The following is a 44,287-nucleotide window of genomic DNA, read 5'->3' on the forward strand; positions in this document are numbered from 1 at the left end:
CCACCGCCACCAACCAGCAGTGGCGCGTCGCGGCGGCTGACTACCAACCGCTGCTCGACGTCGGCTTCAGCGGCACGTTCACCTCCACCACCGGCTACACCCCCTCGACCGGGGAACTGGTCGACGGGCAGCTCACCCGGCTGGCCGGCAGTGAGGTGATCAGCGGTACGACCGTCACGCTCACCGGAGGGGGCACCGGCATCGGGTTCACCCCCCGGATCCCGGTGACCAGCGCGAAATACGTCAACAAGAGCCTGCTGGCCGAGGCGGTGGTACGCCGACAGAGCGGCGCCACGATCACCTTCGACACGCTGCTCAGCCTCGCCGGCGGTGGCTACTACCGTTACGCCAGCGGCTCGCAGACCACTACCGAGTTCGGCATGTACGGGCCGGACGCGCCGTACCACGACACCCGGCAGAGCGGGCCGAACCTGGCCGACACGCAGGACACCCATGTGGCGTTGGCCTACGAGTACGTGAGTGACACCGCGGCACGGCTCGTCGCGTACGTCAACGGCTGCCAGGTGGGCACCACAGTCACCACACCGGTGGCCGCGGCCAACGCGTCGCAGGGTCTGCTGGCCTTCGGCAACGACGCCGGCGCTCGCAACCGCGGCTGGCACGGCACGCTGGACGCCGTCGCCCTCGCGTCGATGACCGGTGCCGCCGGTCCGGCCGACTTCCAACTCGACGCGCCGGTCTGTGGTGGCACACCGCCGCCCCCCGGCTGCGCGGGCGACCCGGGCAGCAGCGGCCCGGTCACGCCGGCCACCGTCATCACCGTCGACCGGTGCGACACCCTCGACCGGATCCGGCAGAAGGCAGCCCAGGTCACGCCGTCAGCCGCCCAACTGGCCTGGCAACAACGCGAGCTGACGGCGTTCCTGCACTACGGCATGAACACCTTCACCGACGTCGAATGGGGCAGTGGGAACGAGGACCCGGCCCAGTTCAACCCCACGGTGGTCAACCCAACACAGTGGATCGGCGTGCTCAAACGCAACGGTTTCAAGCAGATCATCCTCACCGTCAAGCACCACGACGGGTTCCTGCTCTACCCGTCGCGATACAGCACCCACTCGGTGCGCAGCAGCCCCTGGTGGGGTCGGACCAGCCAGAACGACATCCTTCGCGCCACCGTCGACGCCGCCCGCTCGGCAGGTCTTGCCGTGGGCTTCTACCTCTCCCCCGCCGACGGCGCGGAGATCCCCGGCCGGCGCGGCGGCGACCGGTTCGGCAACGGCAGTGCCAAGCGGAACGTCACCATCCCGACGCTCGTCGCCGGGGACACCCGCACCCCCACGCAGACGTACACGTACCAGGCCGACGACTACAACGCCTACTTCCTCAACCAGCTCTACGAGCTGCTCACCGAGTACGGACCGATGGCCGAGGTGTGGTTCGACGGCGCCAACCCGTACACCGCGTACCCGCAGCCGTACCAGGTCGGTGACTGGTACCGGCTGATCCGGGCCCTGCAACCAGGCGCCACGATCGCGATCAACGGCCCGGACGTGCGCTGGGTCGGTTCCGAGTCCGGGGCGTTCCGGGCCGACGAGTGGAGCGCACTGCCGTTCAAGGGCGCCGATCCCGGCGCGTTGAACCGTGACGACGACATGCTCAGTGGCGCCGCGTCGGGCGACCTGGGATCCAGCGCGCTGATCGGGCGCAACCTGGGGACTGTCACGTACCTGTCCTGGTATCCGGCCGAGGCGGACGTGTCCATCCGACCCGGCTGGTTCTGGCACTCCGGCCAGAACGGCTCGGTCAAGCAGCCGGCCGCGCTGATGCAGCTCTACGAGAACGCGGTGGGTCGCAACGCCAACCTGCTGCTCAACGTCCCGCCGAACCGGGCCGGCGTGATCGACGCGCCGGACGTCACCGCCCTCGACGGGTTCGGCACCGCACAACGCGCCCGGTACGGCCGGGAGCTGTTCGCCACGGCGGGTGCGACCGGCACCCACGCCGCCCTCACCGACACGGCCCTGGGCACGTACTGGTCGCCCTCGGGTGGTGCCACCACCGGCGCTGTCGAACTGACCGCCTGCCGGGCCCGCACGTTCGACCGGCTCCTGTTGCAGGAGTCGGTCGGCAACGGCCAGCGCATCGAGGCGTTCGCCGTGGACGCCTGGATCAACGGTGGCTGGCAACAGGTCGCCGCCGCCGGAACGGTCGGACACAAGCGGATCGTGCCGCTGACCGCCGCCGTGAACAGCGACCGGCTGCGGCTGCGGGTCACCGCCGCGCGCGGTGTCCCGCAGGTCGCGACTCTCACCGCGTACGCCACCGACAGCACCGCCAACCCGGCGTCCTGCTGATTTCCCAGCCTTTTGAGAGGAGTGAACAAATGCGTCTTCGACGTATCAGTGTCACCGGCGCGGTGGGGGTACTCGCCGCCGCACTGTTGACAGTGCCGGCCACGCCGGCCTCGGCCGTACCGGGTGATCTGCAGGTGATCCCGGCGCTGAAGCAGTGGACGGCGGGCACCGGCAGTTACACCTTCGGCACCACGACCCGGATCGTGGTCGATCCCGCGTACACCGTCCAGCTCAACGACGACGCTGCCACCTTCGCCGCGGACCTGCGGGACCTGACCGGCCGCACCATCCCGGTCACCACCGGCACGGCCGCCACCGGCGACATCCGGCTGACCCTGGGCGGCAGCCAACCCGCCGAGGGCTACACGATGACTGTCGGGTCGAGCATCGCCATCCAGGGCTCGACCGACGCCGGCGCCTTCTACGGCACCCGGACGGTGCTGCAACTGCTCAAGCAGTCCAGCACGGTGCCGGCGGGCACGACCACCGACGCCCCGACCAAGTCCGAACGCGGGATGATGGTCGACGTTGGTCGCAAGTACTTCACCGTCGACTGGCTCCGTCGGCACGTCAAGGAGCTCGCCTACCTGAAGATGAACCGGTTGCACCTGCACCTGTCCGACACGTTCGGATTCCGGCTGGAGAGCACCACCCACCCGGAGGTGGTGTCGGAGCAGTTCTACACCAAACAGCAGATCCGCGACCTCATCGCCCTGGCGGCCCAGTACCACATCGAGGTCATCCCCGAGATCGACATGCCGGGCCACATGAACGCCATTCTGGCCGACCACCCGGACCTGCAACTCACCGACACCAACGGCAACCGCAACCCCTACTACCTCGACCTGTCCAAGCCGGGTGCCTACACCCTCGCCCGGGACCTCATCACCGAGTTCCTGCCGCTGTTTCCCGGCCGGTACTGGCACATCGGCGCGGACGAGTACATCGGCAACTACGCGGCCTACCCGCAGCTGCTGACCTACGCCCGCGCGACCTACGGGGCGAACGCCACAGCGAAGGACGCCTACTACGGCTTCATCAACTGGGCCAACGACATCGTCCGCGCCGGCGGCAAGACCACTCGCATGTGGAACGACGGCATCGGCACCGACGGCACCATCCGGCCGGCGTCCAACATCCACGTCGAGGTCTGGTACAACTACGGCATCACCCCGCAGGCCCTGCTGGACCGTGGGCACACCATCTCCAACCAGGCGTGGGATCCGACCTACTACGTTCCCGCCATCAGCAAGCCGAACGTGACGTGGGCCTACGAGACCTGGACCCCGGACCGGTTCCAGGGCAACACCACCGTCGGCGACACGTCCCGCAACCTCGGCACTGTGCTGCACATCTGGTGTGACTACCCGGACGCGGAGACCGAGGACCAGATCGCGGCGGGCATCCGGACCATCCTGCGTGTGATCGCCCAGCAGACCTGGGGGTCACCGAAGCCGGTCGCCACGTACACCGCCTTCGGGGCGATCATCGACCGCATCGGCCGGGCTCCCGGCGGGCCGGCGGTGGCGACCGGCAACCTGGCGACGAACCGCCCGGTGACCGCGTCGTCGACCGAGACGGCCAGCTTCCCGGCCGCGGCGGCGGTGGACGGCGACATCAGCACCCGCTGGTCCTCGGCCTACACCGACCCGAGCTGGATCCAGGTCGACCTCGGCAGCAGTCAGGAGTTGTCCCGCGTCGCACTGCGCTGGGAGGCCGCCTACGGCCGGGCGTACCAGATTCAGACGTCGACCAACGGCACCACCTGGAGCACCGCGGTGACCGTCACCGCCGGGGACGGCGGCACCGACGAGCACCTCGTCAACACCACCGCCCGCTACGTCCGCATGCAGGGCACCGCGCGGGCCACCACCTTCGGCTACTCCCTCTGGGAGTTCGAGGTCTACGGCCCGAAGAAGGGCGTCATCACCGGCGCTGCCAGCGGCCGTTGCGTCGACATCCCCGGCAGCAACACCACCGACGGCACCGCGGTCAACCTCTGGGACTGCAACAGCGGCGCCAACCAGACGTGGACCCACCGCAACGACGGCACCCTCACCGCGCTGGGCAAGTGCCTGTGGCCAGCGAACGGGAGCCTCACCGACGGCACCACGATCGTGATCGGCACCTGCACCACCGCCACGACCCAGCGGTGGACCTACGACACCGCCACGAGCACCTACCGCACCGGCGGCAAGTGTCTCGACGCCAACGGCGGCGCGACCGCCAACGGCACCCGCCTCATCCTCTGGCCCTGCACCAACGGCGCCAACCAGCGCTGGAGCACCCCCACCGCCTGAACCACCGATGGAGGCACGATGCAGCACGCCATCCCCCCGCCATCCTCATCGGCAGCACGGCCACGGCGACTCGTCGTGCCCACCATCGTCCTGGCTCTGATCGCCGCTGCCGTCGCCACGGTCGGGGGCCATCAGGCCCCGGCCGGGGCGGCGGTCCCGGCCGACCCGACCTACACCGATGCCGCCGGCCTGGTCTTCCCCGGCCCCCAACCGGGCGCGGCGACGGCGTCGCTGTCCGGCGGCAGCTTCACCCTGGCCAACGCGGCGCTGTCGACAACGTGGAGCGTGCTCGGCAGCACGGTGTCGCTGACCCGGTTCGACAACCGGGCAGCGAACACCACGGTGCCGATGAGCCTCCGTGGGCTCTTCACCCTCACCCTCGCCGACGGCAGCACGATCACGACGGCGAACACGACGGTCTCCGCCGGCCCGGTGGTCAGCGACCTGCCGGCGAACGCGGCGTCGGCACGGCTCGCGGAACGTTTCGCCGGCAAGGCGGTCACCACCACCTTCCGGTACGGCAGCGGGGCGCGGACCCTCGACGTGCAGTGGCAGGTACGGCTGCGCGGCGGTGCCAACTCCGTGCAGCACAGCTTCACTGTGCGCTCGGTGGCCGGCGCGTTCGACGTGACGTCGCTGCGCCTGGTGGAACTCAACCTGGCGAACGCACGGGTGCTCGGCAACGACGACGGCAGCCCGGTCGTGCACGGCGCGGCCGGTGGCGAGACGGTGTTCGTCGGCATCGAGAACCCGATGGCGAAGGCCACAGTGACCGGGTCGACCGTCGACATCGCGGTGCCCCGTGCCGGGGATCTCACCGCGGGCGCGTCGTGGGTGTACACCGCCTCCACCGGTGTCTCCCCCGCCGGGCAGCTACGCCGCTCGTTCCAGTACTACCTGCAACGCGAACGCGCTCACGACCGCCGCACGTTCCTGCACTACCAGAGCTGGCTGGACCTCAAGCCACCCGGCGAGGTCATCAACAGCGCCGAGCTGACCCGGGCCGTCAACCTGTTCGGCACCCAGCTGCGCAACCGCGGCGCCACCATCGACAGCTTCTGGGTGGACGACGGCTGGGACTATCTGCGTTCACCACGGGTCGACGAGACGAACCTGAACGTCTGGTCGTTCGACCCGACCCAGTTCCCCACCGGTTTCGCACCGCAGAAGGCCGCGGCCGCGCAGTATGGCGCATCGATGTCGGTGTGGATGTCGCCGTTCGGCGGGTACGGCACCAGCGCCGCCACCCGCCAGGCCATCAACGCGAGCAAGCCGGCCGACCAGCGGCTGGAGACCCACAGCGGCGGTCAGTTCAAGCTCGGCGGCAGCCGCTACTACGACCGGTTCCGGTCGGTGGCCTTCGACATGATGGACAACCAGGGGGTACGCGGCTTCAAGCTCGACGGGATTGGCGGCGGGCTCTACCAGTCCGGCCCGAACGCGAGTTACATCGCCGACTACGAGGCACTGCTCGGGCTGACGGGGGATCTGCGGGCGCACCAGAAGGACGTGTTCGTCAACGCGACAGTCGGCACCTGGGGCTCGCCGTACTGGTTGTGGTACGCCGACTCCATCTGGCGCGACGGGCACGACGCGTCACTGACCGGTGCGGGCAGCGCACAACAGCGCTACGTCAACTATCGCGACTCGGAGACGTTCCGCAACGTCGCCACCCAGAACCCGCTGTTCCCGATCCCGAGCCTGATGAACCACGGGGTCATCTTCTCCGACCGCACACCGCAGTTCACCGCCGACTACGACCTCACCAAGCCGAGCGTCCAGGCGGAGGTGTCGCAGGACATCCGCGCCTACTTCGCGCTCGGTCTGAGCCTGCAGGAGCTGTACGTGCGCAACACGCTCGTCGACGCGAACCGGCCGGGCGCGGCCTGGTTCTGGGACACCGTGGCGGCCAACGCCAAGTGGGCCCGCGCCAACCAGGGACTGCTCAGCGACGTGCACTGGGTCGGCGGTGACCCGGCGGCAGGCGCCGTCTACGGCACGGCCGCCTGGAACTCCTCGGCCGGGGCGTCCAGAGGCATGCTGATGCTGCGTAACCCGTCGGCGTCCGCGCAGAGCTTCACGGTCAACCCGCAGACGGTCTTCGAGCTGCCCGGCGGGACCCACCAGCGGTACAAGTTCACCGAACGCGACGGACGCCGATCCAGCTTCGTGTCCGGTCCCGCCGCACCGGTGAGCATCACGCTGGCGCCGTTCGAGGTGGCCGTCTTCCAGGCCGCACCGACGGACGAGGCGATCGGCGGCGGAGACAGCCAGCAGCTGTCGCGCGCCCGCTGGACCGCGACGGCGGACAGCGTCGAGACGGTCGGCGAGAACGGCGCCGCCGCCAATGCCATCGACGGCAACCCCGCCACCATCTGGCACACCCGCTACGTCGGCGGTGTCGCCGCCATGCCGCACCAGATCACCATCGACCTCGGCGGCACCTTCCGCATCGACAAACTCGACTACCTGCCCCGCCAGGACGGTGGCACCAACGGCACCATCGCCGACTACCAGATCCAGACCAGCGCCGACGGCACCACCTGGACCCAGATCGCCGCCGGCACCTTCGGCTCCGGTAGCACAGTGAAGTCGGCGCTCTTCGCGCCCACCACGGCCCGGCACGTACGCCTGCGCACCACCCGCGCCGCCAACGGCGCCGGGTACGCCTCCGCCGCCGAGATCAACCTGTACGGCTCGACGGCCTGACCGGTCTCTCTGCCGTTCCGGGGCGACGCTGGTGTCGCCCGGGAACGGCAGGATCGACGGCAACCCGCCCTATCGGGCGAGAACATGGGCGAGGACCGCCACGCCGCCGGTCACGACCAGCGCGCTGCCGGCGGCCAGCAGTGCGGCACCCTCCGGCTGACCCAGGTGGGTGGGCAGTCGGACGGTCCGATACCGACGCCGCGCCAGGACGGCAACCACGACGGCGAGCGGAGCGCAGGCCAGCACAAGTCCCGCCGCGAACGGATGACGCGGCACCAGTTCCCGTCCGACGGCCACCAGCACGGTGGCCGTCGCCAACGCCGTACGAAGCCACGCCAGCAGGGTGCGTTCGGCCTGTGCTCCCCGGTCGGCGAGCCGTGGTGGCTCCGTCACATCAGCACCACGACATCAGATCGGCACCGACATCAGATCAGCACCACGACGAGGATGGTCAGGCCGGCCACGACCACCCCCGCAGCCGCCACGACCGCGACGGGAGTCGACGGCAACGGCAGTTGGAGCCGCAGCGCCCGTTCGTTGCGGCTCCAACGAGGGAACGCCTCGACGGCCACCCCGACGGCGAGCACCGCCAGCACGGCCGCCGCCCACTGCGAGCCTTCCGCGCCGAAGGCCTTGACCGCCGCGGCGGCCACCATGAGGCCCAGCGCGGTCCGCAGCCACGCGAGGAAGGTGCGCTCGTTGGCGAGGGTGAACCGGGGGTCCGGCTCCGTGCCGACCCCGTAGACGCGGCGTGGCCAGCGACGGTCGGGGCGGCCGGGGCCGGCCGGCGCGGGAGGTGCCTCGTCCGTCACCCGCTGACCGGTGCCGGCGGCTGCCACGGGACGTCGCCACACTCCCGCTGGACGCGGGCGAGTTCCTCGACGAGTGCCGCCCTGATCCGCGCGTACGCCGGGTCGTCGTAGACGCTGCGCATCTCCCACGGGTCGGCGCGCAGGTCGAACAGCTCCCACTCCGGCTCCTGCACCGTGGTGGAGGTGCCGGGCAGACCCAGCCCGTCGGCGTAGTAGTAGACCAGTTTGTGGTCGTGGGTGCGTACGCCGTAGTGCGCCCACACGTGGTGCTCGTCGTCGTCGTGTTCCCAGTAGCGGTAGTACACCGACTGCCGCCAGTCGTCGGCGTCCTCGCCGCGCAGCAGGGGTCGCAGTGAGCGTCCCTGCATGCGGGAGTCGGCCGGCACGTCGGCGTAGTCGAGGAACGTCTGCGCGAAGTCGACGTTCATGGCGAGCGCGTTGGTGGTGGAGCCGGCCGGGATCTCCGCCGGGTAGCGGATCAGGAACGGCATCCGCAGCGACTCCTCGTACATGAACCGCTTGTCGTACCAGCCGTGGTCACCGAGAAAGAAGCCCTGGTCGGACGTGTAGACGACGATGGTGTCGTCGGTCAGCCCGTGCTCGTCGAGATAGTCGAGCAGGCGGCCGACGTTGTCGTCGACGCTGGCGACGCAGCGCAGATAGTCCTTGATGTAGCGCTGGTAGGTCCAGAGGGCGGCCTCGTCGGGGTCCAGGTGTGGCGGCAGCATCTCCTTGATGTCGTTGGCGGTCAGGTCCCGGTCCACCCGCATCCGGGCGGCCCGGGCGGCGGCGGCGTGCCCCGAGTGGTCGTCGTCGAACGAGCCCGGCACGGCCACGTCGTCGACGTACATGTCGCGGTGCTTGTCGTCGGGCTCCCAGTTGCGGTGTGGCGCCTTGTGGTGCACCAGCAGGCAGAAGGGTCGTTGCGGGTCGCGCTGGTCGAGCCAGTCGACGGCCAGGTCGGTGATGATGTTCGTGCAGTAGCCCGGACGGACCTGCTCGGTGCCGTCCATACCGATGAAGACGGGATCGCGGTACCGCCCCTGGCCGGGCACGACCTCCCAGTAGTCGAACCCCCGGGGGTCGTGCTCCCGGCCGTGCCCGAGGTGCCACTTACCGACCAGGGCCGTCTGGTAGCCGGCGCGGCGCAGCAGCTCCGGGAAGACGAGCTGCCTGTTGTCGAACTCGGTCGACAACGTCTGCACGCCGTTGACGTGGTTGTAGGTGCCGGTGAGGATGGTGGCCCGGCTGGGCGCGCACAGCGAGTTGGTGCAGAAGCAGTTTTCCAGGAGAGCACCGCCGGCCGCGATGCGGTCGATGTGCGGCGTCTCGTTGATCTTGCTTCCGTAGGCGCCCACCGCGTGCGCGGCGTGGTCGTCGGCCATGATGAAGACGATGTTGGGCCGCACGTGCTGATCCTTTCTCACGCGACCCGCCTCAGGACGCGTACGCGGCGGCGTCGTAGTAGGTGCTCGGGTCGACAGCGTTCGGCAGCTTCCCCAGGTCCTTGAAGAGGCCGTTGAGGCCGGTGAGCCAACCCGCGACGGTGCCGTCGGTGGACTTGGCGGCGAGCTCGGCCGACGGCAGGAACCGGGCGTTGGCGGCCTCGGCGCGCAGTTGGTCGATCGGGGCCGACTTGAGGAACTTCGCGGTGACCTCGACAGCGCGGTCCAGGTTGGCGGCCCGCTCGTCGTTGGCGGCACGCAGCACCGCGAGCACCTTCTTCACCAGGTCCGGCTTGCCGGTCACCACGTCGTTGCGGCCCACATAGGCGGACGGGAAGCTGATGGCCGGGTAGAAGTCGTCGTTCTTGGCCAGCTCGGTCAGCTTCGGCACCCGCTTGCTGATGGTGCCGATGAGCGGGTACCAGATGCCGGCCGCGTCGATCTGGCCCGACCCGAACGCGGTGACGACAGTGCTCGGGTCCATCGCGACCTTCTGGACGTCGTCGATGGAGAGGCCGGCGCTCCGCAGGGCCAGCCGCACGATCATGTCGCCGGAGGTGCCTTCCGGCACGCCGACCTTCTTGCCCTTGAGCGCGGCCATGGAGGTGATGCCCGGCTGGGCGATGACCCGGTCGGCGAAACCGAGCGAGTTGATGGCGATGACCCGGGCCTTGCCGGAGGCCGGCAGCCACATCGCGCCCGGGCCCAGGTAGCCGAAGTCGAGGTCGCCGGCGCCGAGCGCCTGCACCTGCAGGGGGCCGTTGGTGAAGACCTTGAGGTCCGGCTTGAGACCGTGTTCGGCCCACAGTTTCCTGTCGTCGGCGATCGCCATGAGGCTCGCGCCGGTGAAGTCGGCGATGTAGCCCAGCTTCACCGGCTCGCTGCCGGAACCGCCGGATCCGGACTGGTCGTCGTCGCCGCAGGCGGCGAGGGCTGCGGCGGTGCCGAGGCCGGCGATGCCGGTGAGCAGGGATCGACGGGAGAGAGGGCTCATTGCGATGCACCTTCCTGAGGGGTCTGGTGGTAGACGGCGCGCCAGACCCGATTGCGGATCCGGGAGAATTCCGGTGACAGGCGAACGACTTCGGTGCGCGGGTACGGCAGGTCGACGTCGATGACCTCGTGCACCCGGCCGGGCCGGGCAGCCATGACGACGACCCGGTTGGCGAGGTAGACGGCCTCGTCGACGTCGTGGGTGATGAACATGACGGTGCGTCGCTCGGAGCCCCAGGTGGCCAGCAGCTGATCCTGCATCTGCACCCGGGTGAGGGCGTCCAGGGCGCCGAAGGGTTCGTCCATGAGCAGGACGCCGGGGTCGACGGCGTACGCGCGGGCGATGGCGCATCGCTGCCGCATACCGCCGGACAGCATCCGGGGCAGCGCGTCGGCGAAGTCGGTGAGGCCCACCAGGTCGATGAAGTGCTGCGCCCGTCGCCGCCGCTCGGCCCGCCCGACCTTGGCGATCTGGAGACCGAACTCGACGTTCTGGCGCACGGTCAGCCAGGGGAACAGCGCGTACTGCTGGAAGATGACGCCGCGTTCCGGGCCGGGCCCACGCACCGGTCGCGAGTCGACGAGCACCTCACCGCCGGTGGGTTCGACCAGGCCGGCTGCGATGTTCAGCAGTGTCGACTTGCCGCAGCCGGACGGGCCGACCACTGTGACGAACTCGCAGTCGGCGATGTCCAGGTCGACGTTCTGCAGCGCGTGGAACGGTTTGCCGCCCACCTCGAACGTGCGGCTGGTGGAGCGGAAGGAAATCTTCTCGGTCATCGACGTTCCTGCCATCCGGTGAGGCGCTTCTCCGCGGTGAGCAGGAGCCGGTCCATGATCAGGCCGAGCACACCGATGGTGATCAGGCCGACGAAGATGCTCGGCAGGTCGTAGTAGATCTGCGCCTGCTGCATGCGGTAGCCGAGGCCCTCCTGCGCGGCGATCAGCTCGGCGGCCACGAGGGTCGCCCACGCCGCACCGAGGCCGACGCGCATGCCGACCAGGATGAACGGGGTGGACGCGGGGACGATGACCCGGCGGAACACCACGGCGTCGTTCGCGCCGAGCACCCGGGCTGCGTTGATCATGGTGCGTTCGACGCTCACCACGCCCTGGAACGTCGACACGACGCAGGACAGGAACGCGGCCAGGAAGATGACGAAGATCTTCGGCGTCTCCCCGATGCCCATGAGCAGGATGGCCAACGGGATGACGGCCAGGGGCGGGATCGTGCGGAAGAACTGCACGTAGGGCTCGATCAGGCCACGTGCCGTCCGGTACCACCCCATCAGGAAGCCGACCGGAATCGCGAGGGCGGTGCCGAGCGCGAATCCGATGAGCACCCGGCGCAGGCTGGCGAGGCTGTCGTCGAGCAGGGTGCCGTCCATGGCGAGTTCACCGGCGCGGACGGCGACCGCCTGTGGCCCGGGAAGGCCCGACACCCCGACCCGCGCGAGCACGGTCCAGATGCCGATGCCGAGCACGACGGCGATCACGTTCCATGCCAGCAGTGGTACGGCACGGCGTGGCGGCGACGCCGTGCGGGTGGTCTCCGACCCGCGGGTCCGGGGCGGTTGAACGTCTATCGGCACGGTGGCCCTCCGTAGCCCAGGTCGGATTGGAGCGCGCCTTCCGGGTGGGCGGCGCTCAAGGTAAGGGAATCTTTGGTGACCGGACTAATCATGTCAACCCTTCGGACTAAAATTGCCGAGCTGGCGGCACTGCCTCGATTCATAAGACATCCGATGTCTGGTGACCAGCAACCCTAGGGTGACGGCGCTGCCATGACAACGCCCGCCCACCCCGCCGTCGGCGCCGGATATTGTGCGACGCATTGACTAAATTGACGGCTCTCGTCAGACTGCGGCGTACCGAGCCACCCCAGCCGCCCGGCGCTCCGGGCGACGGCCCAAGGAGTCCCATGTCGATTCCACGCTCCCGCCACAGCACCGGATCGAGACGCCGGCGCATCGCCGCCCCCCTCGCCCTGCTGATCGCCGCGACGCTCGTCGCGCCGGTCACCTCCGGCACGCCGGCCGCGGCCGCCGCCGCGCCGGTGAACCTGGCCCGGACCGGCACCGCCACCGCGTCGAGCGTCGAGCTCGACCGGGCCGACTTCGTCGCCGCCCACGTCAACGACGGCGACCGCAACACCCGGTGGTCGTCGAAGTACCAGGACGCCAACTGGGTGCAGGTACGGCTCGCGACCCCTGCCACTGTCGACCACGTCGTGCTCGCCTGGCCCAACGCGTGCGCCCGTGACTTCACACTGCAGACCTCGACCAACGGCACCACCTGGACGGACGTTGCCCGCGTCCAACGCGACACCTGCCCCCGGACGGACGTCATCGCGGTGAACTCGGCGCAGCCCGTGTCCCACGTGCGCATGCAGGGGCACCAGCGGTGGGCGGGTTACGGCTACTCCATCTCCGAATTCGAGATCTGGAACGAGACGGCGCCCGCACCCGCGCCCTCGCTGGGCGTGCTGCCCAAACCCGTGTCCATGACGGAGAACGGCGGCACGCCGTACACGCTGAACCGGAACACGCCCATCGTCGCGGTCGGGGCGCAAGCGACCGCGCCCGCGACCTACCTCGCCGGCCTGCTACGACCGGCCACCGGGTACGGCCTGCCGGTGGTCACCCGGAGCAGCGCGCCCGCGCCCATCGTCGTCGAGGTCGGCGCCGGCAAGGGCCCCGCCGGGCAGGCAGCCGAGGGGTACCGCCTCGTCGTCACCACCACGAAGGTCCAGATCAGCGCCGACACGGCGAACGGCGCACTCAACGGCGTGCAGACGCTGCGGCAACTCCTCCCCCAGTGGGTGGAGTCCGACACCGTCGTCGACGCCACGTGGACCGTGCCGGCGGTGACGATCTCCGACTACCCACGCTTCGCCCACCGCGGGATGATGCTCGACGTCGCTCGCAGCTTCTACCCGATGAACGAGATCAAGGCGTACATCGACGGCGCCGCCCAATACAAGATCAATCGTCTGCACCTGCACCTGACCGACGACCAGGGCTGGCGGATCGCCCTCGACAACCCGGCGAGCAACCCGGCGGGCATCGACTACGGCCTGCTCACCACGGTCAGTGGCCGTACCGCCATGACCTACAACGACAGCGGCCAGCTGATGGGCACCGAGCTGGGTGTCACCGGCTTCTACACCAAGGCCGACTACGCCGAGATCGTGCGCTACGCCGGCGTGAACGGCATGACCGTCATCCCGGAGATCGACATGCCCGGGCACACCAACGCCGCGCTGCACGCCATCCCCCAGCTGAACACGACCGGCGCCCAGCCGAAACCGGCCGCCGGACAGCGGACCGCACCGGCCAACGGCACCGGCAACGTCGGCTACTCGACGTTCGACTCGGCCAGCACGACGACGTACGAGTTCGTCACTCAGGTCCTGACCCAGATCGCCGCCATGACGCCGGGGCCGTACCTGCACATCGGCGGCGACGAGGCTCACGTGACCAGCCACGCGAACTACACCACGATGGTGAACGCCTTCACCTCGACTGTCGCCTCGCTCGGGAAGACGGTGGTCGGCTGGAACGAGTACGCCGGCACGACGCTGCCCCAGAACAGGGCCGTCGTGCAGTACTGGAACGGCGACCGCACCGCGGTGGCCAACGCGGTGACCGGCCGCGGCGCCCAGGTCGTCCTCTCCCCCGCCGCCCACACGTACGTGCCGCAGAAGCAGGACTCCCGTCAGCCGCTCGGTGGCACCTGGGCGTGCGGCGGACCGTGCGGGCTTGACCGGCATTACAACTGGGACCCCGGCACCTTCATCCCGAACATCGCCGAGACCAGCGTGCTCGGGGTCGAATCGGCGCTCTGGGGCGAGTTCATCCGCCGCATCGGTCAGGCGCAGTACTACAGCTTCCCGCGCCTGGTCGCCACCGCCGAGGTCGGATGGACGCCGCAGGCGCAGCGCAGCTACGCCGACTTCACCACCCGCCTGTCCGTGGCCGGCGGCCGGTTGACGGTCCAGGGCGTCAACTTCTTCCCCACCGCGGACGTCGCGTGGCGCAAGCAGGCGATCGGCCGTCCGGCCACCGCGGTCGTCGGCGCACCGGCCGGCGCCACCTGGACGGTCACCGCCCCCGGACTCCGGTCCGCCGACCTGGCCACCACGGTCACCTGGAGCGACGGGCGGGTGGAGGCGCTCACACCGACCGCCACGCGCGACCCGAGCATCTCCGCGATGCAGATCAACAGCGCGTTCACCGTGGTGTCCCGACGCACGTTCGGCGCACCGGGCACGTACACCGGGAGACTGTCGGTGCGCTCGGCCGGGGCTTCCCCCGTCGAGGCGGCGCTGACCGTCACGGTCCGAGCACCCTGACCACCGGCCGGCGCCGTCACCTCGCGCTGGTGACGGCGCCGGCCACCGCGCCCGTACGCTGCCGCAACGACATTCGAAATGAGGCATCGGTCATGATGGTCCGATGATCGAACGCCCGGATGCCATGCAGCGTGTGCGGCTGGCACACACCGAGGTCCTGCTGGCTCAGCTCCGCAGCGCCGGCCCGCTCAGCCGGGCCGAGCTCATCCGGCTGACCGGGCTCTCGCGTACCACGCTGTTCGACATCATCGGCGACCTCATCGCCCGCGGTGTGGTCGTCGAGCGCGAGCCCGCGCTGTCCGGGCACCGGGGCCGGGGACGGCCGTCCACGACCGTCAGCCTCAACCCGTCCGCCGGCCGGATCGTCGGCATCGACCTCGGCCGGGCGACGATCACCGTCATCGTCGCCACCCTGGGCCACGACATCCTGGCCCGGGGGAGCCGCCCCATCACGCTGACGGCGGGGCCGGCCCGACGAGCCAACGCCGCGATCAAGCTGATCGACGACCTCGTGCAGCAGCACGACATCGACCTGCGGGCCCTGGAGGCGATCGGCCTCGGCCTGCCCGGCCTGGTGGCGGGTCGGAGCCGTTCGGCCGGCGACAGCGGCAGCAGCCCCTCGGTGGCCGCGAAGCAGGTCAGCACCCGAATTCAGGACCGGTACGGCGTAGCCGTCGTCACCGACAACAACTCCCGACTGGCCGCGCTGGCCGAAGGCACCTGGGGGGCGACCCGTGACGTGCGGGACGCCATCTACGTCCGGTGGAGTGACGGCGTGGGCGGCGGGCTCATCGTCGACGGCCGGCTCGCCCGAGGCGCGCACGGCGCGGCCGGCGAGATCGGTCACGTCAGCGTCGAGCCCGACGGCGACCCCTGTCCGTGCGGTGGCCGCGGCTGCCTTGAGCTGCTGATCCGCCCGTCGGCGCTGATCGAGCAGTGCGCCCGGCGCGGTGTCACAGTCGCGGACCCGGCCGATCTGGTCGCGCGGGCAATCGCCGGCGAGCCGATCGTCTCCGACGTGGTGCGGCACGCCGCGACGCTGCTCGGCCGAGTCCTGTCGGGAATGGTGGTGCAGTTGGACCCGGGCAAGGTGGCCATCGGTGGGACCCTCGCCCATGCCGGCGAAACGGTGCTCGAACCGGTCCGGACGGCCATCGGTCAGCTGGCGATCCCCGGACACACCCGCCGCCTGGACGTCGTGACGGCCCAGTTCGGCGACGAGGGCGGCGCCCTGGGCGCCGTCGCGGCAGCCCTGCGGCTCAACATGTCCGAGCCCCTGCCGGCCCTCCCCACGGCATAGGAGCAGCGCACGGCCCGGCAGCGCGGCACAGGAGCAGCGCACGGCCCGGCAGCGCGGGACAGGACCAGCGCACCACCCGGCAGCGCGGCGGCCTGCTACGGCGTCGCGGGCAGGAGAGTGAGCAGTCGTTCGACAACCCCGGTCACCGCGTCCCGTCCCGCTGCGAGGTAGCGGCGCGGGTCTCGGGACTGCGGCAGGGCCTCACGGACCGCGTCGGTGAACGCCACGTTGAGGGCCGTACCGACGTTGATCTTCACCATGCCATGACCGACCGCGGCGCGGATCTGGTCCAGCGGCACCCCGGAGGAACCGTGCAGGACCAGGGGCACGGGTACGGCTTCGCGGATGGCGGCCACCAGGTCGAGATCCAACGAGGCGGTGCGGTCGGCCATCGCGTGCGAGCTGCCCACCGCGACGGCGAGAGCGTCGACGCCGGTCTCGGCCACGTACCGGGCGGCCTCGGACGGGTCGGTGCGGACACCGGCGGTGTGGGCGCTCGCCGGAGCGTCCGGCTTACCGCCGACGTAGCCGAGTTCGGCCTCCACCCACAGCCGGTGGTCGTGCGCCCACTCGGTCGCCTTGCGGGTAGTCGCCACGTTGGCGGCGTACGCCAGCGCGGACGCGTCGACCATCACGGAGCTGAAGCCCGAGTCGGGAGCCTGCTCCAGCAGACCGATGTCGTCCACGTGGTCCAGGTGCAGCGACAGGGTCGCGCTGGACCTCCAGGCGACCTCGGCCGTCGCCGCGGCGATGGCCGACAGGCCCGAGTGGTAGCGCGCAGCGTTCTGGCTGATCTGCAGGATCGCCGGCCGGCCGGCACGCTCCGCCGCGGCGGCGATCGCCTGGGCGTACTCGATCGTGATCACGTTGAAGGCGAGTACGCCGGTGCCGGCGGCTCGGGCCGCCGCCACCAGGTCGGCGGTGGGCACGAGGGTCATCAGTGGTCCTCAGGCAACCGGCGCGGTCAGGACGACGGACCGGGTGAGCAGCCGGGGCTGGTCCGGGTGCAGGCCGCGACGGTTCGCGAGCTCGACCGCGAGCCGCTGCGCGGTGGTGAGGTGCGCCATGGCGTCGACGTCCTCGTGCACGACGATCGCGCCCGTGGCGGCCAGATCGTCGCGGAGGCCGGGGACCACCGGCCCGAAGATCCAGACCACGGACCGGTGGTCCACCACGCTGATCGGGCCGTGCCGGAACTCCATCGCCGGGTACGACTCGGCCCACATCTGTGCGGCCTCCCGCAGCTTGAGGGCCGCCTCGTGCGCCAACCCCACGGTCCAGCCGGTGCCGAGGAAGGTGAACTGGCTCCGACCGACGACGTCCGGGTCGACCGGCGTGTTCAGCTGGGCGCGCGCCTGTTCGATCGGCTCGGTCAGGTCCTCTCCGAGGCCGGCGCGCCAAGCGGCGAGCGCGGTCGTGGCGAAGCGGGTCTGCACCACTGACTGTTCGTCGGCGAAGTCGAGGACGACGCAGTCACTCACGAGCCGGCTCACCGGCCGGTCGGCATCGGTCGTGATCACGGTCGAGCGGCTGCCGCGCGGCAGCTGCTCAAGGAGCCGGATCACCTCGGTGGTGGTGCCGGAGCGGGTGATGGCGACGACGCGGTCGTACCGCCGCCCGGAGGGAAACTCCGAGGCCGCGAAGGCGTCGGTCTCCCCCTGGCCCGCCGACTCGCGCAGCGTCGCGAAACTCTGCGCCATGAAGTACGACGTGCCGCAGCCGACGACGGCGACGCGCTCACCGGGCTGGGGCAGCGCCCGCGCCACGCCCGGCTGGGCGACCAGGTCCGCGGCGCGACGCCACGTCTCGGGTTGGGAGGCTATCTCGGAGGCGACGTGCGACACGGTTCCTGCTCTCTGTCGGTGCGGTGTTCTTCCAGCTTTTCCACAGTGGTTCCGGGCAGCAGCCGGGAAGCCACGTCGTCGTCGTACTCGCCCGCCCACGGGCAGGCGACGGCGGCCGCCGAGACGGCCGCGCCCTGGGCGAGGACGTCCCGCCAGGGCGCGCGGGTGAGGAGCCCGTACGCGAGCACGGCCGCGAGGGCATCGCCGGCGCCGGTCGGGTTGCCGGACACCCGTTCGGGCGCACGGACGCTGTAGGCGGCCCCGCCGGTGACTGCCACGAATCCGTCCGCGCCGCGGGACACCACGCCGGCGGTGGCGCCGCTTCGGACGAGCCGGTGCGCCACCGCGACGGCGTCCTCGCGGGTGCGTACCGAGCGTCCGAGCAGGTCGGCGGCCTCGTGGGCGTTCGGTTTCGCCAACGTCGGTCCAGCGGCCAGGGCATGCCGCAACGCGGGGCCGTCGGCGTCCACGATGGTCTCGGCCCCGGCGGCTCGCGCGATGGTGACGAGATCGGCGTACGCGGTCTCGGGTACGCCCGGCGGCCGGCTGCCGGACAGCACCACCACCCGCGCGGCCCGCACCCGCTCGGCGAACGCGTCCCGGAACGCCGCCCACTGCGCCTCGGTGACGTGCGGGCCAGGTTCGTTGAGGACGGTCGCCGTGCCCTGCGCGAGGACGGTCACCGTCCGACGGGTCTCCGCACCGAGGCGGGTGAACTGCGCCGGCACGCCGGCCGCCGCCAGTTCCGCTTCGATGTGCTCGCCGGAGGCACCGCCGAGCAGACCCAGGACCACTGTCTCGGCGCCCAGTTGACGCAGCACCCGGGCGACGTTCAGACCCTTGCCCCCGGCACGGGCGACCACGCCGGTGACCCGGTGCGATGTGTCCGGGACCAGTTGGGGAACGGTGTAGGTGATATCCAGGGCCGGATTGAGCGCCACCGAGATGATCAGGTCACCCCGACCGCGGGCCCGGGGCGGGTCTTCGATCGTCATCTGGCCGCCTCCTCCGGCAGATGCCGGCTACACGAGCACGCATGATCTTTCGTGACATCCCAGTGCCTATATCAATCAGGATGTTGCAGACCCTAGGATCTGACCCTACTGCCGTCAAGGTCCCCCAACCCGCCTGGGGCCGGTGTACGCCGTTGGGCCACCCCACAGGCGCGAGGATCAGCGAGGATCAGCGAGGAGTGGTGAGGCGTCGGAGTCGGTTGGTGAGCTGCCACGCGGACGACACGGATATTGCAGAAAGTTGCACAGATCTCACACCTCAGACGACAGCACGGACGGCCCAACCGGCGCCGGGGAGCCCTTGACGAGTATCGATAAGGTTCGTAAGTTCGTCCGACATCTGACGTAGGACAATCCCCCCGCTGTCCGAAGGACAACCATGACCACAGGAATCTCCCGCCGCGCGGTCGCTGTGGCGGGTGCCGCCGGTGCCCTCGCCGCCGTCGCGCCGCCCGGCCGGGCCGACGCCGCGATCGTTTCGACGTCCCTCCCGGTTCTCGGCGTCACCGACGACTGGAACGCCGTCCTCGCCCGCACGCCCCAGGTGCAGCTCACACCCGGTGCCACGTACACCCTTACCGCTCCTGTCGCGCTCCCCGATCGCTGCGTCATCGTCGGCAACGGCGCGACGGTCACCGTCGCCAACGATCAGACCGGCGCCCTGTCCATCGCGGGTCGCAGCAGTGTCACCATCAGCGGAGTCCACTTCCTCGGACGCCAGGCCAGCCCGGTCGACTCAGCACCGCAGTTCGCGCACGTCGGCATACGGATCAGCCGCAGCACCGGCGTCCGGATCCTGGACTGCGACTTCACGAACTGGCGCGGCGCTGGCCTGGCGGTCACCGGGTCGACGGCGGACGACTACTTCGGCTACCGGCTCAAGGTGAGCGGCAATGCCTTCCACCGCTGCTACTTCGGTGTGTCGATGGCGGACCGCAGCGAATACTCGCAGTTGACCGCGAACAGCTTCACGTCGTGCCGACTCGCCATCTGGAACTCGTCGGGGAACTGGACGATCAACGGCAACGTGGTCGTCGGTTGCTACGGCGCCTACTACTCGTTTGCCCAGACCAGCCCGTACGGCGCGCTCACCAGCGACAACTGGGGGCACGGCAGCCTGACCGGCAACACCGTCAACCACTCCAACGGCGGCGTGCCCGTGCGGTGGAGCACCGCGTTGGCGTTTCCGATCGGCGGGGTCGACCGCAATCCCGGCACCGGCGTCGTCGTCGACGGCGTCCTGCCGCCGACCTTCACCGGCAACACCCTCTGGTACAGCGACATCCGCGCCACGAACCTGCTGGGCACCCGCTGGATGCTGTCCGGCTGCACCCTGTCCAATCTCGCCGTCAGTTGCACCGGCTCCGTCCCGGTGCACCTGGTGGGTACGCAGGCCAACAGCGGCAACCTGCCCCTGTTGCAGGGCAACGTCAAGGATCTTCTGCCGCTCTGAGCGTCACCCGACCGGAGGTAGGCGACAGTGTTCCCATCCCGCAAACAGCGTCTTCTTTTCGTACTCGCCGCCCTGCTGGCCGGCGCGGGGCTCCAGGTTCCGTCGGCGGCGCACGCGGCCAACCCGGCACCGCAGGTCGCGCCGAGCGTCCGGGAATGGACGGGCGGCACCGGCTTCTACACGCTGACCACGACCTCCCGGATCCTGGTGGACCCCGCCCACACCGCCCAGTTGTCGACGGCCGCGACCGCGTTACGCGTCGACCTCGGTGCGATCAGCGGTGTCGACGTACCTGTCATCTCGTCGGCGGCGCCCGCGACCGGCGACATCCTGCTCACCCTCACCACGACGGACGCCGGCATCGGTGACCAGGGATACCTGCTGACCGCCGGCCCGAACGTCGTGGTCCGAGGAAACGCGGCGGCCGGCGTGTACTACGGCACCCAGACCCTCCTGCAGATGATCAAGCAGAGCGCGACGGCGACCACAGTGCCGGCGGGAACGATCCGGGACTTCCCGCAGTACCGCGAGCGCGGGTTGATGCTCGACGTCGGCCGGCACTTCTACGAGATGGACTATCTCGAGAACCTGCTGCGCCGCATGGCGTGGCTGCGCCTGAACACGCTGCGCATGCACTTCACCGAATGGAACGGCTTCCGCCTCCGCAGCGACCGGTACCCCGGTCTGGCGTCTGCCCAGTCCTACAGCAAGGCCGACCTGCGCCGGATGCAGGATGTCGCCAAGCGGCACCACATCACCATCGTTCCCGAGATCGACCTGCCCGGGCACGCCACCACGATGACGACGTACGACCCGACGACGCGGTTCACCTGCCCGTCGATGGACTACGCGCCCTGGCCCGGTGGATCGAACGGCGGTTGGACGCTCAACCTGACCAAGGACTCCGCCCGGACGTTCGCCATGAACCTGCTGTCGGAGTTCGTGCCGCTCTTCGACGGCCCCTACTTTCACATCGGTGGCGACGAATACCAGAACGACGCCGCCAAGAACAGCTGCCCCGAGCTGGTCAGCTACGCACAGGCACGCGGCTTCCCCTACACCGGCGACGTCTTCACCGAGTTCATGAACCTGATGAACGACAAGGTGCGGTCGTACGGCAAGACAGCCCAGCTCTGGAACTGGTGGGAGACGAACGGCCAGCAGACCAGCATCAAGCCGTCGACCAGCATCGTCCTCACGCCGTACACCGGGTCGCTGAACTACTTCTACAACCTGGGCTACACGGTCGTCGGCGTTCCGGAGAGCACCCTGTACGTGACTCCCGGCCTGAACCTCTACGTCAACGCCAAGAACGTGTACGAGAGCTGGACTCCGGACACGAACGCGAAGGTCAACGGCTACAAGATCGCGCGCTGGTCGGATGCTGTGGAACACCAGACGGACGAGTGGTTCGACCAGTACGCGAAGCGGCCGACGGAGGTCCTCGCCGAGCGTCTGTGGGGTGGCCCGCGGTCGAGCACCGTGGAGGCGTTCTTCACCCGCGTGGACGCGATCGGGGACGCCCCGGGCGTGCCGAGCGTGGTCCAGGTCAACGACAACACCACGGGAACCGGCGACAACCAGTTCAGCTACTCGGGCACCTGGCAGTACGGGACCAACGGCGCCCGGCAGTTCCAGGGCGACGACCACTACAGCAGCACGCTCGACAGCGCGTACCAGGTCCGGTTCACCGGAAACAAGGTCAAGCTCTTCGCCGCCAGGGCGGCGAATCACGGGCGGGCCGGCGTCTCGATCGACGGTGGCCCGGAGACGGTGGTCGACCTGTACTCCCCCACGCGGGTGGACCAGGCGATGGTCTTCACCAGTGGACTGCTCGCGCAGGGCTCGCACGTCCTGCGGGTGCGGGTGCTGAACAGCAGGAACGCCAGTTCGTCCGGCACCGCGGTCACCGCGGACAAGGTCGAGGTGTCCCGGGCGGCGACCCCGGCCGCCGCATTCGACCCGTCGACCGAGTACCGGGTCGTCAACCGCAACAGCACCAAGGTGCTTGAGGTGCCGGTCGGCAGCGGGGACGGCGGTGGCGCCATCCAGTGGTCGAGCAACGGTGCGGCGCACCAACGGTGGACTCTCGTCGAGGCCGGCGGCGGCTACCACCGCATCGTCAACCGCAGCAGCGGCAAGGTGTTGGACGTGTCCGGCTCATCCACCGCCGACGGAGCGAGCGTCGTGCAGTGGACGAGCCACGGCGGCACGAACCAGCTGTGGAGCGTCATCCCGGTCGGCGCGAATTACAAGATCATCAACAGGAACTCCGGCAAGGCGCTCACCGTGGCGAATGCCGCGACCAACGACGGTGCCGCCGTCGTCCAGTGGACGTACACGGGTGCGGCCAACCAGCAGTGGTCCTTGTCCTGACCCCGTTTTCGGTCCCGGTAATGGCCGTGGCCCGTCGGACAGGGCGGCAACCCTGTCCGACTGGCCACGCGGGGCTCAACTCCCCGACGTCACCGCGGTTCCGGTGATCGCCAGGTCGGCCATCGTCGTCCAGGGACCCCGGGCGCCAGCCTCGCTCAATGCCCGCAGCCGCACGTACCGGCCGCTGCGGAAAGCGCCGAACGGCACCACCTTCTGCGTCGACGTGTCGGCGAAGGTCCCCGACGCCACCGGGGTGCCCCAGTTGCTCGGGCTGTCCGAGACGTACACCTCGTAGCGGCCGATCCGGCCGTTCACTCCCCCGTCCTGCCGTGGCAGGTACCGCAGCCCATCCATCCGGTACGTGGCACCCAGATCGATCTGGATCTCGTGCGGCAGGGGCGCGGCCGTCGACGACCAGGCGGTGTGCCAGAAGGTGGCCGGGTTACCGTCGAACGCGTTGGTGGCAGCGCCGTTCTCCGCGCTGGTCTCCTCGCTGTCGGCGTACACGAGGCGCCAGCCGTCCCTCGGGATCGGCGGCGGCGGCGTACTGGTGCCGGCGACCGGCAGCACGGCGCCGTCGATCCGGGTCTGGAACGCGGTGTTCCGCGCACCGACCTTGATCCACAGAACTCCGTCCGCGTAGAACCATCCGCTGCTGGCCGAGTCGTAGGCGGCGCGCGTGCTCAGCGGCGGCAGCGTCCGGCCGGCGACCGTGACCGCCTGCGGAGCACCCGCCAGGTGCACGCTGAACTCGTAGGACCGCGACGACGGGTTGCTGGCGTACGTGCCGGTGGAGGCGCCCACGTCCACGGTGACCGTTCCGGTGCCGGACGTCGGCGCAGTCATCTGGACCTGCTGGGTGGCATAGGCCCCGTTCCGGTAGGCGCGGGTGATGCCGTCGTCCTCGTAGAGCGTGAAGCTCGACGCGCCACGCGGATACAGGTCGTAGGTGAGTGTGGAGACCGGTTTCTCGCCGGTGTAATTCATCTGCGGCCACATCGGCACGATGGAACCGCCCTTGACGAACAGAGGCAGCCGGTCGAGCGGTGCGGCGTACCCGTTCAACGTGAGTGGCCCCTGGTACACCCGCCCGGTCCAGTAGTCGGTCCAGGTGCCGGCCGGCAGGTAGATGCCGTCGCGCAACTCGGTGTCGGAGACCACCGGCGCCACGAGGAAGGCGTCGCCCGCCATGAACTCCCCGGCGGTGGCGTTGCCGCGGGCGACCGGGTCGTTGGGATACTCCAGCACCAGGGCCCGGGTCGCCGGCACGCCGGTCACGCTGGCCACGCGACTCATCGTGTAGTGGTACGGCATCAGCCGCATCTTGAGCTGGAGGTACCTGCGGTTGATCGACAGGTACGGCTCGGCATAGCGCCAGGGCTGCTTGTCCTGGTAGCCGGGCGCCGGGTTGGTCGCGCCCCAGCCGGACATCGTCATGAAGGCCGGCGTGAACGACTTCCACTGCAGGTCCCGCACGTAGGTGTTCGGGCTGCCACCGAAGATTCCGTCGACGTCGCCGGTGGCGTAGTTGAAGCCGGACAGCCCCGCGCCGGCTACGGCCGGCACGGTCCACCTCATGTCGTCCCACCGGCCGTACGTGTCACCGGTCCAGACAACGGCGTTGCGCTGGCTACCGGCCCAGCCGTCGACGGTCCACACGTAGCGACGCGCGTCGGAGTTCCGCTCGATGCCGTCCACAGCCTGTTGCACACCACGGAACGCGTCGCGGTACCCGCCGCCCACCCAGGCGACGTCGGTCTTCACGCCGCGCGAGCCGGCGGTGCCGACCTCCGAGTCGATGGACCCGAGCCCGGCGGATGTCCACAGACCGGTCTGGAAGCCGAGTGCCTTGGCGCCCGCCACTGTCGACGGCAGGTCGGTGTAGCCGCAGCCGTACCCGTCGTTGGGCAGGAACCACCCGGACGGCATGTTCTTGGCCCGGGCTTCCCGCGCGTACGCCAGCACGTCGGGAGTCCGCTGATGCCCGGCCCGGTTGTGGTCGCCCTGGTAGGTGGGGTTGGACGCGTTGAAGCAGTCGGCGTTGCCGAGTTCGAGGCCCCACATCGGGCTCAGGAACGGCTTGCCGGTCACGTCGGTGTACGCGCCGAGCACCGCCTTGAGCGAATCACCCACGAAGTAGTACGCGTCGAAGCGTTCCTCGTTGTGGGTGGTGGTCACCGGTGCGGTGAAGCCGTAGGAGCCGGCTGCCCAGGTGTTGCGCAGGACGCCGTAGCCGTTGGTGGACAGGTAGAAGGGCGCCGGGCTGGCGTTCGTGTTCTCCCGCCACTGGTTGTCCACGGCGATGGGCACCGTCTTGTCGCGGAGCGCCCACTCGCCCAGCCGAAGGCCGGTGCCGTAGAACTGCTCGTCCGCGTCGCGTACCAGCCGCTGCGTGGTCCGGCCGGCGGACCAGTCCAGCGGTTGTGCCTCCCGCCAGACCGGCCGCCCGTCCGGGCGGAGGACCTGCATGGTCAGGGGGTTCTTGTTGATCCGGATGACCACCGCCGCGGTGGTGATGCGGAAGGCGGTGCCGTCGTCGGTCACCGTGCTGGCGACCCCGCCGAAGTCGGTCCGTACGGTGATCTCGTTCGCCGCCGGTTCGGTGAATGTGCCGTTGGGTGCCGCCCAGACGCGGAAGATGTCCGCGCGTGTCAGCGTCACCCGGATGCGGGCGGCCGTGTTGGTGGCGATGGTGTACGTGTTCCCGGCCCGCGTGAGGCCGGTGGCGCTTCCCGGTGTGCCGGCATGAGCGGGTACGGCTTGCAGCATTGCGGCGAGCAGGATGAGGGCCACCACGGCGGCCCGGACGGCGGTGCGGGGGCGACGGAACGCGGGCAGCGATGACCAGATCATCGATTTCTCCCGGTGTGGTGAGGGGTCGACGCGGCTCCAGACATTCACGAGGGCCGATAAGCAGGGATGCTGCACCCACTTGACTCAAGATGCAAGAAATCGGCGACGATTTCGCATCGAGTTCCATCTTTGCCGTCGAGAGACGCGCGTCAGACCCGCACCACCTTCACCCCGGCCTGCTCGACGAGGCTCACCTGCTCCGGATCCGCCGCCCTGTCGGTGATCAGGGTGTCGATGTTGCCCAACGGACAGATCCGGTTGAAGCTCCGGCGGCCCAGCTTCGAGGCGTCCGCCACCACGATCGTTCGCGCGGCGCTCGTCACCATGACGTGGTTGACCGCCGCCTCGCCGTCGTTGTGCGCGCTGGCGCCGTGCTGGTGGTCGATCGCGTCCACCCCCAGCACCACCACGTCCAGCGCCACGGACGCGAGCATCGTCTCAGCGATACGGCCGACCAGCTCGTACGACTGTGGGCGGGCCGTCCCACCGGTGAGCACCACCCGGATGTGCGGCCGCACGATGAGTTCGTGCGCGATGTTCAGCGCGTTGGTCACCACCGTGTTCGCCGTCGTCTGCCCGTTCGGGTCGGTGCGCAGCGCGAGAGCCCGGCCCACCTCGGTCGTCGTGGTGCCCCCGTTGAGCCCCACCGTGCTCCCCGGCGGAATCAGTGCGACGGCTGCCGCGGCGATGCGCTGCTTCTCCGATGCCTGCCGGACCGCCTTGTAGCGCAGCGGCAGGTCGTAGGACACGTTCGTGACGACCACGCCGCCCCGGGTACGCGTCACCAACTGCTGCGTGGCGAGCTCGTCGAAGTCACGTCGAACGGTCGCCGTGCTCACGCCCAGCTCGCGGGCGGTGGATTCGATGTCGAGCTGACCCTCGACCGCGACCATCTCCAGGAGTCGGTGCCACCGCTCGCGCTGGTTCACGTCTCACTCCGGTCGCTCGGCCCGCCCATGCGCCCATCCTTGCATCCCTGATGCAAAGTTCCGTACCGCACCACGGCGGAGCGGGCCCGGGAGCGCGGGGTGGACATCACGCGTCGGTGAGCCGCCAGTGCTGGGAGGCGCTGCCGGTGTCGCTCTGCTGCACGATGGCGGCACCGTTGGTGGTGGCCCCGCCGGCCACGGCGAGGACCTTGCCGGTCTGCACGTTGACGAGTTTCACGAAGTCGCCGGTGGCGGTGACGACCCGCCACTGCTGGTTGCCGCCGCCGGTCGCGCTCCACTGGATGACCCGCGCCCCCTCAGCCGTGGAGCCGGCCTCGACGTCCGCCAGCAGCCCGGAGTTGACGCTGGTCATCGTGGTGACGCCACCCACCGCGCCAGCCATCAACCACGCCTGGTTGGTCCCGCCGTTGGGGGTCCACTGGATCAACTGCACGCCGGTGACCCGGGACAGGTCCGGCACGTCGAGGGCCTTGCCGCTGGCCCGGTTGACCACCGTGTGGCGGACGGCGCCCGACTGGCCGCTCAATGTGGCCTCGAAGGAGATCGGCTGCGCCTGCACCTGGTGCAGGTCGAAGACGACGATCTCGTTGGCCCCCACCCGCAGCCACGGCGCCGGACAGTAGAGCCGCTGCTGTGGCCCCACCTTCCAGTAGCGGCCGAGGTTACGACCATTGACCCAGACCACGCCCTTGGTCCACCGGGACATGTCGAGGTACGTGTCGCCGGTCTGGGTGAGATTCACCGTGGCCTTGAAGAAGATGCCGGGCCGCGAGCTGTTGGTGATCACCGGACGGAGGCCGGCCACGTACGCCTCGTCGACGGGCAGCAGGTGGGTCTGCCAGTTGGTCAACGTGCCGGTCAGGGTGCCCGCGTCGACGAGCGACACCCGTTCCGTGATGCCCTTGCGGTCGACCAGGGCCTGGCCGAAGTTGTTGCGGCCCATGCCCTCCACCAGGATGTCGAGCGTGGGACTGCCACTGACCGAGGTCTTCAACGCCAGCGGCGCGTCCTGCACGGTCACCCCGAGCGGGGTCGTGTAGGCCGCCGGGAGGTTGCTCCGGGACAGACCGCCCTGGTAGACGCCGTCGAGGAACACCGTCGCGTAGTCGCGCACCGACCTGATGTCCAGCGTCGCCCGGGTGTAGCCGGGCAGGACCCGGCGGTACAGCATGAAGCCGGAGTTCTGGCCGTACATCTCCATCGGTTGGGGGTTCGTCTGCGTCGACAGCGCGGCGGGCAGGTTGTCCCACAGCGAGGCGTACGGCGTCGGCACCACCGCCTGAGCGCCGGTACGCACGATGGTGGGGTTCGGCGCGGGCACGGCTGGCAGCGTCACCCCGAGGGCCGTGCCGATGATCTCGCGGTAGGTGGGGTACAGCCGCGACGGGCCGCCCTGCTCGTTGATCGGCGCGCCGTAGTCGTAGCTGGTGATGTCCGCCTGGTAGCCGGTCCCGTTGTCGGCGGCGTTCGCGCCCGCGGAGTACCCGAAGTTCGTCCCGCCGTGGATCATGTAGAGGTTGAACGACAGCCTGCCGGCCATCAGGCCCCGCAGCTGGGTGGAGATGTCGGTGTTCGACCCGGCGAAGCCACCGTCGCTCCAGTGCGTCAACCAGCCCGTGTAGAGCTCGCCGGACATGGCCGGGACGGTCGGGAAGGACTGCCGGGCCGCGGCGATGGCCGCCGCGTCACCACCGCTGAGTGCGATCGCACCGCCGGCCACGACCGTTCGGTTGCCCTGCACCTGGCCGAGCCCGTCCTCGGTGTAGAACGGCCCGGTGATCCCGGCGGCCAGCCACAGTTGCCGCAGTTCCTCAAGATAGACGGCGTCGCTGCCGTACGACCCGTACTCGTTCTCGATCTGGACCATCAGGATCGGCCCACCGTTGGCCACCATGAGCGGCCTGACCTGCGCGGCGAGCGCGTTGACGTAGCGCGTGACGGCCGCCATGTAGTTGGGGTCGGAGGCGGTGCGGACCCGCAACCTGATGTTCGGGTTGCGCAGCAGGTACGGCGGCAGGCCACCGAGGTCCCACTCGGCGCAGACGTAGGGGCCGGGACGCAGCAGCACGTACATGCCCTCGGCCTGACACAGCCGGATGAAGCCGGCGATGTCCCGCCGGTCGGTGGTGAAGTCGAAGACGCCCGGCCGTTCCTCGATGTGGTTCCACATCACGTAGATGGCGATCGTGTTCATGCCCATCGCCTTGGCCATCTGGATCCGGTGACGCCAGTACTGCACCGGGATGCGGGACGGGTGCATCTCCCCGCTGCGGATCTGGAACGGCTGACCGTTGAGCAGGAAGTTGCTGCCATCGGCGGAGAACCCGAAGACCTGTGCCGCGGCCGCAGCACCGGCCGGGCCGCCCGACGCCAGCATCGCCGCGAACGGACTGAGCACACCCAGGGTGAGGAGTTGGCGCCGTTGCATGGTGTCTCCTTCGGACAGGCATCGTCGGCACGCCGGCGGCGGCCGAGGGCCGGTCGGGCCGGATCGCCAGCGTGTCGACAATGATCGATGTAGAGCGAGCCTGCCAGACGATGCAACAAGATGTAAATATCTAAGCTCGTTTTGCATCTTCGATCATCTGCGTCCGCAGTTGAGCCCGCACGCCCGCACCTGGCAGCCGCCACGGGTACCCGAGCGTCGATCTATTGACGACCCGCCCGGCGCCCCTTAGCGTCTTGGACGTCAGATATCCGACGTCTTATGGCTAAGTTCTCCGTTCCTCACCCCCGTCCCCGGAAGGACATCCCCCGTGTCTCCTGTCCGAGTACTGACGCGCCGAGTGACGGCGGTCGTGGTCGCCGTCCTCGGCGTGGCCGCGATCCTGCCCGCCACGCCAGCTCACGCCGCCCCCGCCGGTGTGAGCGCGACGGCCAGCGCCGACTGCACGACCGGCCGGCTCAACCTGCGGCTCACCAACGGCAGCACCACCTCGCAGACCTTCACCGTCACCTGGCCGGGCCGCACCAACTCCCCCTGGACCCGCACGGTCGCCGCCGGCAGCAGCAGTAACGAGCTGTACTGGACACTGCCGGCGGGCACGGCGTACACGCTGCGCACGACCACGCCGACCGGACTGGACGACACCTCCGCCGGCATCTTCCACTGCGGCACCGGCATGTCCGCGGTCGCCAGCTACGACTGCACGGCCGGCCGGCTCCAGCTCGCGGTCGAGAACCGCACCACCACCGCCCGGGACTTCACAGTCGCCTGGCCCGGGCGCACCGGATCCCCGTGGACGCGCACCATCGCCGCCGGCGGCAACTACCTGCACTACTGGACGGTCGGCGCCGGCACCGCGTACACCCTGCTGGTCACCGCCCCCGGTTTCGACAGCACCCTGCGGGGAACCGCCGGGTGCGGCCTTGCCGCCGGCACCCCGCAGATGAACGCCACGACGGTCATCAGCACGCAGTCCGTCATCCGCAACCTCAACGGGCCCAACGGCCGCTACGACGGCACCTCAGCCTCGGTCCGCATCCCGGGCATGGCCGTCACCAACAACGGCACCGTCATCGCCGTCGCGGACGCCCGGATCAACGGCTCGTACGACCTGGGTGGCGGCACCAACAACATCCAGATCGCCATGACCCGCAGCACCGACGGCGGTCGCACCTTCGACCAGCCGCGCATCATCCACGCCCCCGCCACCACGAGCGAGGGAGCGGGCGACCCCAGCCTGCTGGTGGACCGCAAGACCGGCGTCGTCTACTGCTTCTACACCTACTCCCCCAAGCCGGGCATCAGCTTCTGGTCCGGCTCATCCGGTCTCAACACCGCGAACGACCCGAACAGCCTGCACCTGCAATACATCACCAGCAGGGACAACGGTGCCACCTGGAGTGCCCCGGTCGAGCTGAACCCGACCATCAAGGTGCCGACGTGGCAGCAGGCGTTCTTCTCCTCCGGTCACGGCATCCAGAGCAGCACCGGGCGCCTGATCCAGCCGTTCGTCTACCGGGACGGTGCGGGTCTCACCCAGACCGGCAACATCTACAGCGACGACAACGGCGCGACGTGGCAGCGCGGTGGACCCGCCGGCGGCAACATCAACGAGAGCAAGGCGATCGAGCGTGGCACCGGGGCGATCGTGCAGAACATGCGGCACAACAGCACCCGTAGCCGGTTCTACTCCACCTCCACCGACGGCGGCGCGACGTTCGGACCGGCCACGGCCAGCGCCCTGCTGACCGATCCGCTCTGCAACGCCGACGAGATCTCCTACCTGCGCCCGTCGGAGCTGGGCACGAACGGCGCGCCGGTGCGGACCCGTACCGCGCTGTTCAGCAACAACGCGGCTCCGGCCGCGCGCAACGACCTCACCGTCCGGCTGTCAACCGACGACGGTGCGAGCTGGCCGGCGCGGGCACTGGTCAAGCCGGGCGGCGCGGGCTACTCCACGATGGCCGTGCTGAACGACGGCACGATCGGCAACCTGTACGAGGTGGGCAACACCGGAGGCATCTTCTTCGCCCGCTTTACCCTGGACTGGGTCAAGGGCGCCTGATCCGAGAAACTCCCGTCCCCGGTGCCGGCACCACGCCGACACCGGGGACGGCCCTTTCCCCCGGCCACCGCTCAGCCGGCATCGTCGACGGTGCGGATCACCTCCCCAGTGTCCAGCCGGGGCAGACGTTCGTGCGAGGCCTCGGGGCCGGGGTGCCCTAGATTGAGCAGGAGCAGCACCTCGTGGCGACCGTCGGGGAAGAACTCCCGCCGCACGCCTGCGGCGTCGAAGCCCGCCATCGGGCCGGCGGCGAGACCCGCCGCGCGGACACCGACGATCAGGTAGCCGATCTGCAGGGTGGCGTTCAACCGGGCCTGCTCGACCCGCGCCGTCCGGTCGGCCAGCCAGTCCCGCGCCTGCGGACGGTGCGGATACAGCTCGGGCAGCCGCTGGTGGAAGTCCACGTCGGCGGCGAGGACCGCTGTCAACGGAGCGATGGCCGTCCTGGCCCGGTTGCTGCTGGAGATGTACGGTACGACGTGGTCGGTGCGCTCACACCTCGACCGCCGTGGTGTAGCCGCCCTGGTGGTGCACCAACGGTGCGCCGTCCCCGCCGTCGCCCAACGCGAGCGGCTCGGCGATCACCAGCGTGTGGTCGCCGGCCGGCACCCGGTGCACCACCCGGCAGAGCAGCCGAGCCAGCACTCCGGTCAGCAACGGCACCCCGAACGGCCCCGGCGTCCAGTCCGGGTACGCGGCGAACCTGTCGATGCCGCTGGTGGCGAAGACGGCGGCGGCCTCCCGTTGCCCGGCGGCCAGCAGGTGCACCGCGACGTGCTCGGCTCGGGCAAGCACCGGCCAGCTCGACGACGCCGTCCCGAGGCAGAACGAGACGAGCGGTGGATCCAGCGACACCGAGGTGAACGACGTTGCGGTGAATCCCGCCCGGACCGGTGCGCCAACCCCGCCCAGGCAGGCGGGGTCGGTGGCGCGGGCAACGGCGGTGACCACTGTGACGCTGGTGGCCTGCCGACGCAGCAGGGCACGGAACAGGTCCCGGCTCACCGGCCGCAGCTCGGCGGCGTCCGTCGTCGGACGCTCCAGCGTGGTCACGCCGACACCAGGGTGACGGGCCTCGCGTGCCGGACCAGGTCGACGTGCACACGAGCGGTAAGGAGAAGCTCATCGCGCTGCGACATGACCTCATGTTGCCGGGCACGGGATCGAGCGGTCAACGGCCTTCCAGCAGATGAGACTTCCGCCGCTGCCGATGTTACGGGAGTGCCCTCAGCAGCGTTTACCGCGCCGCAACACCTATCTGTTGGATAGAGATTCGGGTACGCGGCGGAGCAGTGTCCAGGACGGACATTGAGAGGGTTTCAAAAGTTGTCGGTTCGGGCATGTTCGATCTCGACACGGCAGGGAACGGTGACGAGGGGAGACCTCCGATGGGCCTCATGTTTCGCAAGCGCAAGAAGTACGGTCCGATCATCCTGAACTTCACCGAGAACGGCTTCTCCTCGTGGAGCATCAAGATCGGTCGCTGGTCCTGGAACTCGAAGGCCAAGGCGCACCGGGTCGACCTGCCGGGTCCGCTGTCTTGGAAGCAGGACAAGTCCCGGTCGTAATCATCCCGGGAGTCGAGCGGGGTGCCGGTGATTCACCGGCACCCCGCTCGGCGTCTGTGGGGGTGCGGGATGCTCAGCGCGCCAGGGCGATGATCTCGTCGCCGGCCAGCCGGCCAGCGTCGCGGTCGCGCCGCACCTCACCCGCGTCGAGCAGGTCGGCGAGCGCCCGGTTGGCGTCGGCGGCACGGTAGACGGTCGCGGTGAGGGTGTGCCGGCGCAGTTCGGTGACCGGCCGCGACCCGCCCTCGCGCAGCTCGGCCAGCAGCTCGCGGATCAGTGGTTCGAGGTCGGGATCGCCGGTCACGTCGACAGTCGCGCCCATCGGGTCGGCCGGGTCGCGGTAGCGCACGTCGAGATCCGCGCCGATCGCCCAGAGCGCGTCGCGGACCGCCTCCAGGCTCCGGTCGGAGCGGCTGCCGAATGCGATCACGCCGGCCCCGTCGCCCTCCGGCAGCACCGGCGCCACCTCGGCGACCAGGGGGAAGCCGGCGGAGACGAGCGCGTCACGGGCGCTGTCGCCGGTGTGCAGCAGCAACTCTCCGGTGCGACCGTTGGTCGCGGCGGTGAGCAGTTTCGGCGTCACGGCGCCGGGCAGGTCCACGAAGGAGAACAGCGGGGCGCCAGCGGCCCCGGCGGCCTTCACGGCGACCGGAAGCCGGTATGGGTCACCGGGCAGCAGGTGCACGGTGACCTCGGCGGGCAGCTCCGCCTCGATCGGGCCGAGTCGGGCCGGCAGGTCGGCGGCGCCGTCGGCCAGCACCAGCACCGTCACCTGCCGGCCGCGCACCTGGTCGCCGTGCGCGGCGACCAGGCGCAGCGCGGCCTCCGCGCTGCCCGCGGTCGTGCCCGCGAGTGCGACGGTGGCCCGCCGGGAACGGTGCAGGGCCGCGGGCAGCCAGGTCGTCAACTGGCGGACCAGCAGCTCGCGGAGGAAATCAGTGGTCCGGTCGGTCGGCATCGGTCCGTTCTACCGTACGACCGATCAGGCCGGGACGGAGATCCCCACTCCGCCCTTGGTCTGCCCGCCGTAGCGCTGCCGCTCGGCGTCCAGGTCGAGCCGACCGATCTGCTTGCGGGCGGCCAGCGCGCTGTCGTCGAGCAGGTCGGCGGGGATCAGCCAGACGATCTCGAACTCCAGACCGTCCGGGTCCTTGCCGTAGAGGCTCTTGGTCGTGCCGTGGTCGGAGGTGCCGGCCAGCGCGCCGGCGGCGGCGAGTCGCTCGGCGGTGGCGGCCAGCTCGTCGAGGGTGTCCACCTCCCAGGCGAGGTGGTAGAGGCCGACGGTGGCTCGACCGGCGGTCGACCGCCCGGCGGCGGCGCCGATCTCGAACAGGCCGAGGTCGTGGTCGTTGGTGGAGTCGGGGGCCTGGAGGAAGGTGGCACCCCGGAAGCCGTCCGGGGTCATCGCCACCGGGCGGAAGCCCAGCACGTCGCTGTAGAACGCGACACTGCGGGCGAGGTCACTGACGTAGAGGACCGCGTGGTTGAGCCGGTGGATACCCATGACCCGAGACTAGCGCGGTTTTGTTGAACGTTCAACTATAGGGGATATGATGGCTGTCATGACCCGCTGGCTGGACCCCGACGAGCAACGCACCTGGCGCGCGTACCTCACCGCCTCCCGGGTGCTGATGGACACGCTCGACCGCGAGCTGCAACGCGAGGCGGGCATGCCGCACGCGTACTACGAGATCCTGGTCCAACTCTCCGAGGCCCCCGGCCGCCAACTGCGGATGAGCGAGCTGGCCCAGGCCGCCGGCTCGTCGCGCAGCCGGCTGTCGCACGCCGTGGCCCGGCTGGAGGCCGCCGGCTGGGTGCGCCGCGAGGAGTGCCCCACCGACCGACGAGGGCAGATCGCGGTGCTCACCGACGAGGGTTTCGCCACCCTCGCGGCCGCCGCGCCCGGCCACGTCGAGGGGGTACGACGGCACCTGTTCGACGCGTTGAGCCCCGCCCAGGTCGACCAGCTGCGCCGGATCAGCGAGACGTTGGCCGAGCACCTGACCGGATCCTGACCAATCGACACCGGCGCGGGTCTTGTACTTACCGTCGTCGGATGAGCACGATGGGGCGTGTCTTCCGGCTTCGGCGAACTGACTGATCAGGCGCACCACCTCGTGTCGGCCGGTGATCTGGCCGGCGCGCAGCAGTTGCTCTCCGACGCGCTCACCGACGCCGACCCCCGCCCGGCCAACGCCACCGGCGAGCTGGCCGAGGCGGCCAGCCTCCAGGCGCGGGTGCTGGTGGCTCTCGGTGAGCCGCACTCGGCCCGGGGGTGGGCCGCGTTCGCGTACGCGGCCACCACCCGACTGCACGGCCGCTCCGACCCGCGCACCGTGGCCGCCGCGGCGACCCTGGCCGCGGTGCTGCACCGGGTCGGCAGCCATTCGAGGGCCGCCCGGCTCTACCAGGAAGTCATCATCGAGCTGACCGCACAGGACGGTCCGGAGTCTCTGCGGGTGCTCGCGGCGCACGCCGACCTGGCCACCGTCGAGTATGCCCGCGGGCAGTGCACGGTGGCCCGTGACCGGCTCCAGGATGCCTGGGAGCTGCACCGCGAGGTGTACGGCGACGGGCACCCCAGCGGCATCAAGATGCTGGCGCGGCTCGGGGCGATGCAGCGGGACTGCGGGCAGTTCGCCGAGGCGCACGACAACCTGGCGCTGGCCCGCGAGCTGTGCCGGCAGCACCTGCCCGCCGACGACCCGCTGGCGGCACAGGTGGCGACGCTGGCCCGGGCGGCGGCCAACCCCGACCATGCCTGCGCCGACGACCCGCCCACGGCCCGGGACACCCCGGTGGTGCCGGCAGCTCGTGTCCCTCCGCACCGCGACGACCCGGGCGACTCCGACTACGGCCCGCCCGCGCCTCCCCCGCACCACACCGGGGCGGCGGGCGGCGGATCCGTTCCGAACCCCCGGGTGCCTGCCGACGAACCGGTCGGGCCGGCGGGCACCAGATGGCCACCCGAGCCGACGAGCGAATCCTCGTCGTACACCACCGACACCCCGGTGCCCCCGTCCGTGGTCGGGCTGGCCGGCGGCACGGAGGAGCAGTACGGGGTGTACAGGCTGCGCCGGGCCGACGCGCACCCGCCGTCCGACCCGTACGAGCCGTCCGACCCGTACGCGCCACTTGAGCCGTACACACCGTCCCGGCTGCTGCCGGTGCCCGTGCACCGGGTGCCGTCGGCGCAGCGCAAGCGGCTGGTGCCGGTGCTGGTGGCCGGCGTGGTCGTGGTCCTGCTCGGCGCCGCCGCCGTGATCGCCGGGGTGGCCCAGGTCGACGGCGACGACGAGCCGGCCCCGCCCCCGGCGAGCGGCTCCCCCAGCGCCACCTCACAGGCCAGCACCGCCTCACCGGCCAGCACCGCGCCCGCCTCCACCGGCACCCCGCCGCCGTCGGCTGGCCCCGCGGCACCGCCCGGCAGCCCGCCCGGCGCGGTGACGCTGCACGACAGCCGGGACAGCATCGCGCTGAACTGGACCTACCCCGCCGGCAGCGAGGGCCCGGTGGTCATCGCGGGTGGCCGGACCGGCCAGGACCGCAACGTCTTCGCGACCCTGCCCGCCGGCACCACCAGCTACGTCATCTACGCGCTCAACCGCACCAACGACTGGTGCTTCACGGTCGCCGTCGTCTGGTCCACCGACACCGTCGCCAGCTCAGAGCAGGTCTGCACCCGCCGCCGCTGACCCGCCAGGCACGCCCAGCCGACCACACCCTCGCCGGCCAAGCCCCGCCGACCCCACCCTGCCGACCTCACTCAGCGTGGCTTGCCCACCGACGAGCTCGCCGTGACATTGCGTCACCTCCGGCGCACCCAGCCACAACATCCCACCCCGCCTTTGCTCTGCTTACCTCGATGCACCACCGCGGATGAGCAGCTGAGACGTCGCGGCAGCCGCTTCGACAGGCATCGGCGAGGTATCACGCTACGTAGCTGTCGCGCCCGCGGGTGCAGAGCAAAGGGGTGATCGGGGGGTGGGTGGGGGCAGGCTCGCCGTCACGGACCGTCAATCTGTGGCCCAGGGCCGTCCTCGCCCGGAAACGCCGGCAGCAGCAGACACACTCGCAGCCCGCACTGCTCCGGCGCGTCGGTCAGGCTGATGCTGCCGCCCGCACGTCGCACCAACTCCCGGACGATGGCCAGCCCCAGGCCGGCGCCCCCGTCGTCGCGGGCCCGTCCGTCATCCAGCCGGGTGAACCGATCAAAGACCCGCTCCCGGTCCGCGACCGGGATCCCCGGGCCGTCGTCGGTCACCGTCACCAGGTGGTACGCCCCGGAGCCACGCCCGTCCGTCGACGCCGCCTCGGCGGCGAGCACCACACTGCCGTACGCGTGCCGGACCGCGTTGTCGACCAGGTTGGCCAGCACGCGCCGCAGCTCATCGGCGTTGCCGGTCGTCCAGAGCGGGCCCGGCGGCGGCGTCAACCGAACCGGCGGCGACGGGTAACGGGCGGCGACCTCGGCCAGCAGCGCGCCCAACTCCACCGGGCCGACGCCCCGGGTCGGTGGCGCTTCGTCCAGGCGGGCCAGCAGCAGGAGGTCGTCGACCAGCCGGCTCAGTCGCTCGGTGTCGGTGAGCAGGTTGGTGGTGACGGCCGTCCAGTCCGTCCGGTCGGCGAGACGCTGGGCCACCTCCAGCTCGGTCCGGATGTTGGTCAACGGACTGCGCAGCTCGTGTGCGGCGTCGGAGACGAACGCCCGCTGGCGGATCCGGGCCGATTCCAGCCGGTCCAGCATGCCGTTGAGGGTGACCGCCAACCGGTGGATCTCGTCGGCCGACGCGGGCACCGGCAACCGGCCGGCGCCGGCCCGCCCGGTGATCTCCTCGGCGCCTCGGCGGAGCGCCTCGACCGGGCGCAGGGTCGCCCCCACCACCCGCCACGCCACGGCGGCCAGCACGGCCACCAGCAGGGGAAACGCCACCAGCAGGATGGTCCGGACGACGTGCGCGCTGTGCCGCACGTCGGCCATCGAGCGGGCGACCAGCACGGTGAGCGGGTCGGCCGCGGTGCCGGCGGGAACGGTGACCACCCGGACCGGACCGGCGAGACCGACCCGCTCGGCCGGCACGTCCAGGCGCTGGCGGCGGTCCCGGTCCAGCCGCTCCGGGCGGACCATCGGCACCAGCCGATCGGCATCGATCGAGGCGGCCCTGATCCGCCCCTGCGCGTCGACGACCTGGACGCGCACCTGGCCACCGGCCACCGGCAGCGGGTCGGGCAGCGCGTCCTCGGCGGCGAGCAGGGCGACCGCGTCGGCGGTCCGGAACGCCTCGGTGTCGACCGTCCGCTGGAGCACGAAGCCGAGCGCGCCGAGCAGCACCACCCCGCCCAGGGCGAGCCCGATGGTGAGGCCGAACACTCCGAGCGCCATGAGCCGCCCCCGCAGCCCGAGCACCGGCATCCAGCCGAGCCACCCCCGGCGGGCACCCACCGGGGCGTCGCTGGTCACGTCGCCAGCCGGTAACCGGCGCCCCGGACCGTCTCCAGCCGGTCGCGGCCGAGCTTGCGGCGCAGGTAACCGACATACACCTCGACGGCGTTCGGCGCGGTCTCCACGCTCGCGTCCCAGACGTGGTCCAGCAGCTCGGTCTTGGAGACGACCTGGCCGGGCCGGCGCATCAGGTAGTCCAGCAGCGCGAACTCCCGCGCGGTCAGGGTCACCTCGTCGTCGGCCCGGGTCACCCGTCGGCGGGCCGGGTCCAGTCGCAGGTCACCGACCGCCAGCACCGCCGGGCGTTCCGGCGCGCCCCGGCGCAGCAGCGCCCGCAACCGCGCCAGCAGCACCACGTACGAGAAGGGTTTGGTCAGGTAGTCGTCGGCCCCGCAGTCCAGGCCGTCAGCCTGGTCGTACTCGCCGTCCTTGGCGGAGAGCATCAGCACCGGCAACCAGTGCTGCTCGGCCCGCAGCCGCCGGACCAGCTCGTAGCCGGAGAGGCCGGGCAGCATCACGTCGAGGATCATCGCGTCGTACCCGCCGTGCCGGGCCGCGTCCAGGCCGGCCGGACCGGTCCCCGCCACATCCACCGCGAACCCCTCCGCCTGGAGGCCGCGCTGCAGGGCGGCCGCCAACCGGGCTTCGTCCTCCACTACCAGTAAGCGCACGGTCCAAGGGTGCCACCCGGGTCAAACGTGCTGGTCCGCCGTCCTCAGCACACTCACAGCGCACAGGGAGGAGGATGTGCGGAGGAGGTGTCACCATGTCCGTTCTGAGAAGCCGTCCCGTCCTTCGTTGGCTGGTCCCGGCCACGGCTGCCGTCGCCGTCATCGGCGGGGGCGCGGCGATCGGCACGTTCGCCGCCGAGGCGGAGCCGAGCCTGCCACCGCGTACCGCGGCCCAGCTTCTGGTCGATCTGCAGACCTCCCGGCTGGAGGGGTTGTCCGGGACCGTCGTGCAGCGCGCCGATCTCGGCCTGCCACCACTCGTCGGGCTGGTCTCCGGCAATGAGCTGACCACCATGCTGACTGGCACGCACACCCTGCGGGTCTGGTATTCCGGCCCGGATCAGCAGCGGGTCGCGCTGCTGGACACCCTGGGCGAGCAGGACGTGATCCGCAACGGCCGGGACGTCTGGACCTGGCAGAGTCGCAGCAACACCGCCAAGCACCTCACGCTGGGCGGCGACGCCGGAAAGCCGGTCCCCGACGCGGCGGCGACCATGCCGGCCACCCCGCAGCAGGCCGCCGACCTGGCGTTGGGCGCGATCGACCCGAGCACCGAGGTCAGCGTCGGCCGGTCGGCCACGGTCGCCGGCCAGGACGCCTACGAGTTGGTGCTCCAGCCGCGCGACAAGGACTCACTGGTGCACCAGTTGCGGATCGCCATCGACGCCAAGCAGCACGTCCCGCTGCGCTTCGAGGTGCTCGCGAAGGGCAGCGACCGGCCGGCGTTCGAGATGGCCTTCACCCAGGTCGACTACCGCCGCCCGGACGCCGACCAGTTCACCTTCAACCCGCCGCCCGGTGTGACCGTCACCGAGGAGAAGGCAGAGCGGTCGGCCGCCGGCCCGGGTGCCGGCAAGCCTGGCCACGCCGCACCCTCGGGTGAGCCGCAGGTGCGTACGGTGGGCTCCGGCTGGACGACCGTGCTGGTCGGCCGCCTCGACGGGCTCGAAGGCGGCCCGAAGACCTCCGCGAAGCCGGCTACGCCACCGGCCGGCTCGCCGGACGTGGACATGTCGAAGCTGCTCGGTGGGCTGCCGGCGGTCAGCGGTGACTGGGGCAGCGGTCGGCTCTTCAGCAGCAAGCTGTTCAGCGTGCTGCTCACCGATGACGGGCGGGTGCTCGCCGGAGCCGTCACCCCGGAGCGGCTGTACCAGGCCGCGCGCGGCTGATCCACACGGTGTTCGCGCCGGGTCGACCTGACGGTCGGCCCGGCGCTTCGCTGCGGTGGACGCCCGGTCAGTGGGCGGAGGTCACACCGAGTGCGGTGAGGTAGGCGTCGGCGAGGACCGCGTGGCCGGGCAGGTGGGGATGGACCCGGTCGTCGGCCCAGCGCGTCGCCGGGCTCACCGCCAGCACCCGGTCGAACGCCGCCTGGTTGGCCACGTGCACCGCGTCGAACTCGGTGGCCAGCCCCGCCACGACCGCCGCGTACCGGTCCGTGTCGGCGCGTTGCGGGACGCTCCGGTCCGCCTCGATGAAGAACGGGTCACCGAGGATCAGTCGGCAGCCGGTGGCGGCGACCGCCCGACGGATCAGGTCACGCAGGGTGCGCTCGTATTCCTCGATGCCGACTGCCTCATCCGGCCGGTCGCCGTAGTGCCGCCAGATGTCGTTGATGCCGATCAGCACCGCGAGCCAGTCGGGGCGCTCGCCGATGGCGTCGTCGTCCCACCGGGCGGCCAGGTCCCGCACCGTGTCGCCGCCCACACCCCGGTTGACCCACTCCAACTCCAACTCGGGGTGCCGTGCGTCGACCAGGGCGCGCACGAGGCTCACGTATCCGCTGCCGTAGGGCGCGGCGACGTCGCGTCGACCACAATCGGTGATGCTGTCCCCTATGAAGACCACCCGTTGCCCGGTCCGCAGGATCATCCGCCACCTCGCGATCACCGGCGCGCCGACCCGTCCGGCTTGGTGAGAGCCGACGCGACGCGCTATCTTCAACAGTTCGAGGACACAAAAAAGAACGGCTAAAAGCCGTTCCTGCAAAGGATTCTAATCTTTAGGGAGACGGCTTGTCAAGGCACTCCGGCGGTTCCGGCGAATTGCCGCTCGACGACGAGATCGGTCGCGAGCAGGAGTACGTCTCGATGCTCTACGACCGGCTGGACGGGCTGCGTGAGCAGGCCGCCCACCGGCTCACCGCCGAGCTGCGCAACACCGGCGGCACACTCCAGGACCGCTCGCAGCGCGACAGCTCGGTAGCGATGTACGCCGATCAGGTCGAGCAGTTCTCCGCCGTGGAGAATGGGCTCTGCTTTGGCCGCCTCGACGGTGACGACGACTCCCGCCACTACATCGGCCGGATCGGCATCTTCGACACCAGCGGTGACTACGACCCGCTGCTGATGGACTGGCGGGCTCCGGCAGCGCGCCCGTTCTACCTCGCCACCGCCGCCAACCCGCAGGGCGTACGCCGGCGCCGGCACCTGCGCACCCGGCAGCGGAAGGTCACGGGCCTGAACGACGAGGTGCTCGACATCGACACCGCCGCCCCCGGCGGCCACGAGGAGCTGACCGGCGAGGCGTCCCTGCTCGCCGCGCTCAACGCGGGCCGGACCGGCCGGATGCGCGACATCGTCGAGACCATCCAGGCCGAACAGGACCAGATCATCCGCGCGGAGCTGCCGGGCGTCATGGTGGTCCAGGGCGGCCCCGGCACCGGCAAGACCGCTGTCGCGTTGCACCGGGCGGCGTACCTGCTCTACACCCACCGACGCGAACTCTCCAGCCGGGGCGTGCTGCTGGTCGGCCCGAACGCGACCTTCCTGCGCTACATCTCCCAGGTGCTGCCGACGCTGGCGGAGACCGGCGTGCTGCTGCGTACCCAGGCTGATCTCTTCCCGGGCGTTAGCGCCCAACGGACCGAACCGGCCGAGACCGCGGCGCTGAAGGGCCGGGCGGTGCTCGCCGAGGTCCTGGCGCTGGCCGTGCGGGACCGGCAGTGGGTGCCGGACGAGCCGCTGGAGATCGAGGTCGAGCGGGAGACCCTGACTCTCGACCCGGAGATCGTGCGGGCCGCCCGGGACCGGGTACGCCGCGTCGACCGCCCGCACAACCTGGCCCGCGCGCTGTTCGACGTGGAGATCGTGCACGCCATCGCCGACCAGGTGGCCGAGCGGATCGGCGCCGACCCGCTGGGCGGGGACAACCTGCTCGACGAGGCGGACCGGGCCGAGATCCGCCGCGAGCTGCGCGAGGAGACGGAGATCCAGGCCGCCCTGGACCGGCTGTGGCCGGTGCTCACCCCGCAGCGGCTGCTCGCCGACCTGTACGCCGACCCGGAGCGCATCGCCGCCGCCACGCCGATGCTGACCGAGGACGAGCGGGCGCTGCTGCGGCGGGAGCCGGGTGGGTGGACGCCGGCCGACGTGCCGCTGCTCGACGAGGCCGCCGAGCTGCTCGGCGAGGACGAGCGCGCCGCCGCCGCCCGGCGGGACCGCATCCGGATGATGGAACGGGAGTACGCCGAGGGCGTGCTGGAGATCGCCCGGGGTTCGCGCTCGATCGACGTCGAGGACGAGGCCGAGGGCGGTGAGATCCTCGGCGTCACCGACCTGATCGACGCGGACCGGCTGCTGGAGCGGCAGGAGGAGGCCGACCGCCTCACCACCGCGCAGCGGGCCGCCGCCGACCGGACGTGGGCGTTCGGCCACGTCATCGTGGACGAGGCACAGGAGCTCTCGCCGATGGCGTGGCGGCTGCTGATGCGCCGCTGCCCGAGCCGGTCGATGACGATCGTCGGGGACGTCGCACAGACCGGCGCGCTCAGCGGCACGCCCTCCTGGGCGGACGCCCTGGCCCCGTACGTCGCCCAGCGGTGGCGGCTGACCGAGCTGACGGTCAGCTACCGCACCCCGGCCGAGATCATGGCGGTCGCCGCCGAGGTGCTGGCGGAGATCGACCCGGCGCTGCGTCCGCCGCGCTCGGTGCGGGAGAGCGGCGTACCTCCGTGGGACCGCGCGGTGCCCGACGAGCGGTTGGCGGCGGAGCTGGTCGCCGAAGCCGCCCGCGAGGCGGCCCGGTTGACCGAGGGTCGGCTCGGCGTGCTGGTGCCGGTCGGCCGGGTGGGTGAGTTGGGTGCGGCAGTGACCGCGGCCCTGCCGGAGGCCGCCGTGGGCGAGCACCCCGAGCTGGAGAGCCGGGTCGTGGTGCTGACCGTGGCGCAGGCCAAGGGGTTGGAGTTCGACTCGGTGCTGGTCGTCGACCCGGACCGGATGGTGGCCGAGTCGCCGCGTGGGCGCAGCGACCTGTACGTCGCGCTCACCCGAGCCACCCAACGCCTGGGCATCCTGCGCCCCACAAGCTGATCCCCCACGGCCTCCCGGCCAACCCCTGCGTCGATCATGAGGTTGGCGTGGACTGTCATCTCCGACAGCCACGCCAACCTCATGATCACGGCGGGGTTCCGCTCTAGTCGCCTGCGTGATCCTGGGTGGACTTGGCGGGTCCGGTCGCGGACGTGGACTGGTCGCTGGTGCTCCCGCCCATCGGGGTGCTCAGGCCGCCGGTGGTGGCGTCGCCGGTCGTGGTCGGTGCGACCTTGCCCGGGTGTCGCTCCGGCTGCCGGGCCACCCTGCGTACGCTCGCCGGACCGGCGGTGCCACCGGTGGTGGTCACCGCGCCCTGCCCGCCGACCGGGCCGCCGTCGCGCAGCACCTGCGGATCGATCCGTTCGTGCGCCGGGTCGAGCGGGTCGTCGCGCTGAATCTCGCTCAGCACATCGGTGCGGGGCACCGTCACCTCTTCGACGGCTCCCTTGCCGTACACGCCTCCGGCGATCCGATCCTCGGCCTGGCGGGCGGCGTCCTGCCGCATGTCGTCCTCACGCACGATCATCACCTCGCAGAAGCTGTGGAACTGACTGCGTGCCCGGCCACCCGCCGACCAAACCCGGCGTGACCGGGAGGTCGTCCACGGCGGTTCACCGTCGCGCCGCCCACTGGCCGCCTGCCCGCAGTCCGAGATGTCCATGCTGTCCGGCGACCGGTGGGAGATGCCCGCCGGCAGAGGGGATGACAGCGTGCGCACAGTACGCCGTACCGCCGTCGCGGCTCTGGTGGCCGCGACGGTGACGACCGGGTTCGCGGTTCCCGCCCAGGCGAAACCGCGACCGGACCGGACATTCGACGTGCAGGCCCACCGGGGCGGCCTCGGGCTGCGGGTGGAGAACACCCTCGCCTCCTTCGGCAACGCCCTCCAGCTCGGGGTGACCACCCTCGAACTGGACGTGCAGATCACCGAGGACGGTCAGGCCGTCGTCACCCACGACCGGAAGATCAGTGGCGCCAAGTGCGTCGACACCGCCCCGGTG

Annotated in this window: 33 protein-coding genes and 1 pseudogene; 14 read left to right on the forward strand and 20 right to left on the reverse strand. The window is 70.7% G+C overall.

The features are described 5' to 3' along the window. From KBX34_RS26565 to KBX34_RS34320, 3 genes are all read left to right on the forward strand, one after another. Positions 1 to 2,318 (forward strand): alpha-L-fucosidase (locus KBX34_RS26565; RefSeq protein WP_210927630.1); only part of this gene is annotated, 2,318 nt, incomplete at its 5' end. 29 nt (positions 2,319 to 2,347) lie between these two features. Then, on the forward strand, positions 2,348 to 4,618 hold the full coding sequence (locus KBX34_RS26570; RefSeq protein ID WP_210927632.1) for a family 20 glycosylhydrolase: 2,271 nt from the start codon (positions 2,348 to 2,350) through the stop codon (positions 4,616 to 4,618). Between the two features lie 75 nt (positions 4,619 to 4,693). Further along, on the forward strand, positions 4,694 to 7,327 hold the full coding sequence (locus KBX34_RS34320) for a discoidin domain-containing protein (RefSeq protein ID WP_210927634.1): 2,634 nt from the start codon (positions 4,694 to 4,696) through the stop codon (positions 7,325 to 7,327). A 69-nt stretch (positions 7,328 to 7,396) separates the two neighbouring features. Here the strand turns inward: KBX34_RS34320 and KBX34_RS26580 are convergent, their stop codons facing one another. From KBX34_RS26580 to KBX34_RS33835, 6 genes are read right to left on the reverse strand one after another with little or no spacing between them, the layout of a single operon-like run. Continuing rightward, the gene (locus KBX34_RS26580; RefSeq protein WP_141908450.1) at positions 7,397 to 7,720 is read right to left on the reverse strand and encodes a DUF202 domain-containing protein; all 324 of its coding nucleotides are present in this window, start codon (positions 7,718 to 7,720) and stop codon (positions 7,397 to 7,399) included. Between the two features lie 32 nt (positions 7,721 to 7,752). Next, positions 7,753 to 8,139 carry a YidH family protein gene (locus KBX34_RS33830; RefSeq protein ID WP_210794296.1) on the reverse strand — a complete coding sequence of 129 codons (387 nt, stop codon included), beginning with the start codon at positions 8,137 to 8,139 and terminating at the stop codon, positions 7,753 to 7,755. Further along, positions 8,136 to 9,548, reverse strand: a complete 1,413-nt coding sequence (locus KBX34_RS26590) for a sulfatase (protein ID WP_210927636.1) — start codon at positions 9,546 to 9,548, stop codon at positions 8,136 to 8,138. Before KBX34_RS26590 ends, KBX34_RS33830 begins: the two co-directional genes overlap by 4 nt. A 28-nt stretch (positions 9,549 to 9,576) precedes the next feature. Then, a complete protein-coding gene (locus KBX34_RS26595; protein WP_088946951.1) occupies positions 9,577 to 10,578 on the reverse strand; it encodes an aliphatic sulfonate ABC transporter substrate-binding protein in 1,002 nt (333 codons plus the stop codon). Continuing rightward, positions 10,575 to 11,357 carry an ABC transporter ATP-binding protein gene (locus tag KBX34_RS26600; protein WP_210927638.1) on the reverse strand — a complete coding sequence of 261 codons (783 nt, stop codon included), beginning with the start codon at positions 11,355 to 11,357 and terminating at the stop codon, positions 10,575 to 10,577. Before KBX34_RS26600 ends, KBX34_RS26595 begins: the two co-directional genes overlap by 4 nt. Continuing rightward, complete coding sequence (locus KBX34_RS33835) at positions 11,354 to 12,169, reverse strand: ABC transporter permease (RefSeq protein WP_210794293.1); 816 nt, start codon at positions 12,167 to 12,169, stop codon at positions 11,354 to 11,356. The genes KBX34_RS26600 and KBX34_RS33835 overlap by 4 nt, the downstream gene beginning before the upstream one ends. A 329-nt stretch (positions 12,170 to 12,498) precedes the next feature. Between KBX34_RS33835 and KBX34_RS26610 the strand changes: the two genes are divergently transcribed. Both KBX34_RS26610 and KBX34_RS26615 read left to right on the forward strand, forming a co-directional pair. Further along, positions 12,499 to 14,931, forward strand: coding sequence for a family 20 glycosylhydrolase (locus tag KBX34_RS26610; RefSeq protein ID WP_210794292.1), 2,433 nt, complete (start codon positions 12,499 to 12,501; stop codon positions 14,929 to 14,931). A 103-nt stretch (positions 14,932 to 15,034) separates the two neighbouring features. Further along, entirely contained in the window at positions 15,035 to 16,231 is a 1,197-nt protein-coding gene (locus KBX34_RS26615) for an ROK family transcriptional regulator (RefSeq protein WP_210927640.1), read from the forward strand. 95 nt (positions 16,232 to 16,326) lie between these two features. On the opposite strand, the gene KBX34_RS26620 is transcribed toward KBX34_RS26615, so the two are convergent. The 3 genes from KBX34_RS26620 to KBX34_RS26630 are packed head-to-tail and all read right to left on the reverse strand — an operon-like array spanning position 16,327 to position 19,070. After that, entirely contained in the window at positions 16,327 to 17,169 is an 843-nt protein-coding gene (locus tag KBX34_RS26620; RefSeq protein ID WP_210927642.1) for a ketose-bisphosphate aldolase, read from the reverse strand. Positions 17,170 to 17,178: 9 nt separating this feature from the next. After that, positions 17,179 to 18,075, reverse strand: a complete 897-nt coding sequence (locus tag KBX34_RS26625; RefSeq protein ID WP_099851612.1) for an SIS domain-containing protein — start codon at positions 18,073 to 18,075, stop codon at positions 17,179 to 17,181. After that, a complete protein-coding gene (locus KBX34_RS26630; protein ID WP_247672267.1) occupies positions 18,051 to 19,070 on the reverse strand; it encodes a 1-phosphofructokinase family hexose kinase in 1,020 nt (339 codons plus the stop codon). The genes KBX34_RS26625 and KBX34_RS26630 overlap by 25 nt, the downstream gene beginning before the upstream one ends. Before the next feature lie 397 nt (positions 19,071 to 19,467). On the opposite strand from KBX34_RS26630, the gene KBX34_RS26635 reads away from it, so the two are divergent. Continuing rightward, entirely contained in the window at positions 19,468 to 20,541 is a 1,074-nt protein-coding gene (locus KBX34_RS26635) for a right-handed parallel beta-helix repeat-containing protein (protein WP_088946946.1), read from the forward strand. 27 nt (positions 20,542 to 20,568) lie between these two features. Beyond that, positions 20,569 to 22,917: a family 20 glycosylhydrolase gene (locus KBX34_RS26640; RefSeq protein ID WP_210927644.1), complete on the forward strand. Its 2,349-nt coding sequence runs from the start codon at positions 20,569 to 20,571 to the stop codon at positions 22,915 to 22,917. Positions 22,918 to 22,992: 75 nt separating this feature from the next. Here KBX34_RS26640 and KBX34_RS26645 read toward each other — a convergent pair whose 3' ends face one another. The 3 genes from KBX34_RS26645 to KBX34_RS26655 all read right to left on the reverse strand — a co-directional run bounded on the left by KBX34_RS26645 (position 22,993) and on the right by KBX34_RS26655 (position 29,148). After that, positions 22,993 to 25,770 (reverse strand): discoidin domain-containing protein, encoded by a 2,778-nt coding sequence (locus KBX34_RS26645; protein ID WP_247672268.1) that lies wholly within the window; start codon positions 25,768 to 25,770, stop codon positions 22,993 to 22,995. A 149-nt stretch (positions 25,771 to 25,919) separates the two neighbouring features. Then, complete coding sequence (locus KBX34_RS26650; RefSeq protein WP_088946944.1) at positions 25,920 to 26,699, reverse strand: DeoR/GlpR family DNA-binding transcription regulator; 780 nt, start codon at positions 26,697 to 26,699, stop codon at positions 25,920 to 25,922. 106 nt (positions 26,700 to 26,805) lie between these two features. Continuing rightward, positions 26,806 to 29,148 (reverse strand): beta-galactosidase, encoded by a 2,343-nt coding sequence (locus tag KBX34_RS26655; protein ID WP_210927646.1) that lies wholly within the window; start codon positions 29,146 to 29,148, stop codon positions 26,806 to 26,808. Between the two features lie 358 nt (positions 29,149 to 29,506). Here KBX34_RS26655 and KBX34_RS26660 point away from each other — a divergent pair, with 358 nt between their 5' ends. Further along, positions 29,507 to 31,231, forward strand: coding sequence for an exo-alpha-sialidase (locus KBX34_RS26660; protein WP_210927648.1), 1,725 nt, complete (start codon positions 29,507 to 29,509; stop codon positions 31,229 to 31,231). A 71-nt stretch (positions 31,232 to 31,302) separates the two neighbouring features. On the opposite strand, the pseudogene KBX34_RS26665 reads toward KBX34_RS26660, so the two are convergent. Together KBX34_RS26665 and KBX34_RS26670 are read right to left on the reverse strand one after the other, a co-directional pair. Beyond that, positions 31,303 to 31,713, reverse strand: a pseudogene (locus KBX34_RS26665) (malonic semialdehyde reductase); the annotation flags it as partial. A 10-nt stretch (positions 31,714 to 31,723) separates the two neighbouring features. Then, a complete protein-coding gene (locus tag KBX34_RS26670; protein WP_210927650.1) occupies positions 31,724 to 32,284 on the reverse strand; it encodes a flavin reductase family protein in 561 nt (186 codons plus the stop codon). A 335-nt stretch (positions 32,285 to 32,619) separates the two neighbouring features. Here KBX34_RS26670 and KBX34_RS26675 point away from each other — a divergent pair, with 335 nt between their 5' ends. Beyond that, positions 32,620 to 32,799, forward strand: coding sequence for a DUF4236 domain-containing protein (locus tag KBX34_RS26675; protein WP_053653605.1), 180 nt, complete (start codon positions 32,620 to 32,622; stop codon positions 32,797 to 32,799). A 73-nt stretch (positions 32,800 to 32,872) separates the two neighbouring features. Here KBX34_RS26675 and KBX34_RS26680 read toward each other — a convergent pair whose 3' ends face one another. Continuing rightward, a complete protein-coding gene (locus tag KBX34_RS26680; RefSeq protein WP_210927652.1) occupies positions 32,873 to 33,757 on the reverse strand; it encodes a hypothetical protein in 885 nt (294 codons plus the stop codon). 24 nt (positions 33,758 to 33,781) lie between these two features. Next, positions 33,782 to 34,303 carry a VOC family protein gene (locus KBX34_RS26685; protein ID WP_210794284.1) on the reverse strand — a complete coding sequence of 174 codons (522 nt, stop codon included), beginning with the start codon at positions 34,301 to 34,303 and terminating at the stop codon, positions 33,782 to 33,784. Positions 34,304 to 34,352: 49 nt separating this feature from the next. Between KBX34_RS26685 and KBX34_RS26690 the strand changes: the two genes are divergently transcribed. Continuing rightward, positions 34,353 to 34,814: a MarR family winged helix-turn-helix transcriptional regulator gene (locus KBX34_RS26690; protein ID WP_088951553.1), complete on the forward strand. Its 462-nt coding sequence runs from the start codon at positions 34,353 to 34,355 to the stop codon at positions 34,812 to 34,814. Between the two features lie 57 nt (positions 34,815 to 34,871). Beyond that, positions 34,872 to 36,494 (forward strand): tetratricopeptide repeat protein, encoded by a 1,623-nt coding sequence (locus KBX34_RS26695; RefSeq protein ID WP_210927654.1) that lies wholly within the window; start codon positions 34,872 to 34,874, stop codon positions 36,492 to 36,494. A 311-nt stretch (positions 36,495 to 36,805) separates the two neighbouring features. Here the strand turns inward: KBX34_RS26695 and KBX34_RS26700 are convergent, their stop codons facing one another. After that, the gene (locus KBX34_RS26700) at positions 36,806 to 38,182 is read right to left on the reverse strand and encodes a cell wall metabolism sensor histidine kinase WalK (protein ID WP_088951552.1); all 1,377 of its coding nucleotides are present in this window, start codon (positions 38,180 to 38,182) and stop codon (positions 36,806 to 36,808) included. Positions 38,183 to 38,256: 74 nt separating this feature from the next. Beyond that, the gene (locus tag KBX34_RS26705; RefSeq protein WP_088946934.1) at positions 38,257 to 38,913 is read right to left on the reverse strand and encodes a response regulator transcription factor; all 657 of its coding nucleotides are present in this window, start codon (positions 38,911 to 38,913) and stop codon (positions 38,257 to 38,259) included. A gap of 95 nt (positions 38,914 to 39,008) precedes the next feature. Here KBX34_RS26705 and KBX34_RS26710 point away from each other — a divergent pair, with 95 nt between their 5' ends. Then, on the forward strand, positions 39,009 to 40,142 hold the full coding sequence (locus KBX34_RS26710) for a sigma-E factor regulatory protein RseB domain-containing protein (protein ID WP_210927656.1): 1,134 nt from the start codon (positions 39,009 to 39,011) through the stop codon (positions 40,140 to 40,142). 67 nt (positions 40,143 to 40,209) lie between these two features. Here KBX34_RS26710 and KBX34_RS26715 read toward each other — a convergent pair whose 3' ends face one another. Further along, complete coding sequence (locus KBX34_RS26715; protein ID WP_210927658.1) at positions 40,210 to 40,845, reverse strand: SGNH/GDSL hydrolase family protein; 636 nt, start codon at positions 40,843 to 40,845, stop codon at positions 40,210 to 40,212. A gap of 143 nt (positions 40,846 to 40,988) precedes the next feature. Between KBX34_RS26715 and KBX34_RS26720 the strand changes: the two genes are divergently transcribed. Continuing rightward, positions 40,989 to 43,283: an ATP-binding domain-containing protein gene (locus KBX34_RS26720; RefSeq protein WP_210927659.1), complete on the forward strand. Its 2,295-nt coding sequence runs from the start codon at positions 40,989 to 40,991 to the stop codon at positions 43,281 to 43,283. Positions 43,284 to 43,386: 103 nt separating this feature from the next. Here the strand turns inward: KBX34_RS26720 and KBX34_RS26725 are convergent, their stop codons facing one another. Continuing rightward, positions 43,387 to 43,806 (reverse strand): hypothetical protein, encoded by a 420-nt coding sequence (locus KBX34_RS26725; protein WP_088951551.1) that lies wholly within the window; start codon positions 43,804 to 43,806, stop codon positions 43,387 to 43,389. A 190-nt stretch (positions 43,807 to 43,996) separates the two neighbouring features. On the opposite strand from KBX34_RS26725, the gene KBX34_RS26730 reads away from it, so the two are divergent. Next, on the forward strand, positions 43,997 to 44,287 hold a 291-nt coding region (locus KBX34_RS26730; RefSeq protein WP_307871503.1), incomplete at its 3' end, for a glycerophosphodiester phosphodiesterase family protein.

The sequence above is a fragment of the Micromonospora sp. M61 genome (assembly GCF_018070245.1).
Classification (GTDB): Bacteria; Actinomycetota; Actinomycetes; order Mycobacteriales; family Micromonosporaceae; genus Micromonospora; species Micromonospora zamorensis.

What these genes read in the sequence shown, in the direction of transcription:
- KBX34_RS26680 (WP_210927652.1), bottom strand. Translation starts at nt 33,757, where the DNA reads ATGCCGACCGACCGGACCACTGATTTCCTCCGCGAGCTGCTGGTCCGC.
- KBX34_RS26630 (WP_247672267.1), bottom strand. Translation starts at nt 19,070, where the DNA reads ATGACGATCGAAGACCCGCCCCGGGCCCGCGGTCGGGGTGACCTGATC.
- KBX34_RS26610 (WP_210794292.1), top strand. Translation starts at nt 12,499, where the DNA reads ATGTCGATTCCACGCTCCCGCCACAGCACCGGATCGAGACGCCGGCGC.
- KBX34_RS26645 (WP_247672268.1), bottom strand. Translation starts at nt 25,770, where the DNA reads ATGATCTGGTCATCGCTGCCCGCGTTCCGTCGCCCCCGCACCGCCGTC.
- KBX34_RS26615 (WP_210927640.1), top strand. Translation starts at nt 15,035, where the DNA reads ATGATCGAACGCCCGGATGCCATGCAGCGTGTGCGGCTGGCACACACC.
- KBX34_RS26700 (WP_088951552.1), bottom strand. Translation starts at nt 38,182, where the DNA reads ATGGCGCTCGGAGTGTTCGGCCTCACCATCGGGCTCGCCCTGGGCGGG.
- KBX34_RS26690 (WP_088951553.1), top strand. Translation starts at nt 34,353, where the DNA reads ATGGCTGTCATGACCCGCTGGCTGGACCCCGACGAGCAACGCACCTGG.
- KBX34_RS26570 (WP_210927632.1), top strand. Translation starts at nt 2,348, where the DNA reads ATGCGTCTTCGACGTATCAGTGTCACCGGCGCGGTGGGGGTACTCGCC.
- KBX34_RS26620 (WP_210927642.1), bottom strand. Translation starts at nt 17,169, where the DNA reads ATGACCCTCGTGCCCACCGCCGACCTGGTGGCGGCGGCCCGAGCCGCC.
- KBX34_RS26675 (WP_053653605.1), top strand. Translation starts at nt 32,620, where the DNA reads ATGGGCCTCATGTTTCGCAAGCGCAAGAAGTACGGTCCGATCATCCTG.
- KBX34_RS26685 (WP_210794284.1), bottom strand. Translation starts at nt 34,303, where the DNA reads ATGGGTATCCACCGGCTCAACCACGCGGTCCTCTACGTCAGTGACCTC.
- KBX34_RS26710 (WP_210927656.1), top strand. Translation starts at nt 39,009, where the DNA reads ATGTCCGTTCTGAGAAGCCGTCCCGTCCTTCGTTGGCTGGTCCCGGCC.
- KBX34_RS26595 (WP_088946951.1), bottom strand. Translation starts at nt 10,578, where the DNA reads ATGAGCCCTCTCTCCCGTCGATCCCTGCTCACCGGCATCGCCGGCCTC.
- KBX34_RS26715 (WP_210927658.1), bottom strand. Translation starts at nt 40,845, where the DNA reads ATGATCCTGCGGACCGGGCAACGGGTGGTCTTCATAGGGGACAGCATC.
- KBX34_RS26635 (WP_088946946.1), top strand. Translation starts at nt 19,468, where the DNA reads ATGACCACAGGAATCTCCCGCCGCGCGGTCGCTGTGGCGGGTGCCGCC.
- KBX34_RS26655 (WP_210927646.1), bottom strand. Translation starts at nt 29,148, where the DNA reads ATGCAACGGCGCCAACTCCTCACCCTGGGTGTGCTCAGTCCGTTCGCG.
- KBX34_RS26600 (WP_210927638.1), bottom strand. Translation starts at nt 11,357, where the DNA reads ATGACCGAGAAGATTTCCTTCCGCTCCACCAGCCGCACGTTCGAGGTG.